The organism is Candidatus Kapaibacterium sp., assembly GCA_023957315.1.
Lineage (GTDB): Bacteria > Bacteroidota > Ignavibacteria > Kapaibacteriales > UBA2268 > PGYU01.
In genome coordinates, this window is sequence record JAMLHE010000012.1 from 1 (window position 1) to 57,671 (window position 57,671).

Below are 57,671 nucleotides of genomic sequence, written 5' to 3' on the forward strand. Positions count from 1 at the left end.
TTTACTATACTTGCTTCATAACTCTTATTTCCGGTTTTTACTGCATTTTCGAGGGCTTCTAAGTATAAATCTGTGGCTAAGTCGAGATTTTGCTCATCTCGCTCAACCATAGCTAAATTGGACAATGAACTTGCAATTCGATTTGCGTCATTTTGCAATCTTGCGATAGTCAGACACTCATCGAATTTCTCACGCGCCGATGGCATATCTTTGAGTTCGTAATGCAGAAGCCCGAAATCTGTAAGCATGATTGCATAGATACGGACAATTCGTGAAATTGAATCTTTTTCCATGCCCTGAAAATTATTTATATTCTTTAAATAGCTTAGAATAGTATCTTTGGAGATAATTGTGTTGATTTTTAGGTTGTTTTCGATTGCTTTTTCAAAATTCGAAAGTCTTTGATATGCTAAAGCTAATTGCGAATACGAAAAGGCTTCCTCAATGTTGCGATTTAATTGATGAAATATTTGTTGAGCTTTTAAAATTGTATCAATAGCTTCATGGTATTGGTCAGTAAATGTCAAATGATAGCCGTAGTTGCTCAATGCTCTTGCGATGCTGTATTTCTCGCCGCTTTCATATGCTTTTTGGAATAATACTTCGTACAACTTATCTTTATCGTTTGCTGATAATGTAGATAGATTGCCAACTAATGAGTTGATATAAGGAATTTGTTCGGATTTCGGTTTGGATTCAACAACTGTTAACAAACTATCAATGTTTGTTTTAGATTCTGTGAAATTTAACATGACAACTACTATTGCTGCAATAATGAACTTTGATTGGACGTTAATTTTCATATGTTCTATAAAATTTATAATGAATATATTTAAGTTTGACTAATTTTATGAAAACAAAAACATTAATCCTTATAACGTTTGTATATGCAATTGCATTGTTTGCAGATTCTCCAAAGACAGGAACAATCATTGTTGAAGTTGAAGGTTTTGGCAATGAAAAAGGAATTGTATTCTCGCACTTATATTCAGAGCATTTAGCAGAATATTTCCCCACAAAATCTTCAAATGCGTTACATAAACGAATAGTAAAAGTTGAAAATTTGCGTGCCACAATTGTTTATGAAAACATTCCGTATGGCACTTATGCTCTTACTGTTCATCACGACGAAGACGAAAACAAACGTATGAATCGAAACTTTATCGGTTATCCGAAGGAAGGCTTCGGGTTATCTAATAATCCTACAATCTTTTTGAGCGTCCCGGATTTTGACGATTGCAAATTTGAACTGCGTAAAGACACTGTCGTGGTCAAAATCAAATTGAAGTTTGTATGATTTTTTTAAATTTCAACATTCAACCTTTCTATTTGAAAGATTCTCCTTACTTTTTCTTTTGCCGTTCACAATCAATCTTGCACCCGAATTATTGCTCAAGTAAAACCAAATCCATTCCGACATCACAAACAAACGATTTCGGAAGTCAATCAAAAAGAAGATATGTATAAATGACCAAAGCAACCACGCGATCATGCCTTTTGAATGAAATTTACCAATGACCGATACTGCTTTTGCTTTCCCGATTGTTGCCATCATGCCCTTATCACGGTATTTGAAATGCTTCGATTTGCCATGTAAAATGACATCGGCGACAAATTTGGCTTGTTGAATTGCAGCAGGGGCAATTCCCGGGACTTCTTTGCCATGCTCATCAGTACAAAAAGCCGCATCTCCAATCACGAAAACGTTCTCGTTTCCGGGAATATTCATATACTTATCTACTATTGCACTACCCATCTTGTTCATTGGGGTATCCAAACATTTTATTAGCGGCGAGGCTTCGTTACCTGCTGCCCATATCACATTTACAGCTTCGATTGTGCCATTATTTGTATTCACAATATTTTCGGAAATATCGTTTACGCGTGTATTCAATCTGACTTCGACACCCATCTTTTCGAGTGCAACTTTCGTATAATCAGAAAGTGCATCAGGATAGGCACCCAACAATTGTGATGAAGCATCGACAAGTATTACCTTTATTTCTTCTTCTGCAATCAATGGGTAATCCGGTAATAGAGTTCTCCGAGCAATTTCGACAATGGCACCCGCCATTTCTACGCCTGTGGGACCACCTCCAACTATAACAAATGTTAGATTTTTTTGCTTGTCGTGACGCGAAGTGCTCATCTCAGCTCTTTCAAATGACTCAATCAGATTCTCACGTATCTTCAACGCGTCTGTGATTTCTTTCAAACCGGGAGCGAATTTCTCCCATTGATTATTACCGAAATATGAATGACGTGAGCCGGGCGCCAAAACGAGATAGTCATAACTGACAGCACCTTCATTAAGTTTGACTGTTTGTGTGTAGGTATCAATCGAAACAGCCTCGTTCATGATTACTTTGATGTTTGGTGAATATCTGAAAATCGAACGGATAGGCGCCGCAATTTCACCCGGTGAAAGTGCAGAACTTGCGACCTGATATAGTAATGGCTGAAACAAATGGTGATTATTGCGGTCAATCAGAGTGACATCAATATTCTTTTTATTCAAAGACTTTGCTACTTGCAATCCACCAAATCCGGCACCTATTATTACAACTCTTTTATTATTTATATTATTCACTTTATTGCTCCATCTTTAACATTATCAATGCACGTATTCCTATATATTGTTACGTATATATCAATAAAATGTTGCAGGACTAAGAATTTTATTCGTGAAGTATAAAATTGGAAGAAGGATACGCCTATTAGATTAAGAATTTGTAGGTGGAAAGTTTTAATGAAGAGGAAAATGAGAAAAATAAATTACTTAATTTTTAGTCCCATTTTTCAATTTCGAGTTCTAAATTACTTTGTTCAATCAATCTTCCGGTATCGGCATCATTTAAAGATTGTGAAATCCTCCTTTTCATCTCCTCTGAAGTTTTTGGATTGAGTTCCGGCTTGAACTCAATTTCATTTTTAAGAATTTTTTCGAGTTTGGATATAATCTTTTCATTGCTTATGTCTAAAAATTTTTTGACAAACAATATTTTTCTTGTCTGAATATCCATAATCATACTCTCAAACTCATTTTTTTTACAATCTATAATTTCATATTTAAAATCACTTCCAAAGTCTTGAACGATTGAGCTTTTAACATATTTTTACTTAGACTTCCGAAGTCTTTGTAATCAACTTCAAGATGCTTATTATATTCATATACTTTAAAAATTTAGACTTCCGAAGTCTTCATCTTTGGAGTATTTTAGACTTCGGAAGTCTTTGGGTTTTGACTAATAATTGAAAATTTCTTCTAAAGTTAGTTCTTTAACTTCGCCAAATTGTTTGAGCAAATCAAAATCAATTTTGTCGCGATTGCCGATTAAAAGGTAAGTGAATTTCTTGCCTTTGATACGTGAATTGAAGAATTTATCAAGGTCACTTATTGAAATACCGTTGATTCTGTCGTAAACGTCCTTACGGGTGTCGTGCTCAAAACCGAGCTTTTTGTTGCTTCTGTAATTCCAAAATATGCTTGATTTTGTGATTCTTTCGGATTCGATTTTCTTCATCATGCCTGTTTTCGAAAGTTCGAATTGCTTTTCCGCTTTGGGCATTTCATTAAGCAAATCAAGGAAAGCATCAGTAGCGATGCTTAATTTGTCCGGTTGAGTGCCCAAATATGCATAAACTAAGTGTGGCTTGTGAGCTTCGGCAGGTTGAGTGTAAGCCGCAAATGCCGAATATCCCAATGCACGTGATTCGCGTAGTTCTTGGAATACGACTGATGACAATCCGCTACCGAAATATTCATTGAAAAGTCTCGATTCAGCCATTGTTGTTTTGTCAAATTTACGGTCTTTAGATACCATTAAAATGTTTGTTTGGACCATATCGAAATGCACAAAATAGACTTCGCTTTTTTTGAAGTCTTGCTCGGCAAATTGAACCTGTTTGGGGTAATCTTTCAAAGTTTTGGGGGTTTTGTGATATTTTTCGACCAAATTCTTTGCATTGGACAAGTCCTTGCCATAATAATAGCCGTAATGCTTGTATGAACTCAGTCCTTTAATAATATCGGTCAATTCCTCAGGGTTGATGTTTCTTAAGTCATTTTCAGAGATTATACGTGTGAAAGGATTGTTTTGACCGTAAATCCCGAAATTCATCAATCCGCCCCACAAAATATTGCCTTGTTCGAGCTTTGCGTCGCTTCTGGATTTCAAAATATCTGCGACATAGTTATTATAAATCGTTTGGTCGGGCTTGGCATTAGCCAAAATATGCTCTAAAAGAGCAAGTCCCGGTTCAAAGTTGCTTTCAAGTCCTGAGATATAAATGTAGAGCTGGTCTTTGCCGGAGGAAACTCCCATGCTGATACCAAGGCGGAAAAATTCTTTGCTTAAATCTTCTGGAGAGTATTTGTCGGTGCCAATATATGGTAGATAATCTACAGCAAGAGGGAATTTCAAATCATGCTCCGACCCCATATCGAGCACATAATACAATGAGAAAAGCTCGTTTGTATGGTTTTTGATATGATTTAACTTAATGCCGTTCGAAATTTCAATCGTTTTAATCGAATCTTTGTAACTGATGAATACCGGCGATAGTCGCGGTGTTTCAAATTTCATTAATTCGGTGAAAAATTCTGATTTGCTGTCACGATTCATATTGATAGCAGTTATCTGAGGTTTGTCAACCTTGACAATGTTTTCATCTTTACCTATTCGTTTAAATACTGCTACGTAGTTTTCGCCAAAATTTTCAGAAGCGTATCTTATAACATCCTCTTTTGTAATTTGCGACATTGCGTCAATATATTTGCAATACTCGACCCAATCGTCATTTGAAGTGAAAACACCAACGAAAGTATGAGCAATACGATTAGATTCCTCGCTTCTGATTCGGTTTAATTTCAATCTATTGACAATCGCTTCGAGCAAATCTTCATCGAAGTCACCATTTTTTATATTTTCAAGTTCGCCAAGCATCAAATCAGCGACACTTTCAAGTGCTTGCCCTTCGCGTGGTTCGCCATAAAAATACAACATTCCATAATCATTATATTGTGAGGCATATGCCGCCGCAGTCAGCACTTGTTGCTTTTGAATTAGGTTTAAGTCTATCAACCCTGCTTGCCTGTTGTACAAAATTTGTCCCATCATGTCCATAACATGTTTGTCCGGGCTATTGACGCCACCGGTTCTGAAAGCAAGTGTAACAAATTCGCTGTTTGGACCGAAAACATCATGACGAATCGGGTGCTCAATCGGCTCTTCTTTCGGATGCTCAATTTTCGGAACGTCACTGCGTTTGCTTTTGCCGAAATATTTATCAATCAAAGCCACAGTTTCTTCGAAATTCAAATCCCCAGCCATACAAACAGCCATATTATTCGGCACATAGTAAGTATTCCAATAGTTATGAATATTGACCATTGACGGGTTTTTGAGATGTTCGGGGTCGCCAATGACGGTTTGTGTACCATAAGGGTGAGTTGGGAACAAACTCGCACTCAATTGATTGTAAGCGCGCGTTTCGTCACGGTCTTGGTACATATTGAATTCTTCGTAAACGGTTTCTAATTCTGTATGGAAAAGTCGAAGCACTAAGCTGCTGAATCTTTCGCTTTCAATCATCAACCAACGTTCCAACTCATTTGCCGGAATATCATTGATATAAACAGTTCTTTCACTGCTTGTGTAGGCATTTGTACCCTTTGCGCCCAGACCGCTGATTAGTTTGTCATATTCACTCGGTACTGCATATTGGGCTGCGACTTGCGATACACTATCAATTAGCTTGTAAATACTTGCTTTCTCGGCAGCATCGTTTGTGTTGCGATGTTTTTCAAACAGGTCGGAGAGTTCTTGAATATATTTACTTTCTTTTTCCCAATCGCTAGTCCCGATTTTATGCGAACCTTTGAACATCATGTGTTCCAGATAATGCGCCAACCCTGTTGTTTCATGCGGGTCATAAGTTGAGCCGGCTTTGACTGCAATATAAGTCTGAATGCGTGGTTCGTCAAAATTTTGCTTCAAGTAAATCTTCAAACCGTTGTTCAGCGTATATATTCTTACTTTCAAAGGGTCGTTTGTGACGTATTCGTACTTGTAGCCTTTTGAATCAACTGCTGATTTTAACTCATATGTTTGAGTGGGTTGAGAATAAAGAGAAACAGCCGAAATGCAAAATAGTACAAATAGTACTCTTAAAAAATTAATGGATTTCATCTAAATAACCTAAATATTGTTAATACCTTTTTTCAAAATTAACACTAAATACGCAGATTATAAAGTAATTGTTACGTTTTTTATCAAATACGATAAAATTTCACAAGCTACAAATCAAAATTCGATTGCAAACATTTTTGATATTTTCAATATTTGTCAAAAATTCTTTAAATTTGAAGATGAAATATTTTGGTAAACAGAAATAGTTTGTTTCGATTTGCCTAATAAAACGTTATATGATATTTGAACTTAGGAGCATAAAGAATAATGACAAAAATGACAGTTTTTTCGGTATTGATGATTTTCATTGCCGTCAATCTATTTGGCGAAACGATATATGTAAACAAGGGAATCGAATCACCTGAAGCAAGCGGAACTCAGACAACGCCTTTCAATACGATTGCCGCCGCATTAGCCAAAGCTAAACGCGGTGATGTCGTGGTAATTGTTGGCAATCACAAAGGCAAGCAATTAACTTACAATGAATCTGTTGTAATCCCAAAAGAGCTCGAATCACTTTCCATTAATGGGGACAACAATCCAATCATTGATGGTAGTGGCGTCAAAGGTTCCAACAATAATGCCGCATTTTTGATTAAGGCTGAAACTGTACGCATTTCCAATCTTACAGTTAAGAATTTCATCGGTGGCAATATTGATGAACTTGGCGTCAAAGGTGGCGCTGCTTTTGCATTTACTGCAGGTCTGAAAGATGCACGGATTGAGCGTAACATAATTGAAAATTGCAATTATGGAATGATTTTCAACCAAAATCAATCTTTGAGAATTAGTGGCAATACGCTAAAGGGCTTTCCTGCAGTCGAAAAGGACAATCCAAAAGCAGGTGGCATAGGAATCATGGTTTTCACGGATAACCAATACATTCAAGACAATCATATTGGCGACAAAAGCCCCAATACAATTTCCGGTGCTGAATATGCCGCAATTTATGTAGGTTCAGAACAAACTTTAGCATTTGCAGATTTTACACGTATCTCCAATAATATCATTGAAGATAATGCTGGCTACGGTATAGTGATGTCAAGCCTCGAAGGGTCTTGTATTCTATCGGGCAATGTTTTTGAGGGCAATAAAACTGCAATTTTTCTTAAAAGTGACAATCACGATACATTCATAGAAAAAAACACTTTCAAAGGCTCAGTCGGTCCAGCCGAAGTTGTGACTAACGAAAGTTATAGCGGTGCAATGCTTTATTCGATTTGGAAGCATTTCGAAAATATATTTGAAAAGCCCACTTTTGCCAAAATCGAACAAGAAGGTTACGAAAGCATAATAGATTCGGACAATTTGAGATATATTCGTACTAACCAAGCCGATGCCGAGAAGGATGGTGGCTCTAACGGGGTATTAGCTAAATGAGTTTTTTGGGGCAATTTATAATAGCCGTATTGCTTATTTACCCATTTTCGGGCGTTTTATATGCTCAAGATGAGTGCTGTTCGCACGGACATTATAAATGTCAGACTATTGAATTATTGAAAAATCGTAAAGCTAAGAAACTTCATTCGGACAGGCTTCAAGAAGATTTCAGAATTCCAATGCAAAGCAAATTCCCTTCGCAAGCGGGATATTTTGTTATTCATTTCGATACGGTCGGCGTAAACAAAGTTGATTTAACCGATATGAACCAAAACGGTGTACCGGATTATGTTGATTCGGTGGCATTTTATTTCGATGTTGCCTACGAATTTTTAGTTAATCAATTGGGCTATAATCCACCTCCGCCGGACAGCGGATTTGGTGGTGATGACCGCTATGATATTCACATAGTCAATCTTGTTGCCGAAGATTATGCAATTTACGGTTATACGGAAGCTGAATTAGACATTAATCCACCACTCAAACACCCGCGACATACTTCATCAATATATATTGATAACGATTACAGTCCATTTGATTCTATAAAAGTGGCTAATGGCAATAAAATTCCGGCTTATGCCATAAGCGGGATTAATGCCGTTAAAATCACTTCAGTACATGAATTACACCATGCAATTCAATTTGGATATGGCTATCCGGATGATGATGGCATTGCATTTATGGAGATGAGCAGCACATGGCTCGAAAGTGAACTTTACCCCGAATTGAACAACTATTTAGCTTATATTGGGGATTTGTTCAAAAGCTTAGAATCGTTTCCTCTTTCGGAAGCAAATAATGCCCAAACAGGTTATCGGTGGAATGTTTTTTTCAAATATTTATCAGAAGCATACTCACCCGACCTAATTCGGGATTTTTGGAAATTCATACTCGAAGAGCAGGCTCCTTTTGAAGCTCTTTATAGCTCCATTGAAACCAACAATCTTGATTACAATGATGTATGGACAGATTTTTTATCATGGATTTATCATACTAATACACGGTCTATCGGCGACACTTACTTTGCCGAAGCAGCAAGGTTTCCGCGGTTGACAATAAATCTAAGCGAGAACATGACTTCTGATATTTTTGAAATTGTTGAATTGCTCCAACCCTATCAATTTATGCCAATTCGAGTAAACAATTTAAGCGGTAGCGACAAAGGGATAACTCATTTTGATTTCATTATTGGCAAAATTCAGCCAATGAAAGTAACAGATGAGTTAAGTGAATTCAAACTGAAAATTAACAAAAACGAAGAAAGTCAAATTCCATACAGCATTTTCAAATACAAAATAGATGCCGATAAGGGCGATATTATAAGCGCTGTCTTTGTCAATGACGGTGCCCGCTACCCTGAGGAATCCTTTGTTTTGCCAAATCCGGTTGATTTAACAGTTGATGATTTTTTTATTGCAGTTCCACTGCTAATTGCAAATAATTTGAAATATAACATAATGATATACGACCCAAATTACATGGTTGTTGTTGATAAAAATATTGAACCAAGCCGGAGTAACGGATATACCGGGTTCCGGATTGATTTAGCTGATAATTCGTTAGCATCGGGTGTGTATCTGTATTCAATATCCGGAAATGATAAATCCTTTTTCGGCAAATTTGCTATAACTAAGAAAAAATGATGTATATTAATATTTAGGGAGTCACTATGTGCTCAATTAGACGTATTTTGTTGTTTTGTATAACTATTGTAGCTTTTAATCTCGGCAATGTAGCATTTGCTCAAGATTTCTGGGAACAAACTACCGGACCAAAAGATGGTGGTGGTGACTATGAGTTTGTTTATACAGTTGCCTTTGATTCTCAAGGGAACTTGTTTGCAGGAACTGCCGGAAACGGTCTGTATCGCTCAACTGATAAAGGTACGACGTGGGTACATATACTGACAGAACCTCAGATAGTTTGGCGAATCGCAGTCAATTCCAATGATGTTGTATTTGCTTGTACCGACCAAGAAGGCATCTACCGTTCCACTGACGGAGGAAATACTTGGGAAAATATTTTTGACGAGGGTATTTGGATAACTTCGATTGCATTTGACCAGAATGACAAGATTTTCATCGGTACTGAATCTGACGGAATTTTTTCCTCAACCGATGATGGTGATACATGGGTTTCGGTTTGGGACCCCGGCTTTGTATTTTGGTATTTATTCATTGATGAAGACGACAATCTCTATGTCTCAACATTTTTTGATGATGTACATAGAAGTACAAATGGTGGAGCAAATTGGGAAAGTATAGGATTTGAAGGAGATTTGGTTTGGTACATTACCCAAGATAATGATGGCAAATTATGGGCAGGGTCGGATGTGGACGGACTTTTTTCCTCTACCGATGGCGGTAATACTTGGGTACAGGTTGCTTTTAGTGGGTCTCCAATCAGCACAATTCTTATTGATGCAAAGGGTACTATGATAGCAAGCGACTATGATGTTTCTATCTATCGTTCGGTAGATGGTGGTACAAATTGGAGCAACATATCAAGTGGTTTATCTTTTGATGCTATTAACGGCACTGCTCTTGATGAAGAAAGTCTTGTTTATTTAGCATCATTTGGTGGCGGTGTTTACAAATCGAGAGAATCCTCATCCCCCGCAGTAATTTCAAGCATAGATTTGACTGCTACCACATTCTGCCAAGGTGAAAATGTTGAAATCGCATTTGATGTTGCCGGACTTTTCAACAAAGATAATACTTTTACCGCAGAATTATCCGATGAAACAGGCGATTTTGCAATTCCAACTGAAATAGGAACCACATTTGGGCAAAGCTCAGGAACTTTTTTAACAGCGTACATACCCGGTGAAGCAACTGCGGGAAGCATGTATCGAATAAGAGTTGTTGCCGATATGCCGGAATTTGAAAGCGATGATAATGGAACAAATATTACAATTAATAGTGTTAAGCCAACTTTGGTGGCTCCTGCTAACGAAGCTATCGGTGTGGCTTTGATGCCGGAATTGACTTGGAATGCTTCGGCAACTTGCCCTACTTTATATACAATTGAAGTCAGCACTGATAAGGATTTCATTAATTTAGTATTGAATGTAAATAATCATTCAGATACATCCTACACATTCACCAATAGTTTGAGCATGTTAACTGAATATTGGTGGCGAGTTGGTGCCGAAACTGAAAGTGGCGATGTAGTTTATTCTACCCCATCCACATTTACAACTGAAGATCAATCAGAATTTACACACAATATCAGTTTATCAAGCGGTTGGAACATGATTTCTACCTATATTATACCCGCCAATGTGGATTTTGATGCAATCATGAACGATATTAAAAGCTCTATAGTTATTGCCAAGAACAATGCAGGTCAAGTATATTACCCTGAATTTGAAATCAACGACATTGGCAATTGGAATATTAATGAAGGCTACCAAGTATTCATGACACAAGCTGAAACTCTCGAAATCACAGGTATGAAAGTTGAACCTGAAAACAACGGAATACCATTAGTATCGGGTTGGAACATCATATCATATTTGCGTGATTCGCAAATGGCTATAGTAGATGCTCTCGCTTCAATCACAGATGATGACAATTTGGTTATCGCAAAGGACAATTTGGGTAATATTTATTATCCGGAGTTTGAAATTGATTTGATTGAGTTCATGCAAATCGGACAAGGCTACCAAATCTATGTTTTAAGCAACGATACATTGATATATCCCGAAAATTAATAGATTTTACTAAGTATATTAAGATACAAAAATGGCTGCTCATAACGAGCAGCCATTTTTTGTGTAATGATTAATTCATCCGATGACTCCAAGCTTCCAAGTGTGGCATATTTGTTAGTGATGATTCATCCTTAACTCCAAGTCATCGGATGAATAGAAAAATTCTCCCAAGTGTGGAGCATTTATTTGATTAATTCATCCGATGACTCCAAGCTTCCAAGTGTGGCGCATTTGTTATAGATAATTCATCTGTTAACTCCAAGTCATCGGATGAATAGCAAAATTCTCCCAAGTGTGGAGCATTTATTTGATTAATTCATCCGATGACTCCAAGCTTCCAAGTGTGGTAAATTTGTTAAACGATAATTCATCCGATGAATCCAAGTCATCGGATGAATAGAAAAATTCTCCCAAGTGTGGAGCATTTATTTGATTAATTCATCCGATGACTCCCAGATTCCAAGTGTGGTAAATTTGTTAAACGATGATTCATCCGATGAATCCAAGTCATCGGATGAATAACGAAATTCTTACCAAAATCTACCATTTAATCACATTTTTTTTATATTTTGCAAAATCTTATTTTGTAAATTAGAAGAGTTTCATTTGGAGAGAAATATGAAGATAATAACTTTAGCTCTGGTAATTTTGATCGCGAATTTGTATCCAATATTTGGAAATAATTTTAGTGCAAAAAATCTAATTTCTGAGAGTGCTCGCAAGATTGAATTTATCGAAAATAAAGGGCAGATAGCCGACCAACACGGCAATGTCAATCACAATGTGCTATTTATTGCAGAAGTGCCTTACGGAACGATAACTATCCGTCGGGATGGTATCAGTTACTCCTTTGTCAAATATGATGAAGTTGCAATGAGCAAGCACAGCGAACGATTGCTCTCAAGAGATAGATTCGATGAGCTTGAAAGATTTGATGCTGAGCCAATCCCCGTGGATATTTACCGTGTAGATATGCGGCTCAAAAGCTCAAATTTCAGCCCGAAAATTGAAACTTTTGAAATGACCGAAGATTATAATAATTATTATCACGCTCATTGTCCGGACGGAATCACGAATGTGCGAAAATTCAGAACAGTCAAGCTTATTGATATTTATCCCGATATTGATTTCGTGGTTTATGCGAATAATACGGGTTTGGTGCAGTATGACTTTGTGGTCAAGCCCGGAGCAAATCCCGATTTGATAAATTTTGCTTTTGAAGGTGCTACAGATGTTGCAATCACAGCTACAGGCGATTTGCGCGTAGAAACCCCATTCGGCAGCATCGAACAAAAAGCTCCGATTGCATACCAACCCAATAATTTGGCAAAATACTTAAATTCGAGAGATTTTAAATCCAACACCCAAAGTCCCATTTCCCAATATACAAAAAACAGCGACAACTCAATTTCATTCGCCCTTGCAAACTACGATATTACTAAAGCCCTAATCATAGACCCACCCACACGCCTCTGGGGAACATATTATGGTGGATTCGGTAATGATGAAGGTCGTTCAATAGCTGTGGATGTGTTTGGTAATGTTTTTATTGCAGGTTATACTTGGTCGAATAACTCCATTGCAACTCAAGGGTCGCATCAAAGAACTATTGGTGGTAGTTGGGATGCCTTTCTAGTTAAGTTTAACAATAGTGGAATCCGACAATGGGGGACTTTTTATGGAGGTAATAATACAGATTTCGGCATGTCAGTAGCCACAGACGGTTTAGGCGACGTTTACCTTGCTGGGGAAACCCTTTCAGAAGAAGCCATCTCAACAGTAGGTTCGCATCAAAGCTCTATTGGTCTTGCTAAAGATGCATTTTTAGTAAAGTTTAATAGTAGTGGGGAAAGACAGTGGGGTACTTATTATGGTGGGACTGGTTCTGAGGCTGTGGAATCGGTGACAACTGATTTGGCTGGTAATGTTTTACTTGTAGGGAATACATCTTCAGGCGATGCTATAGCAACAGATAATTCTCACCAAAGCTCGCTTGGTGGTAGTTATAATGCTTTTCTTGTTAAGTTTACCAATAATGGTTTACGACTATGGGGTACTTATTATGGTGGTGATGGTGGTGATGATGGTCAAGATGTTATCACGGACATCTCAGGTAATGTTTACATTACGGGATATACAGGGTCAGGAATAGGGATATCAACTTATGAATCGCATCAAAGCATGGATGGCGGCGGCTTTGATGCCTTTTTAGTAAAGTTCAATTCAAACGGTGTTCGTCAGTGGGGTACTTATTATGGAGGCAGGAAAATTGATGTAGGCAATTCAGTCTCAACTGACATCTCAGGTAATGTTTATCTTGCTGGAAAGACAAAATCACCTACTGCGATAGCAACTGAAGGTTCGCATCAAAGTACTCTCGGTGGTTTATATGATGCGTTTTTAGTAAAATTTAATAGCAACGGAGTAAGACAATGGGGTACCTATTATGGGGGAAGTAGTGATGATGTGGGTACGTCTGTAACTATAGACGGCTCTGGGAATATTTACCTCACTGGTGAGACGCGTTCAAATAACACAATATCAACCTCTGGATCTCATCAGAGTATTTATGGAGGTGGAGGAGAACATTACGGAGATGCCTTTTTAGTAAAATTTAACAATAACGGTATTAGACAATGGGGTACTTATTATGGGGGAAGTGGTGGTGATGGTGGCGTTTCAGTAAAAAAAGACGACTTGGGTAATATTTATCTTGTCGGTAATACAAGTTCAAAAGACGCTATAGCAACAGTAGGTTCGCATCAAAGCATCATTGGTGGTGAAAGAGATGCCTTTTTAGTGAAATTTAGTGATAGCCCAAATTCTGTGATAGAGCAAATGAGCCCTTCGCAGATGAAAGTTTATCCCAATCCTGCGGAATCCTTGTTGTACGTGGATTTCTTGGTTCCCATGTCCGGAGCGAAAATTAAATTGCAAAATTTACTCGGGGTCACAGTTTTTGAGCAAGAACTAAGTGCAGGTGCAATCCACGAAAAAGCCTCAATCAACGTGGAAAATATCCCGACAGGTCTATATTTATTGATTGTCCAATCAGGCGAAAACTATTATTTTGAAAAGGTGATTTTGAGGTAGGGGGGAATTAGTGGGTGGAAGCTGATATTCAACCGCTTCGCGGTTGTGTTTAGGTTTTTGCTTTTTCCCCGCATTTCATACGGGGTTATTCATATTAAATCCTTTCAGGATTCTTATTGCACATTTGCCAAAGCACGAAGTGCTTAAATATGAATAGGAGGCTGTCTCACAAGGGCAGCCTCTTTGGCTTTCAATAAGGTGATAAAATGGGACTAATTGTTATAATAAGTATTCTAAATTTAATAATTGACTAGAAATGAGTATTATTCCATTTTTTGGTATGTTTTGATGCTAATTTGAGGCAATTTTGGATGGGAAAGTGAGATATTTTGCTATTTTAAGCTACAAATTTGCTCAGATTGTGGGCTAGAGCCAATAGTCCAACTTCGATTTCTACTTTTTCTTTGCCTCTCAGTGTAATCTTCTAAATTGTTTGTTGTGTTTGATATTGCCAAAAACCGCTTCCGGTTCAATTGGTCGTCGTTTTCGTTTTTTCACACCTTCATGACTCATCAGTCGGGATTTTGCTTGCTCTCTTAGTCGTTTTGCTTCTTTGTTTATTTCCTTTACTGTTCGATTGTCAGTCTTTCGTGACAAGCCGCTCGCAGCGAGCAACCGACGCAGTTTTTGGCTCTATATCGGCTAACTATTTGTTTGTATCCGTTCAAAGTTATTTTTTCTTTCTCTCCGATATTTTCCATCGCTTGACCCATTGGCAATAGTAACAGTCCTGTTCTTCGTTGTAATATAGATTGTCGGACTTGTTGATGTCTTTCTGCTAATTTGCTTTTCTGCTCTTATGAAAATAATTGTATTTGATATAGGCTTCGATATTATTGTCTTCTCGTATATTTGTAATTCTCATGACTCCTATGGCACCTGCATCAGCTGTGATTGAATAGATATTCACGATATTGGCGTTTATATGGATTCTCTATATGTTCAACAAATGTTGAAGTGTCTCCGGGTGTTTGATGAATGCTGTAATTGACCACTATTTGATTGTTTGTACTTATTTGCCAGTTGTAAGCAGCTTTTAGTTGTCCGTTTTGCATGCGGTCTTCTTTCATTCGCATAAATACTCGCATCAGGGTCGGTTTTTTAAACAACTGTTGCGACTGTTCATTTGCTTTTCGTATGCTTCATATTTCCTAATTGTTCAGACCAAGTTTTCTACTCTTGTCAGTTTAGCGCGTACATTTTTATCAATCTTTTTTTTACCAATACTTTAATATTTATTTCTTCATTGTTTCAGTTATACTCTCGGGATTTATCTCTTCATAGCTCTGTGGTTTAATGTCTCGCATTTCTTCTGCGCTTACCTGAAGTGCGTATTTCCACAATTCATTGACTTGTTGTAATATTTTTCTTACGGGTTCGGATATTTACCCCAAACAAAAACTGTATTTATTGGCATTTGCTCTTTTATTTTCGTGCCGTCTGTATATATCTTTAATATCCAAAATTCCGGCTTCATGAAATAGCATTACTACTTTAGAGAATAATACTTCTTTCAAGCCGCTTCGTTGCCGGTTTACTGCGGAAGCGATTGATTGTATTGTGATCCGGCTTTTGCATACCGCTTAGCCACATATAATGAATATTTTCTTGCACTAAATCTTCTATTCTTCGGCTTATCAGACATTATTCATATAAAGCATATACGAGTATTTTCAGAAGCATTCTCGGGCTGTAGCTGGTAGCTTCCGCCACCGATGGGCTGTTTCGATATCGCTTATATCAATTTCATCAATAATTTTATTTATTGTCCTAACAGGATGAGTTTCTTTAATCATTTCATCAAGAGATGGAGGTAGTAGAAACGCTTGTGATTGATTATAGTATTTAAACTTTGGTCTCATTGCATCGCTAACTTATTGTTGATTACAGCTGTTATGACGCTATTTTGCACCTAGTATTTTCTCGTATTTTTCCACAAAAATATAAAAAATGGCTGCCCTTATGAGACAGCCTCACAGATTTTCCCCAACACACGGTTTAAACCATGGGCTATGAATACAAATCCCCCTGCTCGCAAGCTCGCTTTCCCCCTTTGCCAAAGGGGGATTAAGGGGGATTTCTTGTTTTTTATTGAATTTGTCAACGTATTTCAGGACAAGAAAGTGAGGTGAAATAAAAAACGCTCCCGAATTTTCTCGGAAGCGTTTAAAGTATTTCATTTCTTTTTTTTTATCTGTTGTGTTTTAGTTCTTCTGGTTCGGGAATTTCGTATGTGATTTTCCTTTCGAAAATTTCTTTCATTGCGATGAAAGTAGGCTTGGGGAATTTATCAAATTCGCGACTGATATGAAGTTGGTCAAAGTTGATTCCTTCAGATTCGTCTTGAGTCGGAACAATATCTGCCATTCTTTCGTTTAGTTCGAACTTGATAAAGTCATTAATTTGGCGTGCACGCATACCCATTGCTACTATTGACTGATAAATCGAACCCTTCTCGGACTCTTGCATTCTGACAAGTACAGGGTTTACTACATATTTTTCCATTTTCAACTTCTCCAAAAATTTGAAATTTTGATAACTACAAATATAAGAATAAAAAAGTTAACAGAAAATTTTTTTAATATTAAGAATTTATTTCTTATCTTAGAACTTAGAAAATTTAACAATATGTTATATTATGCAAAAATTATATTATTCGATTAGTGAAGTAAGCAAAATTGTTGACGAAGAGCAACATATTTTACGCTATTGGGAAAAGGAATTCGATGCCATCAATCCCAAAAAAAATCGTGCGGGTAATCGTGTTTATTCCGAACGCGATATCACTATTATCAAAGCGGTGAAGAAACTTCTTCGAGAAGACAAGCTCTCTTTGCGTGGCGCCAAAGAACAGCTTAGCAAGTTCAATTTTGCATTGCCTACCGAGGAACTTGTTATCGGATTTGAGACGGTCGAAGAATCTGTCGGCGAATTTACGCATAAATCCAACTCTGACAATAAATTCCTTGTTAATAAGTTGAAAGAGTTGAAATCTTTACTTTTAGAAATTAAAGATTCTATTAGTACTTAAATTCGCTTAGAAAATTTTTAATAATATAGGGAGTGTAATTAATGAAGTTTTTCATTGGAATATTGAATTCCATTGTGCTTATTGCCTTTGTAGCTATTCCGGCATACGGAATCGAGTACGTCGAGAAAGTTGTCGGCAATCATGATGACGAGGTCTTGGGCGTATTTGTAAATGCTAAGGATTCGAAGGTCGCTACGTGTAGTTTGGACGAAACTATAAAAATATGGAGCTTGCCCAAAGGTGAATTGATTTGCACTTTGAAAGGGCATCTCGGTCAAGTGAATAATCTTTCCTTTTCGGGGAATGACAAATGGCTCGCAAGTGGTTCGAGCGACCACACCGTAAGATTGTGGGATATTGATAATTGCGCCCCGATGTCAATACTGAAGGGGCACACAGACCAAGTGATTGGCGTTTACTTCAGCCAAGACGAAAGCTCTACATATATTGCTTCGACTTCATTCGACAATACTGTCAAACTTTGGGACCGCACGCTGGGTTCGGAAATCAAAACTCTCCGCGGACATACAAAAACTACGAATAATGTAGCATATTCCTACGATGGCACTCAAATAGCTTCATGCAGTGATGACAAAACGATTAGACTTTGGTCAACTGATTTGACTACTCGCGAACCGATTCAAATTCTATACGGTCACGAAGCTCCTGTACTCACAGTATTATACAGCTTTGATTCAAAATTGTTGGCTTCATCGGACGAAGATGGATATATCAAAATTTGGTCAATGCCAAATGGTCAACTGCTTCGCACGATTAAGGCTCATGATGAGTTGATTCAGGATTTGACTTTTGCTGCGGACAACAAAACGATTGTAAGCGCAAGTCTTGATATGCACATGAAAATGTGGGATGTGACCACAGGCAATAATCTTTACACCAAAAAGCTCGATACTGAGATTTGGTCTGTTGATATTGTTTCCGACGGCTCGATTATCATCTTAGGATGTGCTGATTCATCAGTTAGATTCCTCACCAAAAAGGCAGGGAAAAAGAAATGATGAAAATTCTCACATTAGCCATTATAATGCTGATTATCAATTTTGCCGCCCTACAATCACAAATGCGAACTGTGGTCGCCGTCACAGGTCATGCGATTGAGGCAATTACTAAAAATCCCGTTGCAATAAAAATCGCTGTTCATGATAACACGGGCAAAAAAATAAATCAAGTCAAAAGTAATGCTTCCGAAGGCGGTTATTACTACGTCACAGGTCTTTTTCCGGGCAATACTTACACATTTAAAATTATCGAAGAAGGATATTTTGCTACCGAAATCGCCGTTTCGATTCCTAATACTGACAAATACATCGAAATTTCCCGTGACTTTTTAGTCAATCCGCTTAAGAAAGGCGGTATAATTCCGGTTGCTGTTTCGCCATTTGAAATTAACAAATCGAAACTCAGATTTGGTTCTTCGGTTGTATTAGATGACATTGTCAACACTTTGAAAAGCAACAAAAATGTGAAATTTACGATAAAAACATTTCCTGATAATAATATCGATACTCTAAAAAATGAAAATTTAACCGGTTTGCGTGCCGAATCATTAATGGATTATTTTGTCACAAATGGCATTAGTCCGGAGAGAATTACTGTTGAAGGTGCGTCTGTTACCGACCCTAATAAACCGCCACCTACCGAAAAAAGAGCTAAGGGCAAAAGGTACATTGGCAGTGCGTATATTATAATCAACGACTTTTAGCAATTAAAAAAATATTTGTGAACTCTAATATTATCGAAATATCGGGATTAGACAAGTATTACGATGGCAATAGAATCCTCAAAGCTCTGAACTTTTCGGTAAGCAGAGGGGAAATTGTTTCCATTATAGGACGTTCCGGTTGTGGGAAAACCACGCTTTTGAAATGCGTTAATTTGCTCGAAATCCCCGAAAACGGTATTTATAATATTAATAACACAATTTTTGACTTTACTAACCTTAATTTAGCTGCCCTGAAAACTCGAAGAATCTTTTCGGGGCAGAATACTTTTCTTGACAAAGCCGATTATCTCGGTTATGAATTGAAAACAAGTATCATGCAAATCAGACGCAAAATTGCCCTGATTTTCCAGTCTCTCAATCTTTTTTCCAATCTTAACGTATTAGAAAATGTCAGTTTGGCTCCGCGAATCATAAATGGATTGACCAAAGAAGAAGCCGCTGAATTAGCAATTTCACTTCTAAACAAACTTAATCTTCGTGATTTCGAAAAGCGAATGCCTTACAGCCTGTCGGGTGGTCAAGCTCAAAGAGTGGCTATAGCTCGTTCTCTTGCGATGAATCCTGATGTGATACTATTCGATGAGCCTACTTCGGCTTTAGACCCCGAGTTAATTTCTGATTTTGTGGAATTGATGAAGGATTTGCAAAGCGAAGGTATCACTCAAATCATCGTTACTCACCAAATGCTGCTCGCAAGAGTAGTTGCCGATAGAGTTGTGTATATGCAGGATGGAGAGCTAATCGAATCCGGCACTCCGGAGGAAATTTTTGACAATCCCAAAGACCCCAAAACTTCATCTTATATATCTAAGGTGTTGTTGCGATGACCAAAATATTTACTTTTTTTGCTGTATTTTTCATAGTTTATACAACGAATTCGCAGGATTTGCTGAAGTGGGCTGCTGATGCCGAAGGTAACGCCCCTTATATTTTCCAAGACCCAAACGTTCCCGAGAAATTAATCGGATTTGAAATTGATATTGCGTCTGCATTAGCCTATGAACTCGGACTCAAAGAGCGTTTTGTCCAAAATCAGTGGGATGGACTAATTCCCGGATTATATCGCGGCGATTACGATATCGCTATGAATGGGCTTGAAATCACTGATGAAAGAAAGAAGGCAGTCAATTTCTCCAAGCCATATTATATTACTCATCTGTCAATCGTAATTCGATTCGAATCGGACTCACTTCGCGATGAATTTGACTTGAAAGGTATGAATGTAGGTGCACTTAAAAACTCCCAAGCTGAAAATGTGCTTAATGAGTTGGACGGAGTCAAAACCAGAACATATGAGGGCGAAGTGAACGCTTTCGAGGACTTGCAGAATGGTAGAATTGATGCAGTTTTAGTTGATTTCCCAATAGCATTATATTATACAAGTATCAATAAAGCACTGAAAATAGTTGGCTCTGAAGTAAGCGAAGTAAGTTACGGAATTGCCCTCAGACTTGAGGACAAACAGCTTCTCCAAACAATTAACGCAGGTCTCGACTCATTGATTATAACCGGCGAATTGAGGAAAATTCTGGAATCATGGAACCTCTGGAACCATGAAATGACTGAGTATTCAAATGATTATTCCGAATACGATTTGCCTGCAATTCGCTATGATTATTTCGTAGCGTCAATGTCACAAGATTCATCCTTAGAATCACTCTTCGTCCGCTATTTATCGTTTATGCCCATGGTAGCTCGTGCCGCATTGATGACGGTCAATATTTCAGTTCTATCAATGATAATCGCTATAATTCTGGGTTTATTCATTGCTATTACTAAAGTATATGGTCCGAAACCCTTATCGATATTGGCTTCAGTATTCATTGAAGTTATTCGAGGGACACCATTACTGATTCAGTTGTTTTTCATTTTTTATGCATTGCCGACAATCGGAATCAAATTGTCACCTTTTTTGGCAGCCATTATTGGCTTGGGCTTGAATTATGCCGCATACGAAGCCGAAAACTATAGAGCGGGACTGTTTTCAGTCCAAAAGGGACAAATAGAAGCTGCTTTATCCTTAGGGATGTCTCGCCGGAATGCACTCCGACATATTGTATTGCCGCAAGCTTTCCGAATAGTATTGCCGCCTGTGACAAATGATTTTATATCACTGCTCAAGGATTCATCACTCGTATCGGTCATCACATTAGTAGAATTGACAAAACTTTATAATCAATTATCGTCAACATATTTTGATTATATCGGCACCGGTATTATGATTGCCGCAGTCTACTTGCTTCTCGGGCTACCCTTTGTCAAACTATCTCGTAGTATAGAGCATCGCATGACTAATGATGTTGACAAAAAAAAGTATTAACCGTAAACTTAAGTTTTTTTAGTTCGTCATAGCTGTAATTATGTTTGTTATATTAAATTTTGAGTACTTATCTATGAAAAAAGCATTAATAATTTTTGTGTCTCTGATGATGTTTGGTTTTGTTGATATGGACGCACAAAACAATGAGCGTCTAAAAAAGTTTGAACGTTCAAAACAAGAAAGAAACACCAATCGTCCGGATAGACAAAAAATTACAGACAGATTAAACAGACGGTCTGCAGGTATGACAATGGAAGAAGCTTTAGCTCAAGCTACAACGCTCAAAACCTTAACTTTGAGAGGCGATGGTTTGACAAGTCTATCTTCGCAAATTGGCGAATTTGTAGTTCTCGAGAGGCTTAATTTAACAGATAATTTGCTCACAGCTCTACCGTCGGAAATTGCAAAATTGACAAATCTTAAAGAAATAAATTTAAGTAAGAATAAATTTACAAAGATTCCTGATGTGCTCGCTAAATTGCCAAATTTAACTTCTATTGAAATGAGCGACAATCAGCTTACTACAATCGGACAGGATTTATTAGCCTTCAAAACTCTTAGCAAACTCAACTTAGACAATAATCAAATCTCAAGAGTTGATGCAGACTTTTCAAAATTGGAAAATCTAACAGATTTGTCATTGATAGCTAATAAATTGACTGAACTTCCGGTTGAATTGTCCAACGCTCCATCTTTGAAGGAATTGAATCTTGCTGAAAATCAGCTCAATTCACTTCCGAAATCAATCGGGAATTTCCCCAAACTAGCATCATTAGATATAAGCAAGAACAATCTCAGAGGACTTCCAGAAGAAATTACTTCAATCCAGCGCCTGAGAACGATTGAATTGCACGGCAACCCACTTGATACTTTACCAACATCTTTCGGTTCACTATCATCAATCATGAAACTTGACCTTAGCGGTACTAATATCAAAACTTTTCCCAAATCATTCGAGCAACTCCAACAACTCAGAACTTTGGTAATGAACAATATGGGATTGACAAAACTACCCGATGATGTGGCTGCAATTACACAACTTCAAGAACTTTCGCTCAACAACAATAAATTGAAAGATTTGCCTGCAAATATGGATGCTATGACTCGCTTACGTTCTGTATCTCTGACTAATAACGAATTTACTGAAATTCCGGCGTCTTTGGGGAAAATAGCTACACTTCAAAATCTCGATATGTCGAACAATAAAATCGTTACCGTGGGTTCGGCTGTAAAGGGAATGACAAATTTGCAAAGCTTTAATTTGAATGCTAACCAAATCAGTTCGATTTCCGACGATATTTCCAATCTTGTTAAAGTTAAATCAATATCATTGATTGACAACAAGATTACGACTTTACCGGCATCAATGTCAAGAATGACTGAACTGAAAATGATAAATTTGAAGGGTAATCCGATTTCTGACACTGAGAAAGAAAAAATCAAAAAGGATATTCCGAAAGCTCGATTGATTTTCTAATCATAAAATTAGAGAAAAAACGGTCTGTCGGATTTTTCGGCAGACTTTTTTTTTATTCTTTTTTTGAGCTGTCAAATGAAAATTTATTCTTGTTTGTCTATAATAGTTTATATTTTAGCATATAATTCCATTTTTTAGGGGAGAATTAATGTTCGCCACAAATGATGAGCCGATAATCGAAAATAATGAAATTGAAAAGCAAAGCGCCCTGAATAGTAAGAAGAAACTAACATCGCACAATTTTTACTTCAATCGGGAATTAAGTTTGATTGAATTCCAAAGGCGTGTACTTAGCGAGGCGGAAGATAAAAGACATCCGTTGTTGGAGCGTTTGAAATTCTGCTGTATATTGAGCTCTAACTTAGACGAGTTTTTCATGATTCGAGTAGCCGGACTTAAAAGCCAGGTTGCAGGCGATGTGGTAGAACTTTCATATGACGGAATGACACCGGAGAATCAGCTAAAGGAAATTCGCAAACAACTCTTGCCTATCTACAAAAAGCAAGAAGATATTCTTACCGCGCAAATTTTTCCGGAATTAGAAAAAAATGATATTTACTTCCATAGAATAGAAAATTTGAATGACGAGGAATACTTATATGTCGAAAATTTCTTCAACAATGAGATATTACCATTGCTGACTCCGTTGAGTTTGGGACCGGCAAATCCTTTCCCGCGTCTTATCAACCGTAGCTTAAACATTGCTTTTTTGCTTAAAGAAAATAATGAAGATGTCACTGAAAACCATATAGCTTTTATTCAGGTGCCTTCGGTTTTGACTCGATTTGTGAAAATACCGCGAGAATCTGGCTATCACATCGTTCTAATCGAACACGTTATCAAAGCATTTGCAGATGCACTTTTCCCCGGATTTGAAATCCTAATGGCAAATACTTTCCGAGTAACTCGTGACGCTGATATCGAAATTGCGGAAGACGAAGCTGATGATTTATTATCCGAAATAGCCGAACAAATCAGACTCAGAAATTGGGGGAAAGCAGTTGTCAGGCTCGAAGTAAATTCCAAAATGCCGGATTACCTTGCTAATTTGTTGATGAAAGCGCTCGACATAGAGCCATCAGATGTTTACGTTCATGCACGTCCTTTGAATTTGGTAGATTTCATGGAATTAACAAAATATGATTTGCGCCATTTGAAAGACACACCATTTGCATCCAGAAAGATACCGGAATTTATGATTGAGGATGTTACATTGTTTGATGCCATAAAAAATCAAGATATTATGGTGCATCATCCATTCGATACTTTTTCGAATAGTACATTGAAATTCATTACTCAAGCAGTTCACGACCCTGATGTCTTGGCAATTAAAATCACTTTGTACAGAACGGGAATGAATTCCGATGTAGTGGCTGCATTAAAACGAGCAGCCGAAAACGGCAAACTTGTGACTGCATTTGTCGAATTAAAAGCCAGATTTGACGAAGAAAAAAACATAATTTGGGCTAAAGAGTTAGAACTTGCCGGTGCTCACGTTGTGTATGGTGTCCCTGGATTGAAAACGCATTGTAAGATTGCGATGATTGTCCGCCGAGAACAAGGCAAACTCAAGACTTATTTGCATCTTTCGACCGGAAATTATAATCAAATTACAGCTCGTCTTTATACTGATGTTGGACTCTTTACGGCAAATGATGAATTCGCCAAAGATGCTACGCATTTATTTAATTATTTGACAGCCTATTCTTACCATAAGGACTGGAATCATTTGATTTTGGCTCCTGTCGATATGAAAAGAAAAATTTTATATTTCATAGATAGGGAAATTGAAAAACATTCGGAAGCAAATCCGAGCTTCATTTTTGCAAAGATGAATTCAATTGCCCACCGTGAAGTTATTCCCGCTTTATATAGAGCATCTCAAGCAGGAGTAAAGATTCAATTGCTTGTAAGGGGAATAACATGCCTCAAACCCGGCATTCCCGGAATTAGTGAGAATATTGAGATTCGTAGCGTGATTGGCAGATTTTTAGAGCATAGCCGGATTTTTTATTTCAAAAATGGGGGAGACGAAGAGTTTTACATCTCAAGCGCCGATTGGATGTCTCGTAATTTGAATCGCCGTGTAGAATCTATGATACCAATTTATGAACCGAGTTTGAGAAGCCAACTTTGGCAAATTCTTAACATTTATTGGCAAGACAATTGCAAATCATGGGTACTGAATACTGACGGTACTTATACTAAGATTTCTCCTTCGGACGGTGAGAAGCCCTTTTCTGCCCAAGAATTTTTTTTGGGTCAAGCAAAGCAAAGTAAGCTGTTCTAAGCGATGAAATTCGAGTACTTCATAGCACGTAGGTATATTTTTGCCAAACGCAGTTTCAACTTCATAACTGTGATTACCGTTCTGTCTATCATCGGGATTACTGTCGGAGTGGCGGCACTAATCGTAGTGCTTTCGATTTTTAACGGCTTTCAGAATATGACAAAAAAGCAATTTTTAGGATTCGACCCGCATATCAGGATAGTCCCGAAGGAAGGGACATGGTTCGACCCGAAGGGATTGACAAAGCAAATTGCCGAAATTGAAATGACAGAATCTATTGTCGAAAGTTACAACTCAAAAGCTATCGGATTCAACAACAACCAAGTCCAAGTTTTCGAATTATTGGCGGTTGATTCGGAGCATGAAGATTTTTACGATGGAATCCGAAGAGCAACGATTTTCGGAAAGTTTGCATTGAAAACCGACAATCCACGTTTGCCCGGAATTGTAGTCGGGAACGTTCTTGCCGACAAGCTGCGAGTGCTCCCGGGAGATACGCTGATGCTTTTGTCGCCGCGTTCAATCGAAAAAATCATTTCCGGTGTTGGAATGCGTGGAACTCAACCCGCAATTGTTACGGGAATATTTAGCTCCAACATCAAGGACTATGATTCACGATTTGGTATTTCGAGCGACGTATTGGCTAAATCAATACTAAATCCCAACATGGGATTCATCAACTCTATTGATTTGCGTATTAATGATATCAAGCATCTCGATGCGATGAAATCTAAAATTTCTGCAATTTTGCCTAAGGATTTGCAAGTTCTTACTTGGCAGGATTTGAACCCTGATTTATTTGCAATCATGAAATTCGAGCGATTCGCTACATTTTCTGTTCTGAGCATTATAATTATGCTCGCAGTATTCAATGTGCTTATTTCATTGTCTATGACCGTGATTGAAAAGCGACGCGATATTGGTGTGCTTCGCTCTATGGGAGCATCAGGCAAATCAATCCGTAATATCTTCGTTTATCAAGGAGTTATTATCGGGCTTGTTAGCACGGTAATCGGTACAGCGCTTGGACTATTTGTCTCCTTTGGTCAAATAAATTACAAATGGCTCAAAGTTGATTCGTCTAAATTTATAATAGATGCCATTCCGGTAGCAGTAGATTCGGCAGATGTGTGGATAATTGCCGGATTTTCAATAATACTGTCCACCATCGCAACGATTTATCCGGCGAGACGTGCTTCAGATATGGAAATAATCGGCTCGATTAGAACAGAATAAAAATTTTAAAAAATTAAGAGGTTTTGATGAAATACATAATTTTCATGGCGATTTTTTTCATTACTTTGCATCCGGGCATATCGAAAGATAAACAGATAGTCCTGATTTCAGGACTTGTGAAAAACGTTGAAGACGGCAGTGTAATTTCTACTAAAGTTAAGTTTATAAATTCTGAAGGTGTTGTATTTGAAGCCAAATCTAATTCAGCAGATGGTTCTTATCAGCAAGTTCTGCCCGTTGGCGAGCAATATTCAATTATAATCGAAGGCTATTTGCTCACTGACCATGCTGTATTGCTCAACCTTCAGAATTTAACCAAGTATTACGAAATGACACGAAATTTTGATGTCATAAAATTGACTGAAGGGTTCGAACTGCTCAAAATTGATGCTTTCGTTGATAATGATTCGAAAATTCATGATTCACTCAATACTTATATAAATTTTCTGAAGCATATTCTAACTCACCAAAAGGGTTTGCATATAGATTTGGTTATCAATACAGGTGACTCCTATTTTAAAAATAAAAAGGTCAAACAAACTGTTATCGAGAAAAAGAAAAAGAAAACAAAAACCGTAACTGTGAAAAACAAAGAGCAATTAAGTGAACTGTTAGACCTACGGGCAGAAGTATTGCGTGATTTGATTAAGAACAACAAGATTCAGGAGCGGAATGCTTCGGTATCAACCGATTTAATTGAAACAACTGCTCCCAAAGTTGTGAAAAAGAAGAAGAAGTCTAAAACACCACCACCACCTAAAGAACCGGTCTTTGATTTGACCGTTAAAATTTCTAAAGTTATGAAATTGTAGCAGAAATGGCGCCACCTAAGAATAAATACCATGTAGCATATATTTTAGTTTGGATTTCGATTGTACTAAACATCTTGGTTTTTGCAATTAAATATTATGCCGGACTGAGGATTAATTCTCTTGCTATGATTGCTGATGCTTGGCATACCTTGTCTGATTCGATAACGTCGGCTGTGGTGCTTATTGGCTTTTGGATAGCATCAAAGCCTGCTGATTACGAGCATCCTTTTGGTCATGGCAGGGCAGAATCAGTTATTTCGGTTATCGTCGCAACTATTTTGGCAGTTGTCGGTATAAATTTCATCTCCGAATCTATTGCGAGATTACAAACACGTGAAATCGTCGATTATGATATTACAACGCTTATCATTTTCTCTATAACGATTGTTATCAAAGAGATAATGGCGCAGTATTCAATTTATTACGGTAAGAAAATCAATTCCGAATCCCTTAAGGCTGATGGTTGGCATCACAGAACGGATGCAATCTCAACTGTCGTTATCGTTGTAGGAGCATTTTTCGGCGAACAATTTTATTGGATGGATAGTGTACTTGCAATGGGAGTATCATTGATGTTGTTCTACGTTACATACGAAATTCTAAAGTCAGCAGCCGGTTCATTACTTGGAGAACACCCCTCGCATGAATTCAAATTGCAAGTAATGAACATCGCCAAAAATGTTAATCCGGCAATTACTTCGGTGCATCATTTCCGTATTCATAGTTACGGCGACCACAAAGAGCTCAATATTGACATCCGCCTTCCTGCTGAAATGAGTGTTCATGATGCTCATGTTATAGCAAGTGCAGTCGAAAAATCCATCTATTATAAAATGAATTACAAAACAACTGTTCATGTTGAGCCGGGACTTTATTCAGAATACCTTCGGAACTCTAACTATTTCTAAATATCACAAGTTTTTTTTATCAATTAGTAGCTTCATTCATTTTGATTAAATACTATTCATTTATATTCGTTTTATCTATGTTGATAAATAAAATTGATATTGAATAGTGTTAACTGAGAAACGTCTTAAAAGATTTGAAACAGTCTTGCAAAACAGGCAAGTGGATTTGACAGCCGTATTCGAGAACATCTGGGACCCACATAACCTATCGGCTTGTTTGCGTTCGTGTGATGCAGTAGGCATCTTGAAAGTGTATCTTGTTTACGACGGCTCACAGAGATTCCCGAAATTAGGCGATTCGAGTTCTGCAAGCGCTCGAAAATGGGTCGAATCTGAGTTCTTTACCGATATCGAGGAATGTTACGCGAAACTCCGAAGCCAAGATTTCAAGATTTACACTACTCATTTGGCGAGTGATTCGAAATCTCTTTACGATTTGAATCTGACCGAAAAAGTAGCCCTTGTATTCGGAAATGAGCACTTTGGCATTACGGAGAGAGCTTGTGAGTTAGCTGACGGCAACTTTATTATTCCTCAAGTGGGTATGATTAAGAGTCTCAATATTTCGGTTGCTTGTGCAATCAGTACCTACGAAGCTTTCAGGCAACGGCAGGTAAGCGGTTTTTACGATAAATGCAGATTGGATCAGGAATTTTACGATTCAAAATTGCATGAATGGAAATTAAGAAGATAAATATTATTAAATTTTGAGGTATTTTTATGTCATTAGAAACGATAATAAACGAACAAATGAAAGCGGCTATGAAATCCGGTGAAAAGTTACGTCTCGAAACGATTCGTTCAATCAGAGCCGTAATCATCGAGTTTTCAAAATCCGGAACAGGCAAAGAGATGACTCCCGATGAAGAAATCAACATACTCAATTCATTGGCTAAAAAGCGAAAAGATGCGATTGAAATGTATGCTAATGCCGGAAGAACAGATTTGAAAGAGAAGGAAGAAGAAGAACTGCAGATTATCATGGAGTTTTTGCCAAAACAAATGTCTGCTGATGAAATGCGTGATGTAATTCGTGAAATTATTTCCGAAAATGGTTTCGACAAAGCATCGGATTTAGGCAAGTTAATCGGAGCATCGGTTAAGCAACTCAAGGGAAAAGGGGATAACAAACTTATTCAACAAATCGCAAAAGAATTGCTTGGGGCTTGATTAATGCTTAAAGATGAAGTTTTAACCAATTTCGATAATCCTTACGACGAAGCTGTTCTGAGCAATTCTATGAATGAATTGGAATTCAGTTCAGTTTTGAATTTCGTTTCTCGATACGCATATTCAGATTTGGGAGTGAGTCTAATCAAAGGACTCAAACCAAATACTGATTTGTTCTCCTTGAATAATGAAATCAATCTTGTCGAATCGCTTAAGCAACTATATTTTAGCGGTCTGAAAGTCCCTTTCGAAGGTCTAACGGACGTAAAGCATAAGATTTACAAAGCGGCTATCGAAAATGCAGTCTTGTCCTCATCTGAGGTATTGGCTGTGCATGATGTCATTCGTGCTTTCCGTATTATCGCAAAGTTTTTCGATGACAGAAGGGAACAATTTCCATTGCTTTACGAATTTGTCGAACACCTCTACTTAAATAAATTACTCGAAAAACACATAACTGAAGCTATTGATGATAATGGCGATATTCGTGATACTGCCACTAAGGAACTCTACGATATTCGTCGCAAAATCACCCAAAAATCGCAACATCTAAGAACTCGTTTGCAGAAAATTCTCCGCCATGTACAAGATGAAGACATGACTCGTGAAGATTTTTATACTGTTCGCGAAGGTCGTTTTGTATTACCTATCAAGGCTGAAAACAAAAGGGCATTGCCGGGTATTATCCATGGCATTTCGCAAACAGGCTCGACAGTGTTTTTGGAACCTTCAGAAATCATCGAGTTGAACAATGAATTGTCATTGCTGCATAATGATGAATTACGCGAAATGCACAGAATACTATCCAATTTGACAAACGAAATCGGCAAAGATAGCCATTTATTGATAGCATCGCTCGACATCGTTGCCCACTTGGATTCGATGACTGCACGAGCAAAATATGCCGTTGACTTTGGCGGAATCAAGCCAAATGTAAACGACGAAGATTATATTTATCTTAAAGACATAAGACACCCGCTGCTTGTTCATGCAAAAGGCGCCAAAAAAGTCATGCCTTTGACGATTGAATTCACCAAAGATACACGAGGACACTTAATTTCCGGTCCTAATGCCGGTGGCAAGACGGTTGCACTCAAAAGCATTGGTTTGAATATTCTAATGGCATTGAGCGGTATTTTCCCACTTGGCGATTGCAGGACAAACTTCCGAACTGTTTTTGCTGCAATTGGAGACCACCAATCTTTAGAAAACGACCTCAGCACATTCAGTTCGCAGATATTAAACTTAAAAAAAATCCTCGAATCTTGCGGGAATGAATCTCTCATCTTGGTTGACGAAATCGGCTCGGGAACTGACCCACAAGAGGGCGCTGCACTTGCATGTGGAGTCTTGGATAGTTTCATCAACATAAAGCTGTTTTTTGTTGTGACAACGCACCAATCATCACTTAAAACTTATGCCTTGAATAATCCGGTAATTGCCAACGCTTCTTTAGAATTTGACGATGTCAAACTCGTTCCAACTTATCACTTCCTATCAGGAATTCCTGGCAATTCTTATGCTTTTGTATTAGCTCGTAATATTGGTATTTCGGAACTTGTGCTCGAAAGAGCCCAAAAATATCTTGGCTCGCGCCAATCTGAACTCGAATCGAGCATTACGCTCTTGCAAAAATATAAAACCGAAAGCCAAAACTTGAAAAATGAGCTCGAAAAGGAAAAATTGACTTTTGCAAAGTTGAATTCCGAATACGAAGCCAAACTTACCGAAATCAAGCTCAAGAAGAAAGATTTGATTTCGGACGCCAAACTCGAAGCATTCGAAATCGTTAACAAAGCCAATTCATTGGTCGAAAATACGATAAAAGAAATTAAAGAATCCCAAAAGCCTGTTGGTGAGATTAAAAAGGGCTACGAAGATGCCAAAACATCGCTTAAAGCTCAAGTAGAAAAAGAAGTCAAAAAGGTGCTTGTCGAAGTCGCTACCGAAACTGATTTCTCACCTGGCGATAACGTCATAATGATTGACAATAATTCAAGCGGCTCGATTGTATTGGTGGACAAAGAGGATAAGATGGCAGTCGTCGAATTTAACGGGTTCAAATTCAGATTACCATTCGACAGAATCAAAAAAGGCCAAACTCCAAAAGAGAAGAAGTCCTCTGCGTCGCAATACGTAAAGTTCGATGCCGAATCCCGAATTGATATTCGTGGCAGAAGGGCTGAGGAATCAATGCGAATGATAGACGAATTTATATCGGAAGCACTAATGACAAATTTGGAACGTATAACTATTATTCACGGAAAAGGGACCGGTGCTCTCAAACATGCAGTGCATGAGTTTTTGAAATTTCATCCATCAATCAAATCTTTCAAATTGGGTGAATTAGTAGAAGGCGGAGCAGGAGTTACGATAGCCGAGCTTTGATAGATTCGCACATTATTGTGAAGGTTGGCACAAAATTAGCAAGCTTTTTGATGCAAAAAACATTTGCGGAAAGAGTGGGATTCGAACCCACGGTACCCTTGCAGGTACACACGCTTTCCAGGCGTGCCAGTTCAACCACTCCTGCATCTTTCCGTTGTACTCCAAATTGGAGTTTGCAAAAGTAAGTATTTTGTTTGAATAATAAAAGTAATTTGAAGATAAAGATGGACAGACGTAAATTTATAACAGCATCAACAGCTTGGTTGGCGGCTTCATCATTAATGGCTCATGATAAGTCCGGTTCACGATTTGACCCGCAAACCAACTCAATGTCTGCCCATACAAAAGGTATTGTCAAACCAAAGGGCATTTATCCCGGAGGAACAATAGCTATAACTGCACCGGCAAGCCCTACAAGTATGTACGAAATCCGCAACGGGCTGAGATTTTTCAAGGATATGGGATGTAAAATCGAGCTTGGTTCATCTATCAAAAATCAAAAAAATGAGAATCGATACCTATCAGGCACTGACCAACAGAGGGCTGATGAATTTATGGGATTTGTCGAACGCCCGGAAATCGAAGCAATAATAGCCGCAAGAGGCGGTTTTGGCACTATCAGAATGCTTGATTTATTAGATTATAATATTATTGCTGCTAACCCAAAAATCATAATGGGGTTTAGTGATGTGACAGCATTATTGAATGCAATTAGAATTAAATCATCGCTTGTGACCTATCACGGACCTGTAGCCTCAATGAGTTTCGATAATTTTACGCGAACAAATTTACGACAACTTATTTTTTCCGAACATGCTGTCCAATTCTACGAGTTCAAAGATAATAGCATCTCCGTCGTTTCACCCGGAGTAGCACAAGGCGAACTTGTTGGCGGTAATCTGACAATGCTGTGTTCTACATTGGGTACTCAATATGAATTTGACGCCATGAACAAAATCATTTTCATCGAAGATGTTTCCGAACACGGTTACCAAATTGACCGAATGTTGGCACAATTAAAATTAGCAGGAAAATTCAACCAATGCAAAGGTGTAATTTTTGGAACATTCAGTAACATTGATGCTCGTAAACCATTCTATCCTAATCGTGGGTATTCGATTCGCGAACTTATCCATCATTACTTAGCTGATTTGGGCAAACCCGTTGTATTGGGCTTACCTTTCGGGCATATTAATTCAAAGATTACATTGCCGATTGGAATCAATATCGAACTTGATACCCACAAAAAAACAATCAACTTTTTAGAATCTTCAATTTCATAACAAATTTGTGTAACAAATTTGCAAATTTTGTGTTATATTTATATGTTTTTGTTTTGCAATCGGAATTCTTTTGTAGCTTAAAGTATAAATTTTTTTAGGTGAACTATGAAAAAGTTGTTTCTACTTTGTTTTTTGGGCTTAATCCTCATTAATTCGAGCTTGAAAGCTCAAAGTTTTGCCGTTTCGGAAATCGTTCCGGATAAATTTCCAAGAGTAGGGGCATTTTTCAGCGCCTATACCGTCCAAGGTCATCATTTTACTAGTTTGACACCTGAAGATTTTGTTGTGATTGATAACGGTTTAGAGATACCAAAAGAATTAGTTGAAATCATTTGCGAATCTGATGCTCCCGTTAGTGTTGTATTGGTATTGGACAGAAGTAGTTCGATGCAAGATAGGGTTGACGGGGAGACGAAATGGAGTTGGGCAATTGATGCTGCCAAAACTTTTATCAATACTATTGATTTAGGTGTTGAGTCTCAAATTGCAATAACTTCATTTGCAGGCACAGCCTCAGTTATAAGCCCTTTTTCTACTAATAAAAAATGGCTTTTGGATTCTTTGAATAAGCCTATTCAAATAGTTGGAAGTACTAATTTCAACGTTGCATTTTTAGATGAAATCGCCGGTGCAATAACTTTATTACAAGATGCTCCTCCCGGGCATAAAAGAGCTATTGTATTTTTATCTGACGGGGCACATGAATCGCAAGGTGCGCCATTGCAGATGTCCAAAATAATCTCAGAAATGAATGACAACAATATTCAACTTTTTTCAATTACATTGCTTTCTGATAAAAGTAATGACTTAGAATATATGTCACAAATGACGGGTGGTAAGTATGTTATGGTTGGCACAAGAAATGAACTGAGTAATATTTATAAATCCTTTGCCGAAACTATATCTTATAAAGTTCATTGTCAAATTGTGTGGACAAATCCTGATATCTGCGATACAGTCGAAACATCACGTAGAGTATCAATTCGATTTGTACCATTAGGGAAGACTACAAATAAACAATATCTTGTTCCTTTCGAAAATATTGTCTATGTAGATTCAGACCAAAAACTAATTGATTTTGACAACCCCGATATAGGTTCATACATTGAACGTACGGTAACTATAACTCCAAGATTGAAAAATCTAACCACACAAGATATCAGAATCGTTCCACCCGGTTATTTTAAAGTAGTTGATTGGGGCGATGGAGTTGGAAATCAGCCTAATTATGATTTCATTATGCCTGTGAACGTACCCAGAAAAATTACAATAAGATTTACACCGCAAGACGAAAAAATATACCGCCAAGCGGCTTTACTTGTTGATGGATTGCCTTGTGCATTGGAAGTTGATTTGTTCGGTGGATTTCAACGGATTAAATTGGAAAAACCAGAAAAAAATGATGTTTATTCCAAATGCGATTCTATTGCAATTAATTGGAGTGGTGTCACTGATGAGACCGAAGTTGACATATATTATTCAATTGACAATGGAAAAGTATGGACTTTGATTACTACCAAGCAAACAGGCGGCTCTTATACTTGGTACCCGGATTTCAAGTCCGAAAATGTTAAAATCAGAGTTAGAGTTTCCGATAAATTTACACATAAATTTGCTAAAAGTTTTGGCGGCAATGCAGATGTTATATCAACCTGTATTGATGCATCTTTCAATAATTTATACATCTATATGTCCGGCTACTTTGAAGGTTCGATGACAATCGGAAATAAAACTCTCACAAGTATCGGCAAAAAAGATTTCTTCTTAGCCAAATTTGATAGTGATGGCAACTTGGTTTGGGCTCGTAGTGACGGTGGATTCCAACATGATGATATGGCTTATGGTGTGGCAGTTGACGAAGAAGGTAATGCATATGTTGTCGGTACAGCATACGCCGGTTCCAAATTCGGAAATACAACTCCCTTGTTTCCATATTCAAGTGTCCCGTATTTCTTCATCGCAAAATATTCTTCAAAGGGAGATTTTCTTAATTTGAACTATTTAGGTGGTGAAGAAAAGTTTGAAGATTTCAGACCAACTCCTGAAAAAGTATCTTTCCGTAGAGTTTATGGCGAGCAACCTAAAATCTATGTCGAAGGAACCTATACCGGAAATTATACCGATTATATGATTGCTAAAACGCTTCCTGCCTATCCAAGCGCAAGGAAATTCACTGCAGTATTTAATGAGAGATTGAATCTAATTGATTTGGCTCCAAACCAAATGAATAATATAATCTACACTTCAAAACTGACATTTGATTCTGACTTTAATCAATATCAGACAGGAGATTTTTCAGGAACAATCAAAATTGGCGAAATCAATCTTCAGTCCTTAGGAGCAAAAGATTCATACTTATCAAAATATGGTAAATTGCCTGTTAGTGAATCTATAAGCGAACAATTCGTAATCGAACAGCCTCAATTGAGCTTCGCAGTTCCAATTGTTAATTTTCCTGATTGCACATGGGGTGATTCTTTAGAAATTGTGGCTTCCGGCTTAATTGTCAATAATAGCAAGTTAATGACAAAAATTACAGGAGCTGAAATTAGAGATTTTGGTCAAAGTGAAATGTATTTAGATTTCGAACTCATGACTAATCTTATTGATGAAATATTAGAACCCGGAGAATCAATCGAAGTTCAATTCAAATTCCGTCCGGCATATCTGAATTTACGTAGGGCTCAATTTGTTGTTTCCGGTGAGTGTATGAGTGATATTAAAGTTGAACTTGCCGGCAATGGTATTTGCGGTGGTTTAGTGCTCGAAGAATATGATTTTGGTGAAGTTAATCTCAATAAAACTGTCACCGACACAATTTTTTGCGCCTTTGAAAATAATTCAAATTATCGAGTTTTTATCGACCCCAAAATTCGTGGAACACATCTGCTTGATTTTGTCATTTCGTTCCCTGCTTATGTAACTCGGCTTAATAACAGAATCATGGTTGAACCGGGCGATTGTATTGATGTAATAATATCTTTTACACCACGAGAAATGGATGAAAGAGTTGCTGATTTGAATTTCTATGTCGAATCTCCTTGCAAAAATGCCGTGACGGTTCTCAAAGGGTTCGGAATTTCCGCAGATGTTCGTGTCTCATCATTCGATTGGGAACGCCAACGAGTTAACGGCACATATAACGGCGAAATCGTCATTCGCAATAATAGTAACGGAATCGAATATATTGATGACATTAAATTTGCAGATAATGATGGCGGTGCCTTTACTTATAATTTGCAAACTCCACTGCCATTTTCATTGGCTGCAAACGGGGAAGAAAGAATCCCTGTGACTTTCAATCCAACTCAAGAAATTGATTTTGATAAAGAAATTCTGGTTACAGTCAGGTCAAAAACTGTAGATTTGGTCTCCAAATTGGAAGGAATAGGTTATTTGCCAAAACTTATTGCAACTTGGCAATGTGGCGAATCTGTCGTAGTCGGTCAATCTACTACAGCTAAGCTGATTCTCGAAAATCCCAGCTTATCATCGGATTTATCCATTAATGAAATTTTCTTCGAATTGCAAAATACTGAATACGCTTGGCAATCAGGAACCAATCCGACAAATATTACTATTGCTATGGAGGATAGACTCGAAATTCCTGTGACATTCACTCCAGCAGCCGGAAGCGACCATTTGAATACAATAATAATTATGGCTGATAACTATGACGCCAAATTTGTTGATGAATGGCGTGAAAATCGTTTGAGCACTGATTGTGACGGTATCAATTTATCTTACGGTGACCGCTCCGCATTTGGCAACAAATTGATTTGTTCGGAAAGTGAAAATTCGATTACAATTACAAATACAAGTAAAGATAGTGATATAATTTTATATTTCTCGTCTCATACTATTTCCGGCGATATGGGATTCTCTATTAATGCTACGGAAGACGCAATTGTGAAAGGCGGCGCAACATTCACTTTCAAGGTGAAATTTGAACCTACACGAATTGGCTCATATAATTCAAATTTGACAATTCCAAATTCTGCTTCTATTCCAATCGAAATCGAACTTACGGGTTCAGCCGGAGAATTGTCAATCAAACCCGATAAGGCAGAATATACTTTCGACCCGGGCAAAGTTTTTGATTATAATGTATTCCTACAATTACCAAGTCTTAATGATGATGCCTTGCAGAGTTTGAAAATTACAATTAGTTTTGATAATAGTGTAATTCGATACATTAATCAATCATTTAAATCGGAATTGAATACTAATCCCGCAAATGGTGATTATTGGGTATGGGACAAAATTGAATACATCGGTTTCGGTCAGTTAGAATTATCAGGTAGTGGTTATGTGACAAGTAATCAAAGCTTTGAAGCATTCAAAGTCCAATTTATGGCATTATTGAACGATATGGGGCAATCTCCAATTTTTGCAACTCTTGATTACGATTGTTATACAGCGGTGAATAATTTATCGGTTGTTAATATAAACGAAGTTTGCTTCAATGATAATCGAATTATTTATACTGCATCTGCTATCAGGTTCTTCCTCGGAATGCCATCACCAAATCCTGCACTTACGGATTTCAAGATAAGCTATGGAATAGCTTTCGATTCCGATGTTAAGCTTAACATTACTGATATTGAGGGTAATGTGGTGATGAGGCTCGTTGACGAAATGTTGAAACCGGCAATTTATGAAATTATATTGAATACTGCAGACTTCAGTTCGGGTATGTATTTTATTAAAATGGAAGCAGGTCCATATATTGAAGTGAAATCAATCATGATTGCGAAGTAAAGAACAAATTCAGCATTACGCTTTTGCAAAGGTTGGGACTATTCTCAACCTTTTTTTTATACTAAAGTGAAATAATCTCTTGTAGAATCATTGTGAATATGAAGCACACCGGCTTGGACTAATTTAATCATCATACGTTCAGCGCGCCTCTCGGAGATGTTTACCAAATGTGAAAAGTCCTTAATTGTAATACGGTCTTTTTTTTCGAGATAATCAAACAAACGTCTTTCATTTTCACCGATGCTGATTTTGAGTGGCTTTCCTGCTGTAGAATTTTTCATCAAACGATACATTTCCCGACTGGCTTCGACAGACTGCTCACCGATTCTAATATATGCTCTGTGATGAATCTGCTTAGTGTCTGGGTCTTCAATCTTCAATTTATGTGGTTTGTGCTCACCTTCATTTATCTGTACAAATAATACATCTTTGCCTTTAACACTGATAACTTCGATGATAGGCTCAATAGGAGGGTCTATATGGAACCCACAAGCCACTTCTACTGCTTCAATTTCAGTTTTTTCGCTTTCAATTCCGTAGATTGTACCATCGTCATCAACACCAATTAAGAGCATTCCGCCTTTGGTATTGGCTAATGCTGAAATTTCTTTGGCAAGTTTGAATGGGGTAGTTGATTTGCGCTTAAACTCCATTATGGAAGATTCACCTTCAGCAACCAATTCGAGTAGTTTGTTCGGTCTCATTTTTCTCAGCTATTTCAATTGACAATTTAAGCCTCTAAATCTAAGACGAATATAATCGCCACAATTATATCATTTCATAGAATTATTCTTCAATCTCAGGTTCAATCAATGTCCCGTCAGGCATAATCATAGGGTAGTTTGGCAATAAATCGCCGCGTTTGATTTTGTTCAATTTGCTCTTGGCTAATGCTCTTCTTAGTGGTGTTATCTTGTCGAAAATCAATTTTCCCTTCAAATGGTCGAATTCATGTTGCATTACTCGAGCCAAAAATCCTGAAACCTCAGTGTTGTATTCCTTCATATCCAAGTCGTAATAACGAATCTGAATTGATTCGGGTCTGACAACTTTCTCGAAAAATTCAGGAATACTCAAGCATCCTTCGCTTTCTTCGGACTCTTCGTCCGAATAGAAAATTATTTCAGGATTGATGATAGTAATCGGATTAGGCTTTTTTTCATCGCTGCCGACGTTCAAATCAACGATAAACAGGGCATCATTGCTCCCGACTTGGTTGCCGGCAAGTCCAACACCATTGGAAATATTATACAATGTGTCGTACATATTGGCGACTAAATCTGCTACATTTTGATTGAATTCGGTGACTTGTACAGCTTCTTGTCGGAGTATCGGGTGAAAACAGTTATATATCGGAATTATCATCTTAGTTTATCATTTTTATAAAATTTAAATGTAATAAAATTTTCGTTTATCTTGAAATTAATTATATCAGTCGTAATTTTGTAACATCGAAATATAGGAAACGAAAATAAATGAAAAAAGTGTTAGTAATAGGTGCCGGCAAAAGTGGGGTTGCAGCTGCAAAACTTGCCAAAAGAAAGGGTAATGATGTTATCTTGACCGAATCAAAGGCTGCGTCTCAGTTTGTTGATTTGATTGCCGAACTCACTGAACTTGGTATTGATTGCCAATTCGGCGAAAATAAGCTTGAATTGTTAGAACATTGCGAACTTATCATCACTTCTCCCGGTGTACCACCTGAAGCTGAAATATTAGTGACAGCTTCAGTACATAATATCGAAATCATCAGCGAATTGGAGTATGCTTCTCAGTTTATAGAAAATCCTATTATTGCAATCACAGGTACAAACGGCAAAACCACTACAACTTCGCTAATCGAATTCGTACTGAATAATGCCGGAAAAAAAGCAATCGCTTGCGGAAATATCGGTATTCCGATGTCCGACCTTGTTAATAATGTAGAAAAAGAAACTATTTTAGTTGTAGAAGCAAGTAGTTATCAATTAGACAGAATTAAAAATTTTCACCCGGAAGTGGCTCTGATACTGAATATTACGCCCGACCATCTCAAATATCATGGTACGATGGAGGCATATGTGGAATCAAAGTGGAAAATTACTTTGAATCAAAATGAAAAAAATTTGTTAGTTTTAAATAGAGACGATGAGATATTATGGAAAAACATTTTGGGAACGAATGCCAAAATAGCTTTTGTCTCGATGTCATCGGTGGATAGGGGGATATATACACGCGACGGCATAATATTTATAAATGCAGCAGATAAAGAGGAGGTACTTATGCCGGTAGCCGATTTAGGATTACCAGGTATCCACAATGCCTACAACTCGATGGCGGCAGCCTTAGCTGTTCGCGCTTTTGAGTTGAGCAATGAAGATATTCGAGACGGATTATCAAAATTCAAGGGTGTCGAGCACCGCTTGGAATTTGTCCGTTCTATTAATGGAGTTGATTTTGTCAATGATTCCAAAGCCACAAATGTCAATGCCACTTGGTACGCACTCCAAGCTTATAACGCACCTATTGTTTGGATTGCAGGTGGCAGAGCAGACGGCAACGATTATTCTGCTTTGGATGCAGTAGTCGATGCCAATGTCAAATCCATCATTGCGATGGGTGAAGAAGCCGACAATATATTCAATCATTTTTGCACTGCCAAAAGGTGCATAAAAGTTATGGATTTGGACGAAGCACTTTCAGTAGCTTTAGAAGAAGCTGAAAATGGTGATAAAGTTGTGTTTACACCTGCTTGCAAGTCATTCGATATGTTCATGAATTTTGAGCATAGGGGAGACGTTTTTAAAGAAATTGTAAACCGATTCTGAGATTATGAATAACACCAAAGGACATATTGATTGGTTCATTTTATTGCCAATAGTGGCTCTAATGCTATTTTCGATTTCCTTTGTTTATAGTGCAAGCGCCCCAATAGCCCAATTCCGCTTTGGCAACCCCGAGTTCTTTTTCCTTAGTCATACATTTAGAGTGATGTTGGGATTGGCTGTCATGCTTATTTTTGCTAAAATTAATTATCATTTTTGGCAGCGTGTTTCCAAACCTATGATTGTGATTGGAATAGTTTTGCTTGTTATTGTTTTGGTGTCCGGGACCTCTGTAAAAGGGGCTTCAAGATGGCTCAATTTGGGTCCACTGAGCTTCCAACCATCCGAGTTTGCCAAATTTGCGTTGGTAATTCATTTTGCGGCATTGCTATCAATAAAACAAAAAGTTATCAAGGAATTGGAACGAGGCTTTTTGCCATTCATATTATGGGCAGGAATGATATGCCTTCTTATAGGCTTGCAGCCAAACTTTTCGACCATGTTTGTAATTTTTATCATAGCAATTACGATGATGTTTATAGGTAATACAAACTTGTTGCATCTGGGTAGTATGTTCATTGTTGCTTTGGGTAGCATAGGAGTTTACTTGGTATCAGCGGAGTATCGCCTAAAGCGACTAACAGCATTTTTCGGTTCAGGTGAACCGGGAGTTAATGATGCTGTCAACTATCAGGGCAATCAATCGCTGATTGCTCTGGGCAATGGTGGATTATTCGGAGTCGGTGCCGGGCAAAGCCGCCAATCACATCTTTTCTTGCCCGAATCTTACGGTGACTTCATCTTTGCAATCATTGGCGAAGAATATGGTTTGATTGGTTTGTTGTGCATCATTGCGGTGTTTGCTATTGTTTTTTGGCGAGGAATGTTAATTGCCAAAAAAGCACCCGATAATTTCGGATACTTTTTAGCAGTTGGCATTTTGATTACATTTGCTACATATCTTTTGGTCAATGCAGGTGTCAACAGCGGTTTACTCCCGACTACAGGTGTGCCAATGCCCTTTGTGAGCTATGGCGGCACTGCAGTATTGATTTATTCTGCCGCAATTGGTATTCTGCTGAACATTTCCTCTCATGCCGGAGTTTACCCCAAAGCGGAGATTCGTGATGATGATAAACCAAGCGAGCCGGATAATAGTTCTGATGAAGTTAAGCAAACTACACTTTTTTGATAATAATTTAATTTGCCGACTTACGTTTTATCCAAAGTTAATAAAAATTGGAAACAAATATGTATAGTTTAGACCCGGCAGTTAAAATTATCTGGACAATTAATATCATAATGCGAACCTTGTTTTATACGATATTCTTTGCCATACTTGATTTCTTCGTGATTCCGAATTTTTTCACGGATTGGATTTTTCCAAAAGGCATTACCACGCTTATAATTTTTGTTATCGGCGTTATAGTTGCCGCTATTTATCCATATTTTTATTATAAATATTGGAAATTCAGTGTCCGTGAAGATGAAGTTTATATCGAACGCGGTGTGCTAACCCGAGTCAAAACGACTGCTCCATACCTCAGAATTCAGCATATTGACGTCATACAAAGCGTTTTAGACCGAATATACGGTTTGGGCAAATTGGTGATTTACACAGCAGGTACGCGTGGAGCAGATGTTACTATTCCGGGTTTGCCAATCGAATACGCCGAACAACTCCGCGACAGACTCAAAAATGTTACTCCCGAGGATGAAGTATGACAACTCCGTACGAAGAGTACATCGAGCCGAGAAAATTACATCCGCTGACATTGGTTTACAGACTTTTTACAAATGTACCCGGTTTGGCTCTTGCCTTTTATTTCGTAGTAGTCGAAAAGCAAAGTGACCAATATTTTTACCTTATTTTGGCACTTATCGGGCTTATGGTATTAGTTCCATCTATCGTTTTGAACTACATTTTTTTCAATTTTCAAATCACTCCCAAAGAACTTGTAATTCGTTCCGGTATCTTTGCTAAACGTCAAAGAAGTATTCCGCTTGAAAAAATCCAGAATGTAAATATCAACCAAAATTTCATCCAACGAATTCTCGGACTTGTCAGAGTCAGTATAGAAACAGCCGGAGATTTGCAGACCGAGGGCGCCTTGGAATTTGTCTCTGTCCATGATGCTAATGAAATTTCCGAAATCATCAAAAATTACAAATTCAGCTTAAAAAAAGACATAAACAAGGATGCGACTGAAGTTTCCTCAGACAGTATTCAAGATGAAGCAGATGAGCAAGAAAAATCCAATGTATTATTTGAGCTATCCTGGAGAAATCTGATTGTTTACGGAATGGTTCGCTTGCGTCCATTGTTTCTTGTGTTTGGCTTGTGGCTTATGGGTATTTTGTCCCAATTTGGTATTTGGGAAAACACTATAGATAAATTCGTCAGAGACAACCAAAATTACATCGATTCGCTTGATGTATTTTCGATAACGATGTTGATTATCGCCACTATCTTAGTGACTATATTTTTGTCGTGGGTCTTTGATATTTTATGGACTATCAATGAGTATTTCAAATTCAAATTAGTCAATGAGGAAAACAAATTAGTCACAAGCTATGGGCTATTGAGCAAAGTCAGAGTAACAATCCCGCTAAGGAAGCTGCAACAAATTACAATTTTGACTAATCCTCTAAAAGAGAAACTGAATTTCTTCACTCTCACGCTCCAAACTGCCGGATTCGGTCAAAAATCAGGTTCAAATCAAGCTGTAATCCCATTAGCAAAGTATGATGAATTGATAGCATTGGCTCAAAAGATTTACAGTTTTACTCTTCCCGACAAATTTATTCCTATTTCTCGCAAAGCTATTCGCAGAGCCTTCGTTCGATATTTGGTGACAATTGTAATTCTGATTGCACCATTAGTCTATTTCTTGCCGGATTTGATTTGGGTTGCCACCGCGATACCTTTGCTTTATTACGCTGCATATCTAAGATGGCTTTATAGGGGATATGCTATCAACAATGAACATCTGATAGTCAAACAAGGTTTTTGGATAAGAAAAATAATTATCATACCTTTGAAAAAAATGCAGACATTGCATCTGAGAGAAACTTTTTTCCAGCGTCGTTTGAGTCTTGCTACAATTTATTTCGACAATGCTTCGGGTGCAGGAACAGCAGATGCAAAAATTGCTGACATAGACAAAGATGATGCATATTTGATTTATGATGAAATATATGATTACTTTAAACATCATATTAAGAGTAATGATAGGAGAAACCAATGATTATGTTTTCTGATGTGGTTTACAAAATAATATTCAATCACGTAGGTGCAATTGTAAGCGTGGTTTATGCTAAGGACGGCAAAATCAAAGCTGTGACAGGCAGATTGCAAAGCGCGACTGTCAATAATTTGGTTATCAGACCGGTCGAATCATTAGAGCCCTCACGCGATATTCCTATGTTCGTTGCAGACAAACGCAACGTTTTTTGCATTTATAACCAAAACAACATCGACTTGCTGAAGGCTAAAGAAGCTGTAAATCTTGACAGAAAGCTGAAAGAACGCAAATTCCGAATAAATTTGATAAAAATCATCAAGCATTATATCAACAAGGAATTTTTCGTCATCCATAAGTCGAATATGGAATATTTCGTTACCGATGCAAGATTCAAAGATATGGGGCTAGACTCCATCACATTGCTTTTCCCGCCATTTTACAATAATGAACACATCTTGAAGTTTAATGTTATATATAATATTTTTAATAATGATTTCGAAGATTTATTAGACGAATCTTTAGTGCCTAAGGAGGAATAATATTATGGCTTGGTTTCAGAGGTCACAGACAAACATTGATGATGCAAGACCAAGGGAAATGCCCGACGGATTATGGACAAAATGCCCGGCTTGTAGTGAAATAATTTATAAAACCGAACTCGAATCTCAACTTTATACTTGTAAAAAATGCAACCATCATTTTCGTATTGGAAGCAAAGAGTATATTGAAATATTGATTGATAAAGCTACTTTCGTCGAAACAGAAGGACACCTCACTTCCGGTGACCCATTAGAATTTTCCGATACAAAAGCCTATCCCGATAGAATCGTTGACAGTATCAAAAAAACATCACTGAATGATGCGATTACCACCGGAACAGGGAAAATCGGAGGCATCGAAGTATCATTTTGCTGCATGAATTTTAATTTTATTGGCGGTAGTATGGGCTCTGTTGTTGGCGAAAAAATTTACAGAGCAGCCAAATTATCTCTTAAGAAAAAAATCCCACTAATAATTATTTCGGCTTCCGGTGGTGCTCGAATGCAGGAAGCCCCTTACTCACTAATGCAAATGGCAAAGACATCTGCAATTCTGGCTGAATTAGGTGAAAACGGTATTCCGTTTATATCCATATTGACTGACCCAACAACAGGCGGCGTTACTGCATCTTTTGCGATGCTCGGAGATATAAATATTGCCGAACCCGGAGCCTTGATTGGATTTGCAGGTCCACGCGTAATCGAACAAACTATACGCAAAAACTGCCTACAGGATTCCAAGAAGAGCAGAGTTCTTGCTCGAACATGGATTCATAGTTTGCATTGTCTCACGCTACAATCTGAAGAATGAATTGACAATTATCTTACAATGGTTCAAAAATTAAAAATAAAATTTGCACAGAATAAAAATTTTACTTATTTTCTCATTGTAAATGATTAAGAAAGTAATAATATTTGTGTTGGTTTTTAGTGCTTGGATGTTCGATTCAGAGCGTGCTAACGGAGAAGTGATTTTGAGCGAGCAAAAGTATGATTTGAAATCTATTGTCATTCTTGGCATTGGCGGAGGCTTTTCGAGTGGTTCTGATGCTTTCTTCGATGTTTTTTTGAATGAATTTGGTTCAACAAAAAGGCTCATGGCTATCATGCCTACTCTTTCCGCAGGTACTAAGGTGACTATTTCGCCTCAGTATCGTTTCGGATTCCATGCAAATTTCCAAGTTGTAAGTTTTAGTTCAAGCCATGGTCAGATGGTTGACGAGCCGGGACTCAGAGGATACAGAAATCTTCATCAGAACTTTGAAATCACCAATATGCCCTTGTTCCTTTCCCTTGACTATATGCCTTATACTTCGCAATTTCGTACATATTCAGGTCTCGGGCTTGGTATGGTAGTTATAAATACTAAATGGGAAGAAGGAGTTAGTTCAACAATTGAGCAAGATACGAGAATAGGCGGATTGCATTACGAAGATACTGATATAGGAGCTTTCGGTAGAGTTTATGCCGGCGTTGAACTTGGTTTCGATAAAAATTATGAAGATTATTTTCTTGGCAGCTTGATTATCGAAGCGTCATACTCGCATACTATTGTTAATGCAGATATGTTTTACAAGGTACGACAACAATTTAATCCGCCCAAGGAAAGCCTTAATCAAAAGGTCAACTTTGTGCCGGGATATTTGCAACTAAGTGTTAATGTTTCTTTCAATTTTAATAGAAAGGTTGGTACATCAAAACAAAGAAATTTTTGAGACGTTTTAAATAAAGCAAACAGCGTTAATGTAACGCTTGTTTGATTCACCATTTTTTTTAAATTAATTATAGAGGTGGATTTATGAAAACCCAAGTAACTTTCAGACACACTAAGGGACATCACCCTAAACTACACGAAGATGCCCTTGCACATGCCGAAGCTTTTGTCAAATTTCATGACGGCATAATCAGCACAAATGTCGAATTTCTTAATGAAACAGATAAAACAGTAATCATAACAACACATCTTCAAGGAGCTACTCTTGTTGGCAAGGATGGCTCTGACGATTTCCATAAAAGTCTTAATAGTGCCGCTGATAAAGTGGTCAGACAAATTAAAAAATTGAAAACCAAACAAATTAGCGTTCGCACAAAAGGTGTAGAAGTATAATTTGTTTTTTGTATTTTTGTATCATAGGGGGGCATTCGTTTGTCCCCTTTATTGTTTAGAAACGGAGCGAACATGAGACAAATTGATGACCTAAAACCTATGGTACAGGAAAAGATTCCTGTTGAAATGCTTTTAAGTTCTCCTGTTAAATTGGTTAAACTCACTGAGGAGACCGGGCTTGAAAATTTCATAACCGATAAGAATCTTCACCGCCCCCAATTAGCGTTGGCGGGTTACGTTGGATTGTTCACATTTCAAAGAGTCCAAATTTTCGGAAATACTGAAACTTTATACCTAAAAAGCCTATCACGTATCGCACGAATCAAAGCTATTCAAAAAATTTGCCAATTCAAAATCCCGTGTGTTATTCTTACTAATTCCAATACATTAGACCAAGAACTGATTGATATATTCGTAGCAGCCGGAATCGCCGTTTTTATGACCGAATTTGATACTACCAAAGCATTTTCCATGCTATCTGATTTCCTCGATGACCAATTTTCGCCCCAATTAGTGGTGCACGGTTCTTTTGTCGATATTTATGGTGTTGGTTGCCTTTTCGTTGGTAGAAGCGGCATAGGAAAGAGCGAGATTGCACTTGACCTGATTGAACGTGGTCACAGACTTGTGGCAGATGACGTCGTGATGCTTACATCAAAAAAAGAATCGCTTTTGATGGGCACAGGAACTTCATTGGTTCAGCATTTTATGGAAATTCGGGGATTGGGGATTATTGACATCAGACAGATGTTTGGCATTCGTTCAATTAGATTCCAAAAGCGGCTCGAAATCGTTGTAGAGCTCGAAGATTGGGATGAAAAGGAAACTTATACGCGAACAGGATTAGATGAAAAAAATATCAATATCATGGGAATTGAGGTTTCAAAAGTGAAATTGCCAATTTTTTCAGGGAAAAATATTACTGTTATTGCCGAAGTTATTGCCGTCAATTACTTGCTACGCACATACGGATACGATGCCTCACAAGTCTTTTCCGACAAATTGAATGAGCGAATTCGTAAGAAATCCGGACCTAAAAAATATTTCGAAGACAAGAGAATAATTCCTTATTTCAAAGATTTAGAATAAATATCATATTTTAAATAAGGAAAATATGTTAATTTCGTCATAAGTAAAAATGTAATTATCATAATGGAATTTATAATGAATATTAGAATCATAATTGCTATTATTTCCGCTCTGTTCATTTTCAACAGCTCTTCAGTTCATGCCGTTAAAGGCTCAGACCATATCAAAATTTCAGCATATTCGGACAAGACTGAAGTCAAAGCCGGTGACGAAATCATGGTCAAAATGGTCATCACGATGGATGATTATTGGTACACATATGGTATGGTTGAAATCATAGGCGATGAGGGAATTGGTCCGATGCCCTCGGAAATTACAATGCAACCGGCTGATGTTTTTGAATTACCCACTCATGTTTTCGCCCAAAAGCCTTATATCAAATATGATGAAGGGTTTGAATTTGACATAGAAATTTATAAAACGAAATATGAATTTTATGTTCCGGTTAAGATTAAAAAAGATGCAAACTTGGCTGAAATAGGCGCCAAAGCAGTATTTTTTGTTCAATTGTGCGATACAGTCAGGTGCTTGCCCGGCGAAGAGTATTCAGGTCTTATTTCATCCGAAACAATTACTTTTTCGGAATCTGAAATTGCAGACTTTGTAAAATTGAATGCAACATATTCGGAAGATGGCTTTCCGTCATATGCTTACGAGGAAGGTGTTGACAGGGATTTTGAACGTGCCGATAAAACTCCCGAAAAAGCTCAAACAGAATCGAGCGAAATAATTGACCAAAAGAAAAAAGAGGGCATATTTTCATATATTTGGTTTTCGATGTTGATGGGTGCAGTGTCATTGCTTACTCCTTGCGTTTTCCCTATGATACCGATTACAGTCTCATTTTTCACCAAAAGGGCTGAAAAGAGCAAGGGTACAGGATTGCGAGATTCACTTGTGTATTCATTGGGAATCATACTAACTTTCACAATGATAGGATTTATGGTGTCCATCTTCTTTGGACCGACAGGTATCAGCCAATTAGCTACGAATGGCTGGGTGAATCTCGCTATCGCTGCGATATTTGTGATTTTTGCACTTAATTTGTTCGGAGCATTTGAAATTCAGATACCTCCATCCATATTGAATTTATTGAATAAAAAGTCAACAGGCGACGGCATAGGAAGCGTTTTGATGATGGGATTAGTTTTTTCACTAACTTCATTTACGTGTACAGTTCCCTTTGTCGGCTCATCATTGATTTCAGTAAGTTCAGGAGAATGGTTTTACCCGATTCTCGGGATGTTAGGATTTTCAGCCGTGTTTGCTGCACCATTTTTCTTACTCGCACTTTTCCCGTCATTCATGACTAAGCTTCCCAAATCAGGTGGTTGGATGAATAACGTCAAAGTAGTAATGGGATTTGTTGAAATTGCAGCTGCTATCAAATTCTTTTCAAATGCCGACCTTTTTTGGTCATTTGAATTAATCCCCAAGGATGTTTTCATTTCAATTTGGCTGATTTGTGGGATTCTTATTGTTGCTTATATATTAGGTTGGTATAAATTACCGCATGACTCACAGGTTGATAGCGTGGGCTCTGTGAGGATTATATTTGCATTAGTGTTTGGTACGATTACAATTTGGCTCGGCACAGGGTTATTGGGCAAACCACTCGGAGAATTAGACGCATTCTTGCCTCCAAAGGAATATGGTGTAAATGCAGCTGCTTTTTCGATGTCAGGAGTGAGCTCAAGCAATGTTGAAGAATATTGGTTCAAAGATTATGACTTAGCCATTGCCAAAGCTAAAGAAGAAGACAAGCCCTTATTCATTGATTTTACAGGTTGGCAATGCACTAATTGCAGATGGATGGAAACTAATATGTTCCCAAGAGCACCAATACATAGCTTAATGCAAAATATGATAAAGCTTAAACTTTATACTGACAGCCGAAATCCGGCAGATTTGGTTAACCGTGAAATGCAACGAGAAACATTCGGGTCTATTGAATTACCTTTGTACGTCATTTTAACTCCTGATGAGAAAATGATAGCGTCAAAAGGGTTCACAAGAGACGAGTCGGAATTCATCGAATTTTTGAAAAAAGCATCGAATTAATCCGACTTAAAATTCAAACAATACAAAACTAAATTCGTCCTTCAGGCAAAACTAAATCAAAAAATATTGCTTGAAGGACTTTTTCATGAATAAAAGAGAATTCTTAGCAGCCGGTGCTGCATTGACTGCTGCGTCTGTATTTCCAATGTCATCATTGGCTCAATCAAAAATCAAAATCAACGATTTGAATAAAACCGTTGATTCATCAGGAAAGTATGTTTTACCTGATTTGCCCTATGCTTATAATGCGCTCGAACCCCATATTGACGAGCAAACGATGAAGCTTCATCATGACATCCATCATGCCGGATATGTCAAGGGTTTGAACACAGCCACTGAAAAAATTCAAGATTCGATTAAAAACAACGATTTCGCTACAATTAAACATTGGGAACGCGAGTTAGCATTCCATGGTGGTGGACATTTCCTACATTCCATCTTTTGGAATGTAATGGGACCAAAACAAGGCAATCGCAGTTCTGATTTGAACAAATATATCAACAAATCTTTTGGTTCATTTGATGGATTTGCCAAGCTATTTGCTGCTGCTGCAGGAGCAGTAGAAGGTTCGGGCTGGGGAATAATGTCCTACGAACCGGTTGCCGACAAATTAGTAGTAATGCAAGCCGAACGTCAAGGCAATCTTACTCAGTGGATTACAGTACCGATTTTGCCTGTTGATGTATGGGAACATGCCTATTATCTCAAGTATCAGAACAAACGTGGTGATTACATAAAGGCATTTATGAATGTAATAAATTGGGAATATGTTTCGGAGCAATTTGACAAAACTCTCGCACTTTATAAATAATCAAACTAAAATCGAATATTTAAGCCCGATACGAACAATATCGGGCTTTTTCATTACTCGAAAGATTTTGTTATCTCACTCAGATAGCTTAATTTTGAACTAAATCGTTTATCAATATATGGTTTAAGTTGAATTATTACAAAAAGTATTGAAGAATGTTAAAGAAATTTCATAAAAAGTGAAGAAAATTTGTAACTTTTTGAGCAATTGCTGTGTTTCAAGTATTAGTAAAGGTTGACAATTTTGAAAAATGTTATTTAAGAAAAAAAATATAGCAGAAGATGAACTTCAGAACGCCACAAAGGCGCTCAATCATGGTAGTGCAGAAGCATTCCACTTGCTATATCAGAACTATGCCCCAAAGGTTTACCGATACTGTGTGAAGATGCTTGGAGATGAGATTTTGGCTGAAGATGCCTTCCAAGAAACTTTTGTTAGAATTTACGAAAAAAGAGATGGATTTAATGGACAGAATTTCTCTGCTTGGCTTTTTACTATAGCTCGAAACACTTGCTACAACTATTTGCGTCAGAAAAAAGAACATGAAACATACGATGAGACTTTCCATCATCCCGAAAAAACCCCGACGCATGACATTGGTCTGAAAGACCAAATTGCCAAAGCTATGCAAATGTTACCCGTGCCGCTTAGAGAAGCAGTGATATTGCGAGAGTACGAGGAATGTACTTATCAGGAAATTGCCGACATTTTACAAATTGAACTTTCACTGGCAAAAATAAGAGTTTATCGAGCCAGAATTATATTAAGAAAATTACTTCAACCATTGGTTAAGGAAATAAATGAGTCTTGAAATTTTAATATCGAAGTATATTGATAGTGAATTATCAACCACCGAAGACCTGCAATTGCGGGAAGCGCTTCGGGATAATATTCATTCCAAATCAAAATTTGATGCGGCAATTGACACTCACCATCAATTAAAGCAGGACGCCGCTTCAATACGCGTACCTGAAAAACTTTTGCGCGATACCGAAGACAAAATATTAATGAATATTATGGCTACTCAGCCGGCATCTGCTCAAATTACTAAGATTCAATCCAGATGGTATCAATATTCTGCTGCTGCTGTAATATTAGTTGCTTTCATGATTTCCGGCGTTATGCAGATAAGCGAACAAAATTCACCACGTGCAATTGCGTTCTTGCAGAATAGCAATGCTGCATCAGCTGATTTTGATAATATCTTAGCAAGTGAATCAACTCAACAAAATAGCACAAACTCAGTTGAATTGAAATCAGAATCTGTATCGTTAATCGTAGCAAAAGATGAAATCGAAGTTTCAGTTATAGATACTGAAAGTTCATTACCCGCTTCAATGACTAAAGATGAATTATCTGTCGCAACTCTGCAGGACAACACAGCCATTGATTCAGAAGATTCTAAACAAGAAATTATTTTAAGTGAAAAAAGCATAATTCAATCGGGTAATACCATTAATTTGATGAACAATAGCATCTCCGATGGTGCCTCTGTCCCAATCCCCCAATCGAATTATAATGTAGCTTCAAATTTACCTCCGACATATTTTGCAGAGCCATTCATGGGATTTGCAGGTGTACAGTTGCATACTTTCATGTCGTATGATTTTTCGCATTCCGGATTCAAAACGAGTGCTAATTCACCTATTCTGAACATTTCGCAAAGTATATCTTACGCTGCAACCGATAGACTTGGTTTCGGTGTTGAATTCGGCATAACCGAATTTACTTACGATAGAAAGCAAAATATCTATATTCCCGGTACAGTTGAACATCATACAGGACCATCGGTTCAGGCACCTACAGGTGGCGGTGATAATCACGTGATTGTTCCTGTCGAAATTGAAACAGTAAGACAATTCATGTGGGGAACTGCATTTATGGATTATTCAATTGTAAAATATGATGATTTTGTGATTGTCGGGAGATTAGGCTTAGGAGGCTCCAACGAAGGACCCTTGGGATTTGGAAGGCTTTATGCTCAGTATGACTTGTTCCGCTATCTGTCATTAACGATTGGGACTGAAGGACGTTTGTTTGTCAATGATTTACCAAGTTCGCAATTCAATAGAGCAATGCGTTCAAGCAGCTCAGTTGTTTATGGAATTAGACTTAAGTTTTAAACATTACAAGATAATTCTTTGAAATTACACAAATTTTTAATAATTTGGGTGTTGTGTTAGAATATTTTTTTGAAATTATTAATTAGGAATTGTATAGGCTAACTGTTACAAGATTTTACTCAAAATCATGCCAATCATATTGGTATCAAGTACCAGCCTATATCTATACTATACGTTAGAATGATAAATTTGTTACAAAAAACATGTGTAAAAATAAAATTTCTACTAGTTTATTAAAGGAGTAGCTTTATGCGTAAGTTATTTTTACTTATTTTCTTAGGATTGATTATTTTGCCCGCAATGTCTTATGCCAGTATTTATGGTATATTACGGGGCAAAGTAGTAGATGAAGAGGGTAAGGGATTGAGAGGTGCTACAGTATTTTTGGAAGGAACAGCCAAAGGTACCGTGGTCAGAGAAAACGACGGTAGCTTTACCATCGTAAATATTGAGGCAGCCGAATATACGGTGCGATTTACCTATGTCGGTAAACAGACTATTAGACAGCTTGTAAGAGTTTCCGCTGACAAAACAACTACTTTGGAAATTGTTATGAAAGATGAATCAGGCGGCGTTACGACTGAGACAGTAACAGTTACTGCTCAAAAAATGGTGAACGTTGATGACGAAGGCGGCACAAAGAAAATTATGTCGGGTGACGAAATTCAAAATATCGCTCGTGAAGGGCTATCCGGTGTAGTAGCTATGACTTCAGGTGTGCTTCAGAGCGGTGGTGGATTTGTTATCCGTGGCGGTCGTACTGAAGAAACTCAAATCAAAGTTGATGGTATTGACGTCGGCAATCAATTCACAGGTGGATTCGGCGTTTCGGGTTCCGGATATTATCCAATGGTATCAAATTATGCTACCGAAGAAGTTCAAGTAATCACAGGTGGTTTTACTGCCGAATATGGTGATGTCTCTTCGGGTGTAGTTAATACAATCGTTCGTCGAGGAAGAAATGACAGATACGACGGTTTCATTCGTTGGTTAACTGATGTTCCCGCTCTTTATGGTAGTCAGCCAACCGGTTTGCAAGTAGTACGCGAAGGTACACGTCTTAAAGCTGTTGAAGCAGGCGACGGTGCAAAATGGCAAGGTAGCAAACAAAATACATTTGAGTTTGGTACCGGAGGACCGATTCCGGTTCTGAATGATATGGAATTCTTCAAAAACGCTACATTTTATATCACTGGTAATTACTTTCATGAAAACCATCGTAATAATACTTATGAAATTTACGACCCATGGGGAACAAATATAGGTCAACGCCCTGATAACCAATCATGGGTTCGTGACATTCGCGGTAATATAAGATTTACACTTCCAAATGACATGACAATTCAAGTTAGTGGTAATTATGGCGTTTCGAGCTTTGAATTCTCAAGTTGGGGATGGATGTACGCAAATCAAGAAGGTCATGTTTATGATAAAACTGCTGATGGTAGCTTCATACTTAAAACAAACGAAGATGGCTCGCCCGTTACTAACGGTGTTCCTGAAAGAATAGCACGTCAAAACGTGCTTGACCAATTTGTAAATGGCTTCAACATATTAATTAATCATACTTTGACATCCAAGAGTTTTTATGAGCTTAGAATTGGAAATGCCTCAAATAATGACGCCAGTTCAAGAAGAGTTGGTTGGCAGGACCCGGGTTTCTTTTCAGGATTTGAAGTATGGGAACCAACTGACGATTATAGAGTTGAAAACAACCAATTAGTACCCGGTCAAGATAGAATTATTGACCATTATACCTTCCTATCAAGTATTGGAGACACCAAAGATGGCTTTGCACGTGGAGACATTCCTCAAAGAAATCCAATATCAGGATATTATGAAGGTAACCAAAATGCCTCCGGAACATATAACCCTTATGGTATAACTAACTTGTTCCCTACTTCAGGCGGAGGGTCCTTTAGTTTCAGAGATGGAAATTGGTGGACTTTCGATGGTAGCTATACTCAAATTTTCAATACAGGCGAATTCGACCATACATTTAAAACTGGTTTTGTGCTGACTTTATTTGAACTTCATCGCCATACCAACAGCAGTCCATATGATGGAAATCCATTCTTTGATGTTTACACAGACGGTAGATGGGGTGGGAATTTGTATGCCGAAAATGATGTTGTTCTTGAAAAAACTAACAAACCCTATAAGCCGACTAAATTTGGCATCTATTTTAATGACCAAATATCATATAAAGGTATCAGAATTAGTGCAGGTATGAGACTTGACTATTTTAATGCCAATTCGGATTATAGGTTACCATCTAATTCGTGGATACCAATTAGCGCTGATACAGGTTTCGCAGTGGCAACTCCCAAAGTACAAGTTAGTCCAAGAATTAACATATCGTACCCAATTACTGATATGTCATTCCTGCGACTTTCTTATGGTATGTTCTTCCAAATGCCACAACTTCAATATATGTATGACAATTATGCAGTTGATATATTACGTGGTAATTCAGTTATTGGTAATCCTAATATGGATGCACAACGAACTAATCAATATGAAATCGCATATAGTCAGCAGCTTAGTGATGTATTTGCATTTACAACTGTTGCCTATTACAAAGATATTTACAACCAATTAGGTCTTATGCGTGTTAATGCCGTTCCGGAACCATATTTCCAATATACAGTTTCCGATTATGGTAGTTCCCGGGGGATAGAATTTACTCTCGAAAAAATGGCGGAAAATAATTTCTCATTTGATATCAATTATACTTTAGCTTGGGTTACCGGTACAGCTCAAACTGCAACCTCCAATTATAATGTTGTAATTGACCCATATACAAACAGACCTGCTTTCCCGCTTTCTGAGTATTCAATGGGACAAGATATTAGACATTATGCAAAATCTAACTTCAGAGTTTATTGGCAAGATAATGAAGGTCCCTCAATTGGTGGTATTAAATTGCTCGAAAACACAAATTTGATATTTACAAGTACTTACCGAACAGGTACACCATATACTCGTACAGACCGCTCGGGTACTGCAATTGCAGAACGAAACTCGGAAAGACAACCCTCGAGATGGCTACTTGATGCAAGAATATCAAAATCATTCCGGATGAGTGATATATTTGGTGATGGTGCTGGAAATTCGGAATTCGAAATTTTTGCAAACATTAACAATTTACTTAACTTATCTCAAGCTCTTGGTGTGTACCCTGCAACCGGTGACCCGATTGATGATGGTAGAACTTTTGACCGTCAAGTGGGTGACTTTGCTAATGTTGCATATTACAAAGAAGCTGATATTTCTAACCCTGCAACTTATGCTTCTGTGCAATATGACTTTTACGGCAACAGAAGATACAATGAAGTAGCGGATTTTGACGGCAACGGTATCGTTACGCAAGCAGAAACTTACGAAAGTTATTTTAGATTTGTCGCAACTCAAATCGCTTTCCGTGGCAATTTCCAAATTCCCAGAACAATCAACATCGGTATGATGTTTAGATTTTAATTAAGGGGAATTGATAAAATGAAAATTATTAATGAAAAATTAGAGGTAATAATGTTTAACAGAAAATCTATGAGCTTTTACTTAGCTTTGCTTGCCATTGTTTTCGTTTCTGCATCATTCAACATGAATGCAGCAACGATTCATACCGGTAAAAATGCAGATGATAAGGGAAACGATCAAGAACAATTGCAAAATAGAACATTTAATAATGTATATGATTTGCAACAAAATTCTATCAGCAACATTCAATTCTATACTACCAATTACGGTATATTCGGATTCGATGTTGCAAGAGGTGTAGGCGGGGGATATTGGCCCCGTGGCTCTCTAAATCAATATATCTTTGCCGGTGGGCTTTGGATTGGTGTTGAAAAGTACAAAAATCCAAACGATGCTGAAAGAACCAGATATGTTTCCATTACATATAATCCGAATTCAGGTAGAGGCTGGTATGTACCCGGACGTATAAATTATGGTGGTCCTAATAGCACTGAGTTTCCAAATCTTGATGCTGTTGACCCAACGGATGTTTTGAAATACAGAACTTATTTTTCTACCGATTTTATACCAAGTACAGGTGAACCGGTTAATCCGGCGCATCAGTATTATTGGCCCATATGGGATGCTTCAAGAAATGATGAGGATACACTTAAATCTAACAGATATTTTGGATATTTTATCCCACAAACTGAACTTAGAAATACAGCAACTCATCCACGAGGACCTGCTTTTATTTCGGGTGAAGATATTTTTGCAACTTACAAAGACACTGATTTAAGCAGATATGAAGGTGGTGTGGCTGCAAGACGTGAAAGAGGTTATCCGCTCCGCCTTCAAATAGACCAAATGATTTATTCATGGGGATTTGGTGATTACAAAGATTTTATCTTTTTAAAATATGAAGTGACCAATTATTCTACTGATACATTATGGAATTGCTGGTTAGCTCCTATCCAAGACGTTGATATTGCTCGTGCACCTGCTACAAGTTTTGGTGCCGGTAATGATAGAGCAAAATATTACGATTGTGATGAATCACTCAATATGGCAGTTCAGTGGACTAATTCTGATAGAGGCGAAGCCGGTCATGGTTTTGGTTATCTCGGATTTGACTTCTTAGAATCTCCCGCTGTTGTTGTACTAAATGATACAACATTTAATGAAATCCGTGACACCCTTGGTGTTGTTATCAGAATCGATACTATAATCACACCAGTTGGACCAAATGAGTACGACCCTGAATTGCACGGTCCTCATGCTCCACAATTTGTAAGGAAAGACAAAATTGTATTCAGCAATGAAGAGCAACTTGGACTCGTTACATTTCGTAATTGGCCCATCGAAGATGATAGATTAGAAGATGACGAAAGATATAACTTCATATCCACAGGTCAAAGAGACGGTGATGATGCCCCGGGTGACAAACGATTCTTGATGTCAACCGGACCATTTCATATGCGTCCTAGTGATACAGTTAGGACAGTTGTAGGAATGATTCTTGCAAACTCAACTAAAGGGGTAGATGCCGATGGAACATGTGAAGATATGCAAGAATTAGAACGTAAGAATATTTTCGCTCAAGAAGTTTATGACAATAACTTCCGTGCTCCTAC

General features: G+C 37.7%; 43 protein-coding genes, 1 tRNA gene and 1 pseudogene (1 of these 45 running past the window's edge). 35 read left to right on the top strand and 10 right to left on the bottom strand.

The window, feature by feature from the left end; translation table 11 throughout:
• The coding region (locus M9949_11565; protein MCO5252039.1) for a tetratricopeptide repeat protein at window positions 1-752 on the bottom strand (752 nt) is incomplete at its 3' end.
• A 98-nt stretch (window positions 753-850) separates the two neighbouring features.
• Here M9949_11565 and M9949_11570 point away from each other — a divergent pair.
• On the top strand, window positions 851-1,297 hold the full coding sequence (locus tag M9949_11570) for a DUF2141 domain-containing protein (GenBank protein ID MCO5252040.1): 447 nt from the start codon (window positions 851-853) through the stop codon (window positions 1,295-1,297).
• A 12-nt stretch (window positions 1,298-1,309) separates the two neighbouring features.
• Here the strand turns inward: M9949_11570 and M9949_11575 are convergent, their stop codons facing one another.
• From M9949_11575 to M9949_11585, 3 genes are all read right to left on the bottom strand, one after another.
• On the bottom strand, window positions 1,310-2,590 hold the full coding sequence (locus M9949_11575) for an NAD(P)/FAD-dependent oxidoreductase (protein MCO5252041.1): 1,281 nt from the start codon (window positions 2,588-2,590) through the stop codon (window positions 1,310-1,312).
• Window positions 2,591-2,786: 196 nt separating this feature from the next.
• The gene (locus tag M9949_11580; protein ID MCO5252042.1) at window positions 2,787-3,023 is read right to left on the bottom strand and encodes a hypothetical protein; all 237 of its coding nucleotides are present in this window, start codon (window positions 3,021-3,023) and stop codon (window positions 2,787-2,789) included.
• A 222-nt stretch (window positions 3,024-3,245) separates the two neighbouring features.
• Window positions 3,246-6,191, bottom strand: coding sequence for an insulinase family protein (locus M9949_11585; GenBank protein ID MCO5252043.1), 2,946 nt, complete (start codon window positions 6,189-6,191; stop codon window positions 3,246-3,248).
• A 267-nt stretch (window positions 6,192-6,458) separates the two neighbouring features.
• On the opposite strand from M9949_11585, the gene M9949_11590 reads away from it, so the two are divergent.
• The 4 genes from M9949_11590 (at window position 6,459) to M9949_11605 (ending at window position 14,379) form a co-directional block, all read left to right on the top strand.
• On the top strand, window positions 6,459-7,571 hold the full coding sequence (locus M9949_11590; protein ID MCO5252044.1) for a right-handed parallel beta-helix repeat-containing protein: 1,113 nt from the start codon (window positions 6,459-6,461) through the stop codon (window positions 7,569-7,571).
• Window positions 7,568-9,214 (top strand): DUF6055 domain-containing protein, encoded by a 1,647-nt coding sequence (locus M9949_11595; GenBank protein MCO5252045.1) that lies wholly within the window; start codon window positions 7,568-7,570, stop codon window positions 9,212-9,214. The genes M9949_11590 and M9949_11595 overlap by 4 nt, the downstream gene beginning before the upstream one ends.
• Before the next feature lie 26 nt (window positions 9,215-9,240).
• A complete protein-coding gene (locus tag M9949_11600) occupies window positions 9,241-11,286 on the top strand; it encodes a hypothetical protein (protein MCO5252046.1) in 2,046 nt (681 codons plus the stop codon).
• Window positions 11,287-11,904: 618 nt separating this feature from the next.
• Window positions 11,905-14,379 carry an SBBP repeat-containing protein gene (locus M9949_11605; protein ID MCO5252047.1) on the top strand — a complete coding sequence of 825 codons (2,475 nt, stop codon included), beginning with the start codon at window positions 11,905-11,907 and terminating at the stop codon, window positions 14,377-14,379.
• 884 nt (window positions 14,380-15,263) lie between these two features.
• Here M9949_11605 and M9949_11610 read toward each other — a convergent pair.
• The 3 genes from M9949_11610 to M9949_11620 form a co-directional block, all read right to left on the bottom strand.
• Window positions 15,264-15,455, bottom strand: a complete 192-nt coding sequence (locus M9949_11610) for a hypothetical protein (protein MCO5252048.1) — start codon at window positions 15,453-15,455, stop codon at window positions 15,264-15,266.
• A 597-nt stretch (window positions 15,456-16,052) separates the two neighbouring features.
• Window positions 16,053-16,241 carry a hypothetical protein gene (locus tag M9949_11615; GenBank protein ID MCO5252049.1) on the bottom strand — a complete coding sequence of 63 codons (189 nt, stop codon included), beginning with the start codon at window positions 16,239-16,241 and terminating at the stop codon, window positions 16,053-16,055.
• A 328-nt stretch (window positions 16,242-16,569) separates the two neighbouring features.
• The gene (locus M9949_11620) at window positions 16,570-16,884 is read right to left on the bottom strand and encodes a DNA-directed RNA polymerase subunit omega (protein ID MCO5252050.1); all 315 of its coding nucleotides are present in this window, start codon (window positions 16,882-16,884) and stop codon (window positions 16,570-16,572) included.
• 133 nt (window positions 16,885-17,017) lie between these two features.
• Here M9949_11620 and M9949_11625 point away from each other — a divergent pair, with 133 nt between their 5' ends.
• The 13 genes from M9949_11625 (at window position 17,018) to M9949_11685 (ending at window position 31,755) form a co-directional block, all read left to right on the top strand.
• Entirely contained in the window at window positions 17,018-17,410 is a 393-nt protein-coding gene (locus M9949_11625) for a MerR family transcriptional regulator (GenBank protein ID MCO5252051.1), read from the top strand.
• Window positions 17,411-17,451: 41 nt separating this feature from the next.
• The gene (locus M9949_11630; protein ID MCO5252052.1) at window positions 17,452-18,429 is read left to right on the top strand and encodes a WD40 repeat domain-containing protein; all 978 of its coding nucleotides are present in this window, start codon (window positions 17,452-17,454) and stop codon (window positions 18,427-18,429) included.
• Window positions 18,426-19,133, top strand: a complete 708-nt coding sequence (locus M9949_11635; protein MCO5252053.1) for an OmpA family protein — start codon at window positions 18,426-18,428, stop codon at window positions 19,131-19,133. Before M9949_11630 ends, M9949_11635 begins: the two co-directional genes overlap by 4 nt.
• Before the next feature lie 17 nt (window positions 19,134-19,150).
• Window positions 19,151-19,981: an amino acid ABC transporter ATP-binding protein gene (locus M9949_11640; protein ID MCO5252054.1), complete on the top strand. Its 831-nt coding sequence runs from the start codon at window positions 19,151-19,153 to the stop codon at window positions 19,979-19,981.
• Window positions 19,978-21,474 carry an ABC transporter substrate-binding protein/permease gene (locus M9949_11645; GenBank protein MCO5252055.1) on the top strand — a complete coding sequence of 499 codons (1,497 nt, stop codon included), beginning with the start codon at window positions 19,978-19,980 and terminating at the stop codon, window positions 21,472-21,474. Before M9949_11640 ends, M9949_11645 begins: the two co-directional genes overlap by 4 nt.
• A gap of 73 nt (window positions 21,475-21,547) precedes the next feature.
• Entirely contained in the window at window positions 21,548-22,951 is a 1,404-nt protein-coding gene (locus M9949_11650) for a leucine-rich repeat domain-containing protein (protein MCO5252056.1), read from the top strand.
• Between the two features lie 148 nt (window positions 22,952-23,099).
• Entirely contained in the window at window positions 23,100-25,241 is a 2,142-nt protein-coding gene (gene ppk1 / locus M9949_11655) for a polyphosphate kinase 1 (GenBank protein MCO5252057.1), read from the top strand.
• 3 nt (window positions 25,242-25,244) lie between these two features.
• Window positions 25,245-26,477 carry an ABC transporter permease gene (locus tag M9949_11660; protein MCO5252058.1) on the top strand — a complete coding sequence of 411 codons (1,233 nt, stop codon included), beginning with the start codon at window positions 25,245-25,247 and terminating at the stop codon, window positions 26,475-26,477.
• 26 nt (window positions 26,478-26,503) lie between these two features.
• Entirely contained in the window at window positions 26,504-27,289 is a 786-nt protein-coding gene (locus M9949_11665) for a hypothetical protein (protein ID MCO5252059.1), read from the top strand.
• Window positions 27,290-27,294: 5 nt separating this feature from the next.
• A complete protein-coding gene (locus M9949_11670) occupies window positions 27,295-28,197 on the top strand; it encodes a cation diffusion facilitator family transporter (protein MCO5252060.1) in 903 nt (300 codons plus the stop codon).
• Between the two features lie 106 nt (window positions 28,198-28,303).
• A complete protein-coding gene (locus M9949_11675) occupies window positions 28,304-28,891 on the top strand; it encodes an RNA methyltransferase (protein ID MCO5252061.1) in 588 nt (195 codons plus the stop codon).
• Window positions 28,892-28,917: 26 nt separating this feature from the next.
• Complete coding sequence (locus M9949_11680; GenBank protein MCO5252062.1) at window positions 28,918-29,367, top strand: GatB/YqeY domain-containing protein; 450 nt, start codon at window positions 28,918-28,920, stop codon at window positions 29,365-29,367.
• A 3-nt stretch (window positions 29,368-29,370) separates the two neighbouring features.
• Window positions 29,371-31,755 carry an endonuclease MutS2 gene (locus M9949_11685; protein ID MCO5252063.1) on the top strand — a complete coding sequence of 795 codons (2,385 nt, stop codon included), beginning with the start codon at window positions 29,371-29,373 and terminating at the stop codon, window positions 31,753-31,755.
• 66 nt (window positions 31,756-31,821) lie between these two features.
• On the opposite strand, the gene M9949_11690 is transcribed toward M9949_11685, so the two are convergent.
• Window positions 31,822-31,908, bottom strand: a tRNA-Ser gene (locus tag M9949_11690).
• A 71-nt stretch (window positions 31,909-31,979) separates the two neighbouring features.
• Between M9949_11690 and M9949_11695 the strand changes: the two genes are divergently transcribed.
• Together M9949_11695 and M9949_11700 are read left to right on the top strand one after the other, a co-directional pair.
• Window positions 31,980-33,038 (top strand): LD-carboxypeptidase, encoded by a 1,059-nt coding sequence (locus tag M9949_11695; GenBank protein ID MCO5252064.1) that lies wholly within the window; start codon window positions 31,980-31,982, stop codon window positions 33,036-33,038.
• A 105-nt stretch (window positions 33,039-33,143) separates the two neighbouring features.
• Window positions 33,144-37,799 carry a choice-of-anchor D domain-containing protein gene (locus M9949_11700; protein ID MCO5252065.1) on the top strand — a complete coding sequence of 1,552 codons (4,656 nt, stop codon included), beginning with the start codon at window positions 33,144-33,146 and terminating at the stop codon, window positions 37,797-37,799.
• A gap of 56 nt (window positions 37,800-37,855) precedes the next feature.
• Here the strand turns inward: M9949_11700 and M9949_11705 are convergent, their stop codons facing one another.
• Window positions 37,856-38,503 carry an ATP-binding protein gene (locus tag M9949_11705; GenBank protein ID MCO5252066.1) on the bottom strand — a complete coding sequence of 216 codons (648 nt, stop codon included), beginning with the start codon at window positions 38,501-38,503 and terminating at the stop codon, window positions 37,856-37,858.
• Between the two features lie 82 nt (window positions 38,504-38,585).
• The gene (def, locus tag M9949_11710; GenBank protein ID MCO5252067.1) at window positions 38,586-39,164 is read right to left on the bottom strand and encodes a peptide deformylase; all 579 of its coding nucleotides are present in this window, start codon (window positions 39,162-39,164) and stop codon (window positions 38,586-38,588) included.
• Between the two features lie 110 nt (window positions 39,165-39,274).
• Between def and murD the strand changes: the two genes are divergently transcribed.
• The 15 genes and pseudogenes from murD to M9949_11785 form a co-directional block, all read left to right on the top strand.
• Entirely contained in the window at window positions 39,275-40,606 is a 1,332-nt protein-coding gene (murD, locus tag M9949_11715) for a UDP-N-acetylmuramoyl-L-alanine--D-glutamate ligase (GenBank protein ID MCO5252068.1), read from the top strand.
• Between the two features lie 4 nt (window positions 40,607-40,610).
• Entirely contained in the window at window positions 40,611-41,795 is a 1,185-nt protein-coding gene (gene ftsW / locus M9949_11720; GenBank protein ID MCO5252069.1) for a putative lipid II flippase FtsW, read from the top strand.
• Between the two features lie 59 nt (window positions 41,796-41,854).
• Window positions 41,855-42,328 carry a PH domain-containing protein gene (locus M9949_11725; protein ID MCO5252070.1) on the top strand — a complete coding sequence of 158 codons (474 nt, stop codon included), beginning with the start codon at window positions 41,855-41,857 and terminating at the stop codon, window positions 42,326-42,328.
• Window positions 42,325-43,851, top strand: a complete 1,527-nt coding sequence (locus tag M9949_11730) for a PH domain-containing protein (protein MCO5252071.1) — start codon at window positions 42,325-42,327, stop codon at window positions 43,849-43,851. The genes M9949_11725 and M9949_11730 overlap by 4 nt, the downstream gene beginning before the upstream one ends.
• Window positions 43,848-44,387 (top strand): hypothetical protein, encoded by a 540-nt coding sequence (locus M9949_11735; GenBank protein ID MCO5252072.1) that lies wholly within the window; start codon window positions 43,848-43,850, stop codon window positions 44,385-44,387. Before M9949_11730 ends, M9949_11735 begins: the two co-directional genes overlap by 4 nt.
• A 4-nt stretch (window positions 44,388-44,391) precedes the next feature.
• Window positions 44,392-45,232 (top strand): annotated as a pseudogene (gene accD / locus M9949_11740) (acetyl-CoA carboxylase, carboxyltransferase subunit beta).
• 48 nt (window positions 45,233-45,280) lie between these two features.
• On the top strand, window positions 45,281-46,102 hold the full coding sequence (locus tag M9949_11745; GenBank protein MCO5252073.1) for a hypothetical protein: 822 nt from the start codon (window positions 45,281-45,283) through the stop codon (window positions 46,100-46,102).
• Between the two features lie 83 nt (window positions 46,103-46,185).
• Entirely contained in the window at window positions 46,186-46,494 is a 309-nt protein-coding gene (locus M9949_11750) for an HPF/RaiA family ribosome-associated protein (protein MCO5252074.1), read from the top strand.
• Between the two features lie 72 nt (window positions 46,495-46,566).
• Complete coding sequence (gene hprK / locus M9949_11755; protein ID MCO5252075.1) at window positions 46,567-47,583, top strand: HPr(Ser) kinase/phosphatase; 1,017 nt, start codon at window positions 46,567-46,569, stop codon at window positions 47,581-47,583.
• Window positions 47,584-47,658: 75 nt separating this feature from the next.
• Window positions 47,659-49,644, top strand: a complete 1,986-nt coding sequence (locus M9949_11760; GenBank protein MCO5252076.1) for a thioredoxin family protein — start codon at window positions 47,659-47,661, stop codon at window positions 49,642-49,644.
• A gap of 85 nt (window positions 49,645-49,729) precedes the next feature.
• The gene (locus M9949_11765) at window positions 49,730-50,455 is read left to right on the top strand and encodes a superoxide dismutase (GenBank protein ID MCO5252077.1); all 726 of its coding nucleotides are present in this window, start codon (window positions 49,730-49,732) and stop codon (window positions 50,453-50,455) included.
• Between the two features lie 250 nt (window positions 50,456-50,705).
• Window positions 50,706-51,266: an RNA polymerase sigma factor gene (locus M9949_11770; protein ID MCO5252078.1), complete on the top strand. Its 561-nt coding sequence runs from the start codon at window positions 50,706-50,708 to the stop codon at window positions 51,264-51,266.
• Window positions 51,256-52,578: a Cfr10I/Bse634I family restriction endonuclease gene (locus M9949_11775; GenBank protein ID MCO5252079.1), complete on the top strand. Its 1,323-nt coding sequence runs from the start codon at window positions 51,256-51,258 to the stop codon at window positions 52,576-52,578. The genes M9949_11770 and M9949_11775 overlap by 11 nt, the downstream gene beginning before the upstream one ends.
• A gap of 249 nt (window positions 52,579-52,827) precedes the next feature.
• Complete coding sequence (locus M9949_11780; protein ID MCO5252080.1) at window positions 52,828-56,058, top strand: TonB-dependent receptor; 3,231 nt, start codon at window positions 52,828-52,830, stop codon at window positions 56,056-56,058.
• A gap of 18 nt (window positions 56,059-56,076) precedes the next feature.
• Window positions 56,077-57,671 carry the 5' end (the start) of a hypothetical protein gene (locus M9949_11785; protein ID MCO5252081.1) on the top strand. It continues 3,214 nt past the right edge of the window, so only the first 1,595 of its 4,809 coding nucleotides appear in the window; its start codon is at window positions 56,077-56,079; its stop codon lies off the right edge, out of view.

What these genes read in the sequence shown, in the direction of transcription:
- M9949_11760 (MCO5252076.1), top strand. Translation starts at nt 47,659, where the DNA reads ATGAATATTAGAATCATAATTGCTATTATTTCCGCTCTGTTCATTTTC.
- M9949_11635 (MCO5252053.1), top strand. Translation starts at nt 18,426, where the DNA reads ATGATGAAAATTCTCACATTAGCCATTATAATGCTGATTATCAATTTT.
- M9949_11630 (MCO5252052.1), top strand. Translation starts at nt 17,452, where the DNA reads ATGAAGTTTTTCATTGGAATATTGAATTCCATTGTGCTTATTGCCTTT.
- ftsW (MCO5252069.1), top strand. Translation starts at nt 40,611, where the DNA reads ATGAATAACACCAAAGGACATATTGATTGGTTCATTTTATTGCCAATA.
- M9949_11745 (MCO5252073.1), top strand. Translation starts at nt 45,281, where the DNA reads ATGATTAAGAAAGTAATAATATTTGTGTTGGTTTTTAGTGCTTGGATG.
- M9949_11725 (MCO5252070.1), top strand. Translation starts at nt 41,855, where the DNA reads ATGTATAGTTTAGACCCGGCAGTTAAAATTATCTGGACAATTAATATC.
- M9949_11615 (MCO5252049.1), bottom strand. Translation starts at nt 16,241, where the DNA reads ATGAGACCAAAGTTTAAATACTATAATCAATCACAAGCGTTTCTACTA.
- M9949_11735 (MCO5252072.1), top strand. Translation starts at nt 43,848, where the DNA reads ATGATTATGTTTTCTGATGTGGTTTACAAAATAATATTCAATCACGTA.
- M9949_11660 (MCO5252058.1), top strand. Translation starts at nt 25,245, where the DNA reads ATGAAATTCGAGTACTTCATAGCACGTAGGTATATTTTTGCCAAACGC.
- M9949_11590 (MCO5252044.1), top strand. Translation starts at nt 6,459, where the DNA reads ATGACAAAAATGACAGTTTTTTCGGTATTGATGATTTTCATTGCCGTC.
- M9949_11775 (MCO5252079.1), top strand. Translation starts at nt 51,256, where the DNA reads ATGAGTCTTGAAATTTTAATATCGAAGTATATTGATAGTGAATTATCA.
- M9949_11645 (MCO5252055.1), top strand. Translation starts at nt 19,978, where the DNA reads ATGACCAAAATATTTACTTTTTTTGCTGTATTTTTCATAGTTTATACA.
- M9949_11570 (MCO5252040.1), top strand. Translation starts at nt 851, where the DNA reads ATGAAAACAAAAACATTAATCCTTATAACGTTTGTATATGCAATTGCA.
- ppk1 (MCO5252057.1), top strand. Translation starts at nt 23,100, where the DNA reads ATGTTCGCCACAAATGATGAGCCGATAATCGAAAATAATGAAATTGAA.
- M9949_11580 (MCO5252042.1), bottom strand. Translation starts at nt 3,023, where the DNA reads ATGGATATTCAGACAAGAAAAATATTGTTTGTCAAAAAATTTTTAGAC.
- M9949_11650 (MCO5252056.1), top strand. Translation starts at nt 21,548, where the DNA reads ATGAAAAAAGCATTAATAATTTTTGTGTCTCTGATGATGTTTGGTTTT.
- M9949_11770 (MCO5252078.1), top strand. Translation starts at nt 50,706, where the DNA reads ATGTTATTTAAGAAAAAAAATATAGCAGAAGATGAACTTCAGAACGCC.
- M9949_11610 (MCO5252048.1), bottom strand. Translation starts at nt 15,455, where the DNA reads ATGCGAATGAAAGAAGACCGCATGCAAAACGGACAACTAAAAGCTGCT.
- M9949_11705 (MCO5252066.1), bottom strand. Translation starts at nt 38,503, where the DNA reads ATGAGACCGAACAAACTACTCGAATTGGTTGCTGAAGGTGAATCTTCC.
- M9949_11730 (MCO5252071.1), top strand. Translation starts at nt 42,325, where the DNA reads ATGACAACTCCGTACGAAGAGTACATCGAGCCGAGAAAATTACATCCG.
- M9949_11600 (MCO5252046.1), top strand. Translation starts at nt 9,241, where the DNA reads ATGTGCTCAATTAGACGTATTTTGTTGTTTTGTATAACTATTGTAGCT.
- M9949_11695 (MCO5252064.1), top strand. Translation starts at nt 31,980, where the DNA reads ATGGACAGACGTAAATTTATAACAGCATCAACAGCTTGGTTGGCGGCT.
- murD (MCO5252068.1), top strand. Translation starts at nt 39,275, where the DNA reads ATGAAAAAAGTGTTAGTAATAGGTGCCGGCAAAAGTGGGGTTGCAGCT.
- M9949_11685 (MCO5252063.1), top strand. Translation starts at nt 29,371, where the DNA reads ATGCTTAAAGATGAAGTTTTAACCAATTTCGATAATCCTTACGACGAA.
- M9949_11780 (MCO5252080.1), top strand. Translation starts at nt 52,828, where the DNA reads ATGCGTAAGTTATTTTTACTTATTTTCTTAGGATTGATTATTTTGCCC.
- M9949_11750 (MCO5252074.1), top strand. Translation starts at nt 46,186, where the DNA reads ATGAAAACCCAAGTAACTTTCAGACACACTAAGGGACATCACCCTAAA.
- M9949_11665 (MCO5252059.1), top strand. Translation starts at nt 26,504, where the DNA reads ATGAAATACATAATTTTCATGGCGATTTTTTTCATTACTTTGCATCCG.
- M9949_11765 (MCO5252077.1), top strand. Translation starts at nt 49,730, where the DNA reads ATGAATAAAAGAGAATTCTTAGCAGCCGGTGCTGCATTGACTGCTGCG.
- M9949_11595 (MCO5252045.1), top strand. Translation starts at nt 7,568, where the DNA reads ATGAGTTTTTTGGGGCAATTTATAATAGCCGTATTGCTTATTTACCCA.
- M9949_11680 (MCO5252062.1), top strand. Translation starts at nt 28,918, where the DNA reads ATGTCATTAGAAACGATAATAAACGAACAAATGAAAGCGGCTATGAAA.
- M9949_11700 (MCO5252065.1), top strand. Translation starts at nt 33,144, where the DNA reads ATGAAAAAGTTGTTTCTACTTTGTTTTTTGGGCTTAATCCTCATTAAT.
- M9949_11625 (MCO5252051.1), top strand. Translation starts at nt 17,018, where the DNA reads ATGCAAAAATTATATTATTCGATTAGTGAAGTAAGCAAAATTGTTGAC.
- def (MCO5252067.1), bottom strand. Translation starts at nt 39,164, where the DNA reads ATGATAATTCCGATATATAACTGTTTTCACCCGATACTCCGACAAGAA.
- M9949_11620 (MCO5252050.1), bottom strand. Translation starts at nt 16,884, where the DNA reads ATGGAAAAATATGTAGTAAACCCTGTACTTGTCAGAATGCAAGAGTCC.
- M9949_11670 (MCO5252060.1), top strand. Translation starts at nt 27,295, where the DNA reads ATGGCGCCACCTAAGAATAAATACCATGTAGCATATATTTTAGTTTGG.
- hprK (MCO5252075.1), top strand. Translation starts at nt 46,567, where the DNA reads ATGAGACAAATTGATGACCTAAAACCTATGGTACAGGAAAAGATTCCT.
- M9949_11585 (MCO5252043.1), bottom strand. Translation starts at nt 6,191, where the DNA reads ATGAAATCCATTAATTTTTTAAGAGTACTATTTGTACTATTTTGCATT.
- M9949_11605 (MCO5252047.1), top strand. Translation starts at nt 11,905, where the DNA reads ATGAAGATAATAACTTTAGCTCTGGTAATTTTGATCGCGAATTTGTAT.